The sequence below is a fragment of the Streptomyces sioyaensis genome (assembly GCF_004122735.1).
Taxonomy (GTDB): Bacteria; Actinomycetota; Actinomycetes; order Streptomycetales; family Streptomycetaceae; genus Streptomyces; species Streptomyces sioyaensis.
Genome location: NZ_SDIF01000040.1, coordinates 1 through 55,751, shown reverse-complemented (window position 1 = coordinate 55,751; position 55,751 = coordinate 1). Strand labels below are relative to the sequence as shown.

Here is a 55,751-nt window from a genome sequence, read left to right as displayed (position 1 = left end):
TCCCCGCCGCGGCCCCTGATCGCCGCCCGACCCGCTCGCCTCCGCCCGGGCCCCAAGACGACCGCACCGTCATGAGCGCACCCCATCCCCACGAGCCCACTCCACCGTCCTGAGACCGCCCCACCGGCATCAGGACGCCCACCGTCATGAGCCACGCAGCCACCCTCCTCATGCGGTGACCCCCGTCCTCATGCGATGCGATCCGGACTTGATCTGGTGGGGCTTCGCCGGATGCCGGGAGGGGGTGGGCGCGTGGTGGGTCACCCGTTCAGCCGTAGCGGGGCGGATCAATTCTCTCCGGTGTCACGCCGGCCTCAGTCGGCCCGGGTTCCGAGGCGGCATCCTTGAGCAGCGACGATCAGTGCGCCGGCGAGAACGATCAGTACGACAGAGAGATCATCGGGCGGCGGTCAGTGAATTCGCTGCATTCCTTCGTCCGAGCGAATTCCGAGCGGCCTCGGCCTTTTGATCTTCGCCGCTACCGGCGAATTCCCTTTGACGCGTACTGTTTTGATCAACCGCGGCTCCCTACAATCCGTCCACATCTTGCTCAGGACGCCTGAGCGTGCTTCCGCGCGCCCATGTGCCAAACGTCAAGGAGGACGAATGGCGGGGCCTTACACCCCTCAGTTGCTTGACACCCCCACTTTTCTGGCCGGGCCGTCTCTTACGGCGGGCAACCGCGGCATCGTGCTGGTGATCGCCGTGGTCGCCCTGGCGGCGCTGGCTGTCGCGGCGGTGCTGGTCCGCCAAGTGCTCGCGGCCGGTGAGGGAACCGACAGTATGAAGAAGATCGCGGCGGCCGTGCAGGAAGGCGCAAATGCCTACCTGGCACGGCAGTTGCGGACCCTCGGCGTATTCGCCGTCGTGGTGTTCTTCCTGCTCATGCTGCTTCCCGCGGACAATTGGACGCAGCGCGCCGGACGCAGCGCCTTCTTCTTGATCGGCGCCGGATTCTCGGCGGCCACCGGCTATATCGGCATGTGGCTCGCCGTGCGCAGCAATGTGCGCGTGGCCGCGGCAGCCCGGGAAGCCACTCCGGCCGAGGGGGACACCGAGAAAAAGGATCTTACGGCCGTCTCCCACAAGGCGATGAAGATCGCATTCCGTACGGGTGGCGTCGTCGGCATGTTCACCGTGGGGCTGGGCCTGCTCGGCGCGTCCTGCGTGGTGCTCGTGTACGCGGTCGACGCGCCCAAGGTGCTGGAGGGCTTCGGTCTCGGCGCCGCGCTGATCGCGATGTTCATGAGGGTCGGCGGCGGCATCTTCACCAAGGCCGCGGACGTCGGCGCGGACCTCGTCGGCAAGGTCGAGAAGGGCATCCCCGAGGACGACCCGCGCAACGCCGCGACCATCGCGGACAACGTGGGCGACAACGTCGGTGACTGCGCCGGTATGGCCGCCGACCTCTTCGAGTCGTACGCGGTGACCCTGGTCGCCGCCCTCATCCTGGGCATGGCGGCCTTCGGCGACGCCGGGCTCGCCTTCCCGCTGCTGGTCCCGGCGATCGGGGTGCTCACCGCGATGGTCGGCATCTTCGTCGTCGCACCCCGGCGCCGCGACCGCAGCGGCATGACGGCGATCAACCGCGGGTTCTTCATCTCCGCGGGCATCTCGCTGGTTCTGGTGGCCGTCGCGGTGTTCACCTACCTGCCGTCCCGTTACAGCGACCTGACCGGTGTCACCGACACCGGCATCCTCAGCCGGAGCGGCGACCCGCGGATGCTGGCGCTGGTGGCGGTCGCCATCGGCATCGTGCTCGCCGCGCTGATCCAGCAGCTGACCGGCTACTTCACCGAGACCACCCGGCGTCCCGTGCGGGACATCGGCAAGACCTCGCTGACCGGCCCGGCCACCGTCGTGCTCTCCGGCATCTCGATCGGCCTGGAGTCGGCGGTCTACTCGGCGGTGCTGATCGGTCTGGCCGTCTACGGGGCGTACCTGCTGGGCGGCGCCTCCATCATGCTGGCGCTGTTCGCGGTGGCGCTGGCCGGCACCGGCCTGCTGACCACCGTCGGCGTGATCGTGGCGATGGACACCTTCGGTCCGGTCTCCGACAACGCCCAGGGCATCGCGGAGATGTCCGGCGATGTCACCGGTGACGGCGCGCAGGTGCTCACCGACCTGGACGCGGTCGGCAACACCACCAAGGCCATCACCAAGGGCATCGCCATCGCGACGGCCGTACTGGCCGCGGCCGCGCTCTTCGGCTCCTACCGGGACGCGATCGCCACCGCCGTCCAGGGCGTCGGCAACGCCGCCACCGGCATGGACCTGAGCCTGGACATCTCGCAGCCCAACAACCTGGTCGGGCTGGTCCTCGGCGCCTCGGTCGTCTTCCTGTTCTCGGGGCTGGCGATCAACGCGGTGTCGCGGTCGGCGGGAGCGGTCGTCTTCGAGGTGCGCCGGCAGTTCCGCGAGCACCCCGGAATCATGGACTACACCGAGAAGCCCCAGTACGGACGGGTCGTCGACATCTGCACCAAGGATGCGTTGCGTGAGCTCGCCACTCCCGGGCTGCTGGCGGTGCTCACCCCCATCGCGGTCGGCTTCTCGCTCGGCGTCGGCGCGCTCGGCTCGTTCCTGGCCGGCGCGATCGGCACCGGCACGCTGATGGCGGTCTTCCTCGCCAACTCCGGTGGCGCGTGGGACAACGCCAAGAAGCTCGTCGAGGACGGCCACCACGGAGGCAAGGGCAGCGAGGCGCATGCCGCGACGGTCATCGGAGACACCGTGGGTGACCCGTTCAAGGACACCGCGGGCCCGGCGATCAACCCGCTGCTGAAGGTCATGAACCTGGTGGCGCTGCTGATCGCGCCGGCTGTGGTGAAGTTCTCATACGGGCAGGACAAGAGCGTCGGCGTACGGCTCGTGGTCGCCTTGCTGGCGATCGCCGTCATCGTCGGCGCGGTTTACGTCTCCAAGCGGCGCGGAATCGCCGTGGGTGACGAAGACAACTCCGAAGATCCCGAAGGCATCGCCAAATCGGTCAAGACGGTGGTGGCTTCCTAGCCGGCGAGGATCGCCGGAAGGGCGCGCGGACCGCTCAACTGGGCGGGTGGACGGCGTTTTTTTGCGGACGCCGGCCACCCGCCTTCCGTGTGCTCGGGTGGCCCTGCGGAGCTTGGTGCAAATGGCTGCAATGAGGACAGGCCGGGATGGCCGACCCGTTGCCCAGGCCCTTTGGACGTGTATGTTCCGGGGCCGAGAGCCATGGAAGGGACCAATCCGGTGAACAAGAAGCTTGTGGCTGCACTGTCCGGCGGTGCGGCACTGGTGCTCACGCTGACCGGCTGTAGCGACGACAGCCAGAAGAAGCTCAACAACTGGGCGAAGAGTTTCTGCGACCCTGCGCAGGCTCAGTTCAAGCAGATCCAGGACGCCAACGGCGCCATGCAGACGGCCGACAACGGCAGCACGGACTCCAAGAAGGTCCAGCAGACCGACTCCGCGGCCTTCCAGAAGATTTCCCAGGCCTACGCCTCGCTGGCCACGTCCCTGGAGAAGGCCGGGCCCCCGCCCACCGATCAGGGCAAGCAGGCCCAGCAGAACGCCGTCAAGGAGCTCAACTCGCTGTCCAAGGGATATGCGGACCTTCAGAAGCAGGTCAAGGCTCTGAACACCTCGGACAAGCTGAAGTTCGCGGACGGTCTGCGCGATCTCTCCAACGGCATCAACAAGCTCAACAAGCAGAGCGAGGCGGCCTTCAAGAACCTGGAGGCCGGCGACGTCGGCACGGCGATGGCCAACCAGAAGGGCTGTCAGAACCCGGCCGCGTCCGGCTCCCCGGCCCCCACGCAGTCCAAGAAGGCGTAGCGGCCCGGGACGGCGAGGACGGACGAACCGCCGGCGGACCGCGGTGCACGCGGACCCGTCACGGCTCCGACGGCCCGGCGACGCGCCCGGAAAGGGCATGGCGCCGGGCCGTCGCCGATTGTCGGTGGCAGGGCCGACAATGGTGGCGTGAGTACGCACCTCCCCACCGCAGATGTCCAGGACCCCGAGAGCAGCGCCCGCACCGCCCGGCTGCGCGAGGCGCTGCTGGCCGCCGACTTCACCGCCGACGGGCTGCTGGAGCTGCTCGGCGCCCCGGCCTATGCCGCGCTGGCGCGCAGCGAGACCGTCCCCGCGGTGCGGGCGACGCGCGGCGACGGCCCGCTGGAGACCCTGGTGCGGCTGTTCCTGCTGCAGCGTCCGGTGGCGCTGCCGCGGGCCCGGGCCGCGCTGCCGGTCGCGGACTGCCTCGCCGACGGCTGGCTGGTGCAGGACGGCGACGAGCTGCGCGCCAGTGTGGACGTCCGTCCGTACGGCGGCCCCGAGGGGCAGGACTGGTGGATCGTCTCCGATCTGGGGTGTGCGGTCGGCGGCGCCGGCGGCATCCGGGGCGACGGGGAGACGGACCGCGCTCAGCTGGTGCTCGGCGTCGGCGGCGCCTCCACGACCCTCGCGGGCCTCACCGTGCGCCGCCCGGTCGCCACGGCGCTCGACCTCGGTACGGGCTCCGGCATCCAGGCGCTGCACGCCGCCCAGCACGCGACCCGGGTCACCGCCACCGACCTCAACCCCCGGGCGCTGCGGATCGCCGCGCTGACGCTGGCGCTCTCCGGTGCCGGGTCGGCGGATCTGCGGGAGGGCTCGCTGTTCGAGCCCGTCGGGCAGGAGACGTACGACCTGATCGTGTCCAACCCCCCGTTCGTGATCTCGCCGGGCGCCCGTCTGACGTACCGCGACGGGGGCATGGGCGGCGACGACCTGTGCCGGACGCTCGTCCAGCAGTCGGCCGCGCGTCTCAACGACGGCGGTTACTGCCAGCTGCTGGCCAACTGGCAGCACGTGGCGGGCGAGGAGTGGCACGACCGGCTGCGCTCCTGGGTGCCGCGCGGCTGCGACGCCTGGATCGTGCAGCGCGAGGTGCAGGACGTCACCCAGTACGCCGAGCTGTGGCTGCGGGACGCGGGCGACCACCGTGCCGGTGACGAGACGTACACCGCGCGGTACGACGCCTGGCTCGACGAGTTCGAGGCGCACAAGACCAAGGCCGTCGGCTTCGGCTGGATCACCCTGCGCAAGTCCGGGTCGGACTCCCCGTCCATCACGGTCGAGGAATGGCCGCATCCGGTCGAACAGCCCCTGGGGGAGTCGGTCGTAGGACACTTCGCCCGCCAGGACTACCTGCGGGCCACGGACGACGCGGCGCTGCTGGCCGCCCATTTCCGGCTCGCCGACGGGGTGGTGCAGGAGCAGGTCGGGCTGCCCGGGGCAGAAGACCCGGAGCATGTGGTGCTGCGTCAGAACCGCGGTATGCGGCGTGCGACGAAGGTGGACACGGTCGGCGCGGGCTTCGCCGGGGTGTGTGACGGCTCGCTGCCCGCCGGACGGATCCTGGACGCCATCGCCCAACTCGTCGGCGAGGACCCGGTCCTGCTGCGGGACCGCACCCCGTCCTCGATCCGGATGCTGGTCGAGCAGGGGTTCCTGGAGCCGGTGGCGGCGGGCGACTGACGCGAAGCGGGGGAGCGGTGCGGGACACGCGAAAGCCGTTCATCCGGCGTTCGCCCGGAGGCCGCCCTGGCGTGTCACGCTCCCCGCATGGAGAGTGGACCCGAGGCCTTCGCCGGTGCGGTATTCGCGCTGTTCGGCGGTGGACTGCTGGCGTGGACGGGGCTGTGCATGCGGACCGGTATGCCGGTCGCCGACGGTGTCAGCCGCCCGGTCGCCACCGTGACGGCGCTGCTGTCCGGGGTGCTGTTCCTGATCACGGGCTGCTGGCTGCTGGCGGCGCTGTAGCCGCGGCCGTTGCCGGTCTTCGCCGCCGCGCTGAAGCGCCGGCCTCAACTGCCCGGACGGGGCAGTACGTTCACTTCCGGCCAGTTCCGCCGGAGTTGGCCGGTCTGTGGCGGTAAGCGGGAACTTTCCGATGCCGTCAGCCATGTTCCTCAGTGCAGGTCTTCAACAGGCCGGTCGGCCAACGGCCACCAGACCGGCAGGCGCACCGACACCTCAGTGAGGAACTCAGATGAACCGTGCACTTCGCTACGCCACCGTCGGCGTCATCGCCGTCACCCTGCTCGGCGGCGGCACCGCCGCGGCCTTCGCCGCGCCGCAGGACCTCCACTCGCCGTCCTCCGTCGTGGCCACCGCGCCGGCCGCCGCCAGCCTGACGGCCAAGGCCAGCGCGACCACGGTCAACGCCTGGCAGGAGTTCCGGATCTCCGGCGTCGCCAAGGGCCTCAAGGCCGGCACCAAGGTCACCGTCCAGCAGAAGCAGGGCACGAAGTGGGTCTCGCTGCCCGCATCGGTGCCGGTCAACTCCAAGGGCAACTACTCGGTGCGGGTCAAGCTCGGCATCAAGGGCGTCAACCAGCTCCGCATGGGCGCCGGCAGCACCCTCTCGCCGGTGGTCAAGGTCACCGTCCGCTGACCCGGGACCGTCCGCTGACCCGGGACCGACCCGCGGCCGCTCCGGCGGCCGCGCCCTAACCGACGACGTTGCGGGCGATCATCCACACCGCGGCAATGCCCAGCACCACGGCATTGCCGCGGGCCGTCACCCGCGGCCGGTACGTGCGCCCGCGCAGGCCCGCGACCAGCCAGCGCGTGACGGCATACGCCGCGACCGGCCCGCCCAGCGCGAGGAGCACGGCGTTGTCGTGGAAGGCCGCCGGCACCTCGCCGTGCATCAGGTCGTACGCCATCCGCGTCCCGCCGCACAGCGGGCACAGCAGGCCGGTGGCCCATTTGAAGGGGCAGGGGAGCAGCAGCTGTCCCGGCCGGTGCGGATCGGTGTGCCAGAGGTAGACGGCGGCGGGGACACCCAGCGCGAGCGCGATCGACGCGGTGCGGAGGGTGCGCTTCCGGACCGTCGCCCCGGTGGGGCCCGCAGGTGCGGCGGGGCCCCACGGCTCCTCGGGGCTCACACGCTCAGCGACCTGGCGTAGTTGACCTGGTTGAGCACGAACATGACCTGCTCGCGGGACTGCACCGGGATCATCGTGGAGTGGTGCCGGCCGCCGCTGTTGACCGTGACCTGCACGAACCCGGTCGTCACCCGCTCCTTCATCAGCAGGAAGAGCAGACCGAGCAGACAGAAGAGGAAGAAGACGACGGCGAGCACGACCGCGTGCGTCGGCATCCTCTCCTCCGTCCGCGACATATCGGTCGCCGTCCACACCGCGCCCTTGAGCGGCATCGGCCCGGCGGGTGTCATGACCGTGTCGCCGCTGACCGCGATATCGCCGAGCGACAGCAGCATTCCGCCGGGCTGGGCGCCGCCCTGGAATCCGCCGGGCGCCGGCTGCGGCGGGGCGGCCGGCGGGAAGCCGGACGCGGGCGGCTGCTGCGAGGCGGCCTGCGGATAGCCGTATCCGGGCTCCCCGGGGCGGCCGCCCTGCGGGAAGCCGTATCCGCCGCCGGCGGGCGCGCCGCTGTCCGGGGTGGCGTAAGGGTTCTGGCCGGGCCCGCCGGGCGGCTGTTCCGGGGGCGGTCCGGGGTACTGGTTCGTCATGGGTGGTCCCCCCGAGGTACGTGATGACGGCAGTACTCGGCTCGAACGGCGAGCCGTGCCGTGTCCATCCTGCCAGCCCGCTCACATGCTGTATCAAGGCAATGACGGCATCCGTCGCCGCCCTGTGACGGTCGGCCGCCCGCGGACGGTGCGCTCGGCGACGCCGGGCGGGCGGCGAACCGTCGGGGATCCGTCACTGTGTGAGATCACCGATGGTGCCGGGGCCGCGGTCCGCAGGGGTCCTCCGAGGTGGGCGCCGGGAAGCGGCGCCGGCCCGCCATGATCCACCGGGCCCGCTCCCGGCCCGCGGGGAACGCCTGGTGCGGTCCGGGCGGCATGAAGGCATGTAGTCGGGTTACCGTTCGAGTGGCGTTGCGGGGTTTTTCCGTTTGACACGGGGCCGGGAGGTACCGTCACACTCCGCAGCGTCAAGCGTCACCGCAGTGCGCCCCCAACGTCCGACCGGGGGGTATTCCCAGCGTCGACCGGAGAGAAGAGCGAAGTTGTCCCCGACCAGCGAGACCGCAGACGGCGGCGGCCGCCGACTCGTCATCGTCGAGTCGCCTGCCAAGGCGAAGACGATCAAGGGCTACCTCGGCCCTGGCTACGTGGTCGAGGCCAGCGTCGGGCACATCCGGGACCTGCCCAACGGTGCCGCGGAGGTCCCGGCGAAGTACAAGGGCGAGCCCTGGGCCCGTCTCGGTGTGAATGTCGACGCCGAGTTCCAGCCGATCTATGTGGTCAACAGCGATAAGAAGGACCAGGTCAAGAAGCTCAAGGAGCTGCTGGCCGAGTCCGATGAGCTCTATCTCGCCACAGATGAGGACCGCGAGGGCGAGGCCATCGCCTGGCACCTCCAGGAGATCCTCAAGCCCAAGGTCCCCGTCCACCGGATGGTTTTCCACGAGATCACCAAGGACGCGATCCGCGAGGCCGTCGCCAATCCGCGCGATCTGAACCAGAAGCTGGTCGACGCCCAGGAGACCCGCCGGATCCTCGACCGCCTCTACGGCTACGAGGTCTCGCCGGTCCTGTGGAAGAAGGTCATGCCGCGGCTGTCGGCCGGCCGGGTCCAGTCCGTGGCGACCCGGCTCGTCGTCGAGCGGGAGCGCGAGCGCATCGCCTTCCGCTCCGCCGAGTACTGGGACCTGACCGGCACCTTCGCCACCGGCCGGGCCGGCGACGCGAGCGACCCGTCGACCCTGACCGCCCGGCTGAACTCCGTCGACGGCCGCCGTATTGCGCAGGGCCGTGACTTCGGTTCCAACGGGCAGCTCAAGAACGACGCCCTCCATCTGGACGAGGCCAACGCCCGCGCGCTCGCCGCCGCCCTGGAGCACACCGACTTCGCGGTGCGCTCGGTCGAGTCCAAGCCCTACCGCCGCTCGCCGTATGCGCCGTTCCGGACGACCACCCTCCAGCAGGAGGCCAGCCGCAAGCTCGGCTTCGGCGCCAAGGCGACCATGCAGGTGGCGCAGAAGCTGTACGAGAACGGCTTCATCACCTATATGCGTACGGACTCCACCACGCTCTCGGACACCGCGGTCGCCGCGGCCCGGGCGCAGGTGACGCACCTGTACGGCGCGAACTACCTGCCGGACAAGCCGCGCACGTACGCCGGCAAGGTCAAGAACGCCCAGGAGGCGCACGAGGCGATCCGCCCCTCCGGCGACCGCTTCCGCACCCCGGCCGAGACCGGTCTGACCGGCGACCAGTTCAAGCTCTACGAGCTGATCTGGAAGCGGACCGTCGCCTCGCAGATGAAGGACGCGACCGGTAACTCCGTCACCGTCAAGATCGGTGGCCGGGCCGCCGACGGCCGGGACGCCGAGTTCAGCGCGTCCGGCAAGACCATCACCTTCCACGGCTTCCTCAAGGCCTATGTGGAGGGCGCGGACGACCCGAACGCGGAGCTCGACGACCGCGAGCGCCGGCTGCCGCAGGTGGCCGAGGGCGACGCGCTGGCCGCGCGGGAGATCACCGCCGACGGGCACGCGACCAAGCCGCCGGCCCGCTACACCGAGGCCACGCTGGTCAAGGAGCTCGAAGAGCGCGAGATCGGCCGCCCGTCGACGTACGCGTCGATCATCGGCACGATCCTCGACCGCGGCTACGTCTTCAAGAAGGGCACCGCGCTCGTCCCGTCGTTCCTGTCCTTCGCGGTGGTCAACCTCCTGGAGAAGCACTTCGGCCGGCTGGTCGACTACGGCTTCACCGCCAAGATGGAGGACGACCTCGACCGCATCGCGCGCGGTGAGGCGCAGTCCGTGCCGTGGCTGCGGCGCTTCTACTTCGGCGAGGGCCACGGCGAGGGCGGCGCCGCGGACGCCGGCAACGGCGACGGCGACCACCTCGGCGGGCTCAAGGAACTGGTCGAGGACCTGGGCGCGATCGACGCCCGGGAGATCTCGTCCTTCCCGGTCGCCGGCGACATCACGCTGCGGGTCGGCCGCTACGGCCCGTACGTCGAGCGCGGGGAGAAGGACGCCGAAGGCCATCAGCGCGCCGATGTCCCCGACGACCTGGCGCCCGACGAGCTGACGGTGGAGTACGCGGAGGAGCTGCTCGCCAAGCCGAGCGGCGACTTCGAGCTGGGCATGGACCCGGCCAGCGGCCACCAGATCGTCGCCAAGGACGGCCGCTACGGCCCGTACGTCACCGAGATCCTGCCCGAGGGCACCCCGAAGACCGGCAAGAACGCGGTCAAGCCGCGCACCGCCTCGCTCTTCAAGTCGATGTCGCTGGACACCGTGACCCTGGCGGACGCGCTCAAGCTGATGTCGCTGCCGCGCGTAGTCGGCAAGGACCCCGAGGGCGTCGAGATCACCGCGCAGAACGGCCGCTACGGCCCGTATCTGAAGAAGGGCACCGACTCGCGCTCCCTGGAGAGCGAGGAGCAGCTGTTCTCCATCACCCTCGACGAGGCGCTGGCGATCTACGCCCAGCCCAAGCAGCGCGGGCGGGCCGCCGCCAAGCCGCCGCTGAAGGAGCTGGGCACGGACCCGGTCAGCGGCAAGCCGGTGGTGGTCAAGGACGGCCGCTTCGGTGCGTACGTCACCGACGGCGAGACCAACGCGACCCTGCGGCGGGACGACGACGTCGAGACGATCACCGCCGAGCGCGGCTACGAGCTGCTGGCGGAGAAGCGCGCCAAGGGGCCGGCGAAGAAGACCGCCAAGAAGGCGGCCAAGAAGGCGCCGGCCAAGAAGACGGCCGCGAAGAAGACGGCAGCCAAGAAGACCGCGGCGAAGAAGACCACCACGGCGAAGAAGACGACCGCCAAGAAGGCCACCGCGAAGACCGCGGCGGCGAAGAAGACGGCGGCGTCGGCCGAGGACTAGCCGAGGACCGGCGGGGCTCCGGCGGACCGGCCGGACGCAAAACCGCAGGACAAGGGCGGGCCCGACGGATACGTTCCGTCGGGCCCGCCCATTTGTTCGGGCAGGCGCTCGACGGCGTGGCGTGTCCCGATAGGCTGGCGAGATGACGCGTGCCGAGCAGCCAACGGTCGTGACCCCCACTTCTGGCGCCCTAGCGGCGGATTCCCGCGAGCGCGCCGTGCGAGCCCTGCTCCGCTTCCCCCCACTGAAGCGATTGTGGAGCGCCCAGTTCGTCGGGGGTATCGGCGATGCCCTGTCCATGCTTGTCCTGGTACTTCTCGCCCTGCAGGCGGCGCTGTACGTACCACTGGGGGGTGAGCCCGTCTTCGGCGGTGGCTATCGCGGTGCCGCCCTTGCGGTCACCGCGGTCTTCGCCGCCCGGATGCTGTCGACGCTGCTCTTCGGGGCCGTCCTGCTGGGCCCGCTCTCCGCGCTCACCGCGCCGTCGGGGCCGCTGGACCGGCGCTGGACGATGATCGGCGCGGATCTGCTGCGGCTCGCGCTGCTGGTCATCGCCCCCTTGTGGATCGACTGGGCGCCGGACAACGCACTGGCCTGGCTGCTGGTCACGGTCTTCGTCACCGGCGTCGCCGAACGCTTCTGGACCGTCGCGCGGGAGAGCGCGGCCCCCGGGCTGCTGCCCGCGCCGCCCCCGGAGGGCTCCGCCGTCCGGCCGCTCCCGGACAACATGGACGCCCTGCGCCGCCTCTCGCTGCGCACCGCCTTCGTCTCGCTGCCGATCGCGGCCGCCGTACTGGTGGTCGTCACGCTCGTCAGCAAGCTGCTGGGCACCGGCATCGACTGGTTCCACCTGCACCAGGCCGCGCTCGGCTCGTATGTCGCCGCCGGCCTGTTCGCCGCCTCCGTATCGATCCTCTACTTCATCGAACTCCCCGGGGTGCAGACGCCGCGGCCGCGCTCCCCTCTGGAGGGGCTGCGCCGCCCGAAGGCCACGGGAGCGAAGACCGGACAGCCGGCCCAGGGAGACAAGCCCGAGCAGGGCGCCGCCCGGGCGGCCGCCGACAAGGGCCGCACCGGCGCCGTCCCGCTGCTGGTGACGACCTGCGCCGCGGTGGCCGCCGCGGTCGCCGCCGCCGTCTCGCTCGCCGTGCTGCACGGCTACGACCTGGCCGGCGGTCCGGCCGCCTTCGCGCTGGTGGTGCTCGCGCTGACCGGCGGCACGGCCGTCGGCATCCGCGGCGCCCACCGCGTGCTGCCCGTCCTCTCCCGGCGCCGGCTGCTCGCCCTTGCGGTGGCCGCCACGGGCCTTTCGCTGCTGGCCATGGGGCTGGTCCCGGACGCGACGTCGGTGCTGGTCCTCGCACTGCTGGCCGGTATCTGCGCCGGGACGGCCGCCAATACGGCGCACGTCCTGCTGGACCAGGAGTCCGAGGAGTCCCGCACCGCCCGCACGACCGAGCATCTGCACGCCGTCGTGCGGCTCTCGGTCGCGGTGGCCGCCATCGTCGCGCCGCTGCTCGCGGCCGTCATCGGCCCGCACCACCTCGGAAACGGCACCTTCACCTTCGCCTACGGCGGCGCCGCCTACACCCTGATGCTGACCGGCGCGCTGCTGCTGCCGGTCGCCGCCCTAGTCCTCGGCAAGGTGGACGACCGGCAGGGCGTGCCGCTGCGGCGCGATCTTCTGGAGGCGCTGCGCGGCGGTGATCCGGCCCAGGCGCCCGCCCCCACCGGCTTCTTCATCGCCCTCGAAGGCGGCGACGGCGCCGGCAAGTCCACCCAGGTCGAGGCGCTCGCGGAGTGGATCCGCGGCAAGGGCCACGAGGTCGTGGTGACCCGCGAGCCGGGCGCCACCGCGATCGGCAAGCGCCTGCGCTCGATCATCCTGGACGTCTCGACGTCCGGGCTCTCGGACCGTGCGGAGGCGCTGATGTTCGCCGCCGACCGGGCCGAGCACGTCAACAGCGTCATCCGGCCCGCCCTGGAGCGCGGCGCGGTCGTCATCACCGACCGGTACATCGACTCCTCGGTCGCCTACCAGGGCGCCGGCCGCAACCTCGCGCCCACGGAGATCGCCCGGATCTCGCGCTGGGCCACCGACGGCCTCGTCCCCCATCTGACGGTGCTGCTCGACATCTCCCCGGAGACCGCGCGGGAGCGCTTCACCGAGGCACCGGACCGGCTGGAGTCCGAGCCCGCCGCATTCCACCAGCGGGTGCGCGCCGGCTTCCTGACACTGGCCGCCGCCGACCCCGCGCGCTACCTGGTCGTCGACGCCGGGAAGGAACCGGAAGCCGTCACCACCGTCGTACGGCACCGCCTCGACCAGGTGCTCCCGCTGTCCGAGGCCGAGATCCAGGCGCAGGCCGAGGCCCGTAAGGCCGCCGAGGAGGAGGCCCGCCGCAAGGCCGAGGAGGAGGCCGCGCGCAAGGCGGAGGAAGAGCGTCTGGAGCGCGAGCGCCAGGAACAGCTCGCCAAGCTGCGCGCCGAGGAAGAGGAGCGCAAGCGCCGCGAGGCCGAGGAGGCCAGGGCGCGCGAGGAGGCCCGCCAGGCGGAAGAGGCCCGCAAGCGCGCCGAGGAGGCGCGGCAGGCCGCGGAGGCGGAGCGGCAGCGCCGCGAGGCGGAGGAGCGCGCCCGCCAGGCCGAGCAGGAGCGGCTGCGCAAGCAGCACGAGGAAGAGGCGCGGCTGCGCAAGGAGGCGGAGGAGCGCCGCCTGGAGAAGCAGCGCAAGGCCGAGGCGGCCCTGGTCCGCGCCGAGGAGGCACGGCGGGCGGCCGCTGAGGAGGCGGCCGCGGCGGAGGCCAGGGCGGCGGCCGAGGCCAGGGCCGCGGACGAGGCGCCCACCGCGGAGACGCCGGTCGCGGATCTGCGCAAGCGGCTGGCGGAGAGCGCGCCCGAGGACTCCAGCGGGTCCGGTTCCGGTGCCTCCGGTTCCGGTGCGGACGCCGAGCGCACGGAGGCCCTGTCGTGGCCCGAGGCGCGGGGCGGCCGGCCGGCCGGTGCGGCGGACGAGACGGCCGTGCTGCCCTCGGTGCGGGACGCCCGGGACTCCGGGTACGACCGCGGAGCCGGCACGGACGCGGAGGAGACCGCCGTCCTGCCGCCCGTACGGGACTCGGGAGGACGGGACTCCGGTGGACGGGGCGAGCACGGCCGGGACGGCGATCCCGCCGACCGCGTGCCGTCGTGGATGTTCCGCAAGGAGACACCGGAGGCGTCGGGGACGCGGGGGACGGCGAACGGCACGGCAGCGGGACGGCCGTCCGGCTCCCCGGCCGAGTCGCGCGTCGAGCGCACCCGCGAACTCCCGCAGATCGACCCGGAAACGGGCCGCCCCGTGGAGACCCCGCAGCGCAACCGCCCCCGCCCCGAATGGGCGGAGGAGACCCCGCTGGACGATCTGCCGACGCTCGCCGACGAGCTGCTGGGCGAGCACGACGAGGACGAAGCGGACGGCGGAGCGGGCGACAACGGCCGTCGCGGCGGCCGGGGACGGAGCCGCTAGCCGGCCCGGAAGGCGTCTGCCAACGGCCGTGGCCGCAGCCCGAAAGCTGCGGCCACGGCCGTTTCCCGGTCCTGGACGGGTGCCCGCCGGGCGGCCGGCACCGGCTTCCGCGTTCGCTTGTCGGTGGGGTGCACCACAATGGTTCAGGCGCGGAGCAATGCGTGGTGTGAGTGGCCGGGCGCAGGCACACTCCACACCCGCACTCCACACGCCACGAGCAGCACGGAACGGACAGGAACGGCGGACAGCGATGACGGTGTGGGACGACGTGGTCGGCCAGGACCGGGTGACGGCACAGCTGGCCGCGGCAGCGCGCGATGCGGACGCCCTCGTCACCAGGGAGCATGCCGCGGCCGGGTCCGGGCCCGGCCGCGAGGCGCAGCCGGAGCCGCCCGCCGAGGGGGGCGGCGCCTCCCAGATGACCCACGCCTGGCTGTTCACGGGCCCGCCCGGCTCCGGCCGGGCCACCGCGGCCCGGGCCTTCGCCGCCGCCCTGCAGTGCGTCAGCCCGGACCGCGCGGCAGAGACCGGCACCCCCGGCTGCGGCTTCTGCGACGGCTGCCACACGACCCTGGTCGGTACGCACGCCGACGTCGAGATCGTCCGCACGGACCTGCTGTCCATCGGCGTCAAGGAAACCCGCGATCTGGTCCGGCGCTCCTCCCTCTCCCCGGCCGGCGGCCGCTGGCAGGTGATCGTCCTGGAGGACGCCGACCGCCTGACCGAAGGCGCCGGCAACGTCCTCCTCAAGGCGGTGGAGGAGCCCGCCCCCCGTACGGTCTGGCTGCTCTGCGCCCCCTCCGTCGAGGACGTCCTGCCCACCATCCGCTCCCGCTGCCGCCAGCTGTCCCTGACCACGCCGCCGGTCGACGCCGTCGCCGAGGTCCTCGTCCGGCGGGACGGCATCGAGCCGGAGGCCGCCGCCCGGGCCGCCCGCGCCACCCAGGGACACATCGGCCGGGCCCGCCGCCTCGCCACCGACGAGCGCGCCCGCGCCCGCCGGACCGCCGTGCTCAAACTCCCCCTCCGCGTCGACGACATCGGAGGCTGTCTCAAGGCCGCCCAGGAGCTGATCGACGCCGCGGGCGAGGACGCCAAGCAGGTCGCCGAGGACGTCGACACCAAGGAGACCGAGGAGCTGCGCGCCGCACTCGGCGCCGCCTCGGGGACCGGCGGCCGGCTGCCGCGCGGCACGGCCGGCGCCATGAAGGAGCTCCAGGACAGGCAGAAGCGCCGCTCGACCCGCACCCAGCGCGACAGCCTCGACCTCGCCCTGGTCGACCTCACCGGCTTCTACCGCGACGTCCTCGCCCTCCAGCTGGGCGCCTCGGTGGCCCTCGCCAACGACGAGGTGTGCGACAGCGTCCAGCGCATCGCCACCACCTCGACCCCCGAACGCACCCTCCGCCGGATAGAAGCCGTCATCGCCTGCCGCGAGGCCCTGGACCGCAACGTGGCCCCCCTCCTCGCGGTCGAGGCCATGACGGCGGCCCTCCGCGCCGGCTGATCACCACCCCCGAACCAGGGGGCCACCACCCCGCACCCAGCCCGCCCACTCCAAGAAGCCCCACACGTAACGTCCTCGCCCGGATACTCTCCGTTCAGCAGCCGTCACCCCTCACCCACCGCCGAACACCGCCGCTCCACTACGGCCCCACTCCACGTCCCCACGCCCCCGCACCCGCCGGCCGGCAGCCCCCGCACTCCACCCGCACTCCACCTTCCAGGGACCGCACCGCACCGCACTCCAGATTCCAGGGACCGAGACCAAGGGACACCGCCCATGGCCACCAGCCGTCTGCTCCGCACCTCCGCCGCCGTCCTCGCGGCCACCGCTCTGCTGATCTCCGGCTGCTCCTCGGGGAGTTCGTCACCCGGCGGTGAGGCGGCCGCGGGCCGCACCACGGAGTCCGGTGCCCAGCGCCCCGCCGGCGACGCCACCCTTGCGCCCCTCCCGTCCTCCACCCCCGGCAACCTCCGCCCGTATTACGACCAGAAGCTGAGCTGGCATTCCTGCGGAGCGTCCGGATTCGAGTGCGCCACGATGAAGGCCCCGCTGGACTACGCCAAGCCCGACGCCGGCAACGATCTCAAGCTCGCGGTGGCCCGAAAGAAGGCCACCGGCCCCGGCAGCCGGATCGGCTCCCTGATGGTCAATCCCGGCGGCCCCGGTGGCTCGGCGATCGACTACCTCCAGCAGTACGCACCCCAGCCCGCCGCCGTCCGCGCCCGCTACGACATGGTGGCCATGGACCCGCGCGGCGTGGCCCGCAGCGCACCGGTCGAGTGCCTGACCAACCAGCAGATGGACCGCTTCACCCAGACCGACCAGACCCCGGACTCACCCGCCGAGACCACCACGCTCGCCAACGCCTACCGCGCGTTCGCCAAGAGCTGCGCATCCCGCTCCGGCAAGCTGCTCCCGCATGTCTCCACCATCGAGGCCGCCCGTGACATGGACGTCCTGCGCGCCGTCCTGGGCGACGCGAAGCTCACCTACGTGGGCGCCTCCTACGGCACCTTCCTCGGCGCGACCTACGCCGGCCTCTACCCCTCCCGCGTCGGCCGTATGGTCCTCGACGGTGCCATGAACCCGGAGCTGGACTCCCGCACCACCAACCTCGACCAGACCACCGGCTTCAACACCGCCTTCACGGCCTTCGCCGCGGACTGCATCAAGCACAAGGACTGCCCGCTCGGCACGAAGAGCACCGCGGATGCCGGCCGGCAGATGTCCGCCCTCTTCAAGAAGCTGGACGCCCACCCGGCAGCCACGGGACAGGTCCGAAAGCTCACCGAATCCCTCGCCACCACGGGCGTCATCGCCGCCATGTACGACCAACGGGCCTGGCCCGTCCTGCGCGAATACCTCGCCCAGGCCGAGGCCGGCGACGGCCGCGGGCTGCTCACCCTCTCCGACAGCTACTACGAGCGCGACCCGAACGGCACCTACAGCAACCAGATGTACGCCAACCCCGCCGTCAACTGCCTCGACCTCGCGTCCGCCTTCCGCAACCCCGACCAGGTCCGCGCCGCCCTGCCCAGCTTCCGCAAGGCCTCCCCGGTCTTCGGCGAAAGCTTCGCCTGGGCCGCCCTGAACTGCGCGTACTGGCCGGTCAAGCCCACCGGCACGGCCCACCGCATCGAGGCCAAGGGCGCCGCCCCGATCCTCGTCGTCGGCACCACCCGCGACCCGGCCACCCCCTACGCCTGGGCCAAGGCCCTCGCCGGCCAGCTCTCCAGCGCCACCCTCCTCACCTACGAGGGCGACGGCCACACCGCCTACGGCCGCGGCAGCGACTGCATCGACACCGCGATCAACACCTACCTCCTCAACGGCACCGTCCCCCCGAAGGGCAAACGCTGCAAGTGACCCGCACCACACCGCCCACACCGCTTCCAGCCAACCGCTGACCAGCCCCTAAACCGGTTACAGAGCACCCCTCAGCGATGTGTAGACTGGGCCGCGCACCACGCCGCCTTAGCTCAGTTGGCCAGAGCAACGCACTCGTAATGCGTAGGTCTCGGGTTCGAATCCCGAAGGCGGCTCAGTCAAACCCCAGGTCAGGCCTCTGACCTGGGGTTTCTTGTCTTCATTAGTCCTGGATCCGGGCTAATCGGACACCTTGGGCCTACGCATTGCAATGCGTAGGCCCAAGGTTGAGCTTTCTTGGCCCTATGGGCAAAGCGCGCCTCTGAGCTGGCTTTTTCCTGCCTGGGGTAGTCGGTCGGGGCCGTGCAGTGGGCCGGGGTGGACGACCGGTGGACAGGCGTGCTTGATGTTCCGTCAGGGGCTACCGCTGCCGTCCTGGTGAAGGTGAAGTGAGGCCTTCCCCGATGTTGGAAGATCGGCGGCATCGAGACTGTTCAGTCGTCACAAACCTTACGGGCGGGTCCGCCCCGGAGGCGGTTGCGTCTTGGAGCGGACGCAGGAGCTGAACCAGCGGGGTGTTGAAGGAGCGGCTGCGTGATCGAACCGGCTTCCTCGGGCGGGAGACCGACCTCGCCGCGCTTGACGAGGCTGCTAGGGCCCTTGAACGGCAGATCGCGCCACTCGAAGCCGTCACGACGGCCGACGGTGACGCGGTCGAGACGGCTCCGATCCCTCTGGTGCGCCCCCGAGGTCGTTGAGGCGGCCTCAAGAGTGGGAGAGCAGAAGTCGGCAGCGAAGGGGTGCTCCCGGTTGCCGGGAGGCATGTTCCTGCTCATGCACAACCAAGCGGGCCCGTTCGCGTAACCGACGGATTCCAAGCCCACGCCGGCCAGTACGGAGACGGGCGACATCTCACGCTGCGCTCCACCAGGCAGCGAGCCGACTGATGACGGGATCATCGGCCCCGTCTCCTCCATGCCGCCGAACGACTGACGTCCGTCGCGATCTCTTGCCGCTGCGAGGGGCCAATTCGGCCGCCGTCCGTGCCCTGCGCCACGAGGCTCGCGTTGAACCTGTGGCTCCAGAGAATGAACGCCAGAACGACCCCGCAGTGGTGATCTTGACCATGCGGATCCGTACTATTGTTCGCTGCGGATGGGGTCAAGGTCGTGTATCAGCTGCACGGGCCGGTTTCCCCGTAATATTCTCGGGATGCCTGCGGCATCCTACCGGCTGACCTCGGCCATTTCGGCAGGCGAAACAGCGGTCCCTTGATCTTGCCAGTAGAAGCGTGTTCTCCTGGTGCTCGTTCTACTCGTCGGTGTGTGGAGGTTCGTACTGTGACCAAGCAGTACTACGGCGTACCTCTGGAACGAAGCGACCAGCTGAAGCTCCCGGCCAACCGCAACAGCTGCAAGCCCGAAAAGTTCGCTGACTGGCTGGAAGGCTACGGCAAGGAGCGGCGCCTCGCCGTCGACCTGTTCTCGGGGGCGGGTGGGCTCAGCCTCGGTCTCCAGCGAGCCGGATGGACCGTGGCGGCGTCCGTGGACTCCGACGAGCGCGCCTTGGAGACGCACGCCAAGAACTTCCCCGGGATGAGTCTCCGTATGGACCTTGGCAAGCCCGAGGTTCGAGACGAGCTCGAAGCCCTGCTCAAGCCTGCGGAGGGCAAGATCGATCTCGTCGCGGGTGGCCCACCCTGCCAGCCGTTCAGCCGGGCCGGACGCAGCAAGATCCGCAGCCTCGTGAAGCACCACGGCCGTGATCCGGAGGATCACCGCAAGGAGCTCTGGAAGGCGTACCTCGACGTCGTGAAGCGGCTGCGTCCGCGCGCCGTGCTGATGGAGAACGTGCCCGACATGGGGCTCGGCGACGACTTCATCGTGATCCGCACGATCGAGCAGGAGCTCGAGGAGCTCGGATACGCCACGCAGGTGCGCCTCGTCGACGCGTGGCGCTACGGCGTTCCCCAGCATCGCAAGCGGCTGATCCTGCTGGCGCGGAACGACGTGGAGCGGTTCGGCTGGCGTCCCGAGAGCGAACGGCGCACCACACTGCGCGACGCCATCGGCGACCTCCCCGTGCTGCCGGTCAAGGCCAGGGAGAAGGTTGGTGACCGGGAGTGGGAGTACAGCGAGCCCGAGGAACTGTCGTCCTTCGCGCGGGAAATGAGGAAGCGCGCGCCGAAGGAGCACGTCTGGGATCACATGACCCGCAGGGTCCGGGAAGACGACTGGCTGACCTTCGACAAGATGACCTCGAAGTCCCTGTACTCGGACGTCGACCCGGAGCTCCGGCGCTACGACGCCGAACAGTTCACGGACAAGTACAAGAAGCTGGACTGGGGCGACCTCAGCAGGTCGATCACCGCGCACATCGCCAAGGACGGCTACTGGTACATCCACCCGGAGCAGAACCGAACCCTGACCGTTCGCGAGGCGGCGCGGATCCAGACCTTTCCGGACCGGTTCCGCTTCGCCGGGACCCGCAGTGACGCCTTCCGGCAGATCGGCAACGCGGTTCCCCCGCTGCTCGGGCAGGCGGCTGCCGAGGCTCTGCTGCCCGTGGACGGGGACGAGTCGGCCGAGGGCGGTCTTCAGCCTTACTGGCGGACGGTGCGTGAGGACCTGACCAAGTGGGCGGCGGAGCGTCGAGGGGGAGCCGACTGGTTCCAACTGCCCGGGGAACGCATGTCACCGCTGCAGGCCACGGTGGTCGCGCTGCTGTCCGGAACGCGTCTGCAGTCGGCTCAGCTCGCCAAGATGGTCGCTGCGGTCAAGGGACGTACGACCCTGACGCAGACCGAGTACCGGGCCCTGCTCGACGCCGCACCCACCGAGTCCGCGCGATCGCGGGTCGACCGGCTCGCCGTCGTTCTGGACGAGCCGGAACTGTGGAACGACGCCGACGCCATTCCTAAGCAGTTGAAGATGAAGCCCGCCGAGGCGACCCTGTATCAGCTGCTGACGGGGAAGGACCTGCTGTGGATCGGACAGGCCGCACTACGCGTGGCCGCCAGGCTGAACGGCAGTGACTCCGACCGAACGAACAGGCTCAGCGACGGCCGGGTCAACCTGGTGAAGCTCGTGGGCGCAGGCGAGGAAGCGCCTCTGCGCATGGCGGCCCTGCGCCTCATCGGGAACACCGTCTGCCGGTCCAGAGAGCCGCTTTGCGTCGAGTGCCCCCTAGCCCGGTACTGCGTCGACAAGGACAACGTCGCCAGCGACCTGTTCACTGACGCGATGAGCGGGGAGCGCGGCAGGGACTCGGTTCCCGCCCAGGCTCGCGGAACCGGTCGTCGCACCGCAGCGCGGCGCTGAGCGCGGCGCGTTCGGCGTCCGCGCGGATCTCACACTCCCAGACGCGCACCACCGTCCAGCCGGCGTCCGCGGCTGCGGCGGTGTTCCTGCGGTCTCGTTGTCTGTTCGTCTCGATCTTCTCCGCCCAGCGGCTGGCGTTCGGCCCTCCGAACGTAGTGGGGCCGTGTACGGGACACCCGTGCCAGAAGCATCCGTCGACGAACACGGCAACCCTGTACCTGGGCAGGACGAAGTCGGCCGTGCAGCGAGGGGTGACCTTGCGTTGGAGGCGGAACCGCAACCCAAGGCCGTGTACGGCACGCCGCAGCGACACCTCCGGTGCGGTGTCCCGTGTGTGACGGCCGCTCAGGTACCGACTTCTGTCAGTGCTGACCCAACCGGTGCTCGTCGACTTCTCATCCGATGCCATGCTCGTGATCCCAGACCGTGTGCTGCTCCTGGACGGGGAGGGTGCCACAATCCTCCCCACGATTCAGGAACCCGCTGAGATCGGGATCGACGAACAGGGCAGGGTGCAGCTCTCGCTCGGGCTGCTCGCGGAGGCGGGGATCACGCCGGGAGCGGAACTCGTGGCGTTCAGCGACGGAGACGGTCGCATCGTTCTCCGCCGCCACGAGGACGCCGTGAGGGACCTGTTGGAGCGCGGTCACCTCTGAGCTCCTCCGAACCGTCGCATGGCGGTGGCCGTGCGACGCTACGGACTCGGGGTGAACCCGAGCGACAGGGCTTCGTTGCGCACGTGCAGCGCCTGGACCGCCTGCGGCTCGGGGATCTCTTGGCCCAACTCCAGACGTCTGCCGACGAACTCGGCGAGCTGTCGTTGCGAGGGCTCGAGGTTGCGAGTCTCCTTCGCCCATTGCTCGACGGCGTACCACTCGTCCGCGGGGACCGCCGCCACCTCGTCGGAGGCGCCCTCGCGCACGCCGGTTCCTCCCGCGAGGGCCTCCTCGTCCAACGGGTCCTCGCGCAGCTCCTCCTCCAGCGAACGGGGCACCACCCAGCGGATCTTGGACACGGCGTCCCAACATGCGACCTTCTTGGCCCACTCGCCCACGTGAGTGCCCTCACGTGGCGAGGTGACGACCCTCATCACCCGTGGGCAGAGGTCGTCGATGGCGGTTTCAAGCGCCGGCGAGATCGTCTGCTCCCGCCAGATACGGTCGAGGTCGATCCGGCAGTTGGTGGCGAGGGACAGACGGGCGAGCGTGTAGGTCGTGATCATGCTCTTGTAGCTGCCGGCCTCGTGGGACGCCGCCACGCGGTCCACGGCCCTAAATAGGACGCCCATCGCGATGGCGCGTTGGCAGTACTGCACGTTGACGTGTGGAGGCACCTCGTTGATCCGCACCATGAATGCGGAGAAGTTCTTCTGTGCTCCCCTGCTCACCTGGAACGGGAGCTGGTTCCAGGAGTTGACGTACTTGGCGAGGTCAGCCTTGGTGAACTTCAGTCGCGGCGGGTTGAGCGTCTTGAAGGCGCGTTGTCTCGCAGGAGTCCGGGCCTGTGCCACCGCGTCGGTGTACTGGCCGCGTGCACGTTCGTAGAACCAGTGAGTCTCCTGGCCGCTTCCGTCCGTGGCCGGAGCCCAAAGTGACCGGGTGATCTGTTGGACGGCCACGTGGTAAACGTGGTTCGAGCTGAAGTCGACGAGCGTCACCCGGTTCTGTGTGTTGGAGTACTCGGAGATCAGGGGGACGATCTCCGGAAGTCGCTCGGGCGACACCTCGGTGAGCTTCATCTGCACTGAGACGTTCGACAGGTCCGCCTTGTCCCGGCACTCCGCATAGTGCAGGGACGCGGTGGTCTGGCCTCCGTTGACCACCTGCATCCCGTGGACACGGGATATGCCGGTGGGGCGACCGTCCGGCCCGTGGACGAACTCCACCTTCGCCGCCGTCGCCGTGATCCCGTTGTTGTAGGCCAGGAACTTTCCCGGGGCGTTGAGCAGGGTGTCCCTGATACCGCGGTTCACGGCACCGCGCGCCTGCAGGAACGAGCGGACGTTCAGTTCGAGCAACCGGGGCCCGTACTCGCCGTACAGCGACGCCAGCCGCTGGCCGGGGACGACGGCCATGGTCACCGAGTGATCCGGATCGCTGCTCGGGGCGGAGACACAGGGCAGCGGTGGGTCGAACGAGACCACGATCGGTTCGCTGACGCTGCCGGACGTCGCGTGCCGGTGGAGCCGCGCCAGGTCCCACACCTCGTGGGTCACGGGGAGGTCGTCGAAGTCGGTGGGCGGGACCGCGGCGCCGGTGCTGACACGGTTACTGAGGAGGAAGAGCCTGATGCGCCTCACCTCGGTGAGGGCCTTCTCGACGGCCGTGCACATGTCGTAGACGTCGAAAGACGGGTCGATGTCCCGCCGTAGTCCGTCGCGACAGCGCCTGATGAAGGTGAGGAGCCGTCGGAAGGCGGTCTCGGTGTCGCTCTTCGAGAGCTTGGACTCCAGGGGGTCCAGGTGGAAGTCCGTGACGAACAGGTCCAGGCACTCGCCCGACTCACCCACACCGTATCCGTGCACGAGATGGCCGTGTGCCATGTGGTACGCGGTGAAGGTGTTGGCCGCGATACCGGCTTCTTCCAGGTCGTCGAGGACCTTGCGGGTGAACGCCTCCGGGGTCGTGGTCCGCTCGGCGTCAGCGGTCGCCTGGACGTCCGCGACGAGGTCGCGGGAGTACGCGGACAGGTCGAGGTCAGGCATGGGGCCCCTTGATGAGTTCGGTCACCTCGTCGGCGGTGGCACGGAAGCGGTCGAGGCCGGAGGTGCTCACGTGGTACGAGCAGTCCCCGACGCCGTCGGGGAGGTCAGACTCGACAATTCTCGGGAAATCCTCCCGAACATGCCAGAAACGCAGGTCACGGAGGGTGTAGCGGGGCTCGTCGTACAGCTCGTGCTGGCCGGGCAGGTACCCGACCTGGATGAGGCGTCCGTCGAGGCGGGCTCGTACGGCGGGGCTGATGAGCCGCTCCCGTATCTCATTCACCAGCCTGTTCAGGCTCGCCCCGGTGCCGCCTCGTCGCTCGTCGAGCAGGGTGAGTGCCAGGAGGAGGGCGGGGGTGCCGGTGTCGTCCAGCTGCCGCTCGCTGGTGACGCGGATTCCCCGCGGGCGTTTGGTCGTGCTGGCCTTCGTCTCGATCGCGACCCCGGGCATCTGGAAGTCCTGGTTCGCTCCACTCGGTCCGGTCCACGCCTCCACGGCCTCGGTGGGGTCGAGGACGGAAAGAAGGTGATCACGTAGCACCAAGAGCTCACCGACCAGGCCGCGACGTGCCTCGGGCCCCAGGCCGTCCCTGCTGACTGCACGCAGGAGGTCCTGCCACCTCTCGAACCGGTCGACGGCCGCGGTCAGGGCGGCCGCGGCCTCCGGGGCGCTCCGGACGGTGTCCGCCACGTCACTGACGAGCGGGTTGAACACCTCCCTGAGCTCGTTCGCGGTGAGGATCACCTGAAGTTCGTACTCAAGGCGGGACACGGCGCTGAGGTGCATCTCGAAGCCGGCCGCCTTCGGCAGCTTTCCCACCGAGCGCACGATGTGGTCCGCCGAGTGTGCGTCGGTTCGGAGCACGAGCATCCGTTGGTGCCCGGGATGGGTGACCGACAGGAAGACGTCCAACGGCGCCTCCGGGTGCAGCCGGAGCCTGGACCGTCCCGGAGCGCCCTGCGGAACCTCCAGTTCCTGCCATTCCTCCTCGGTGACGGTCACTCCGAGTCCTCCTCGTCGTCGACGTCGTCGTCCAGCCCCTCCTGCTTCCAGATGCTGTTCACGACGTACTCGGTCTCCGCCTGGTGCTCGGAGCGGGGGAAGTTCACCTGGAAACCCACGAGCGGGGGGTGCTGCGCGGAGATCTCCCGCTCCGCGAGGTCGACCAGGTAGATCAGCAGCAGTGCCTGGTCCGGACGGCGCTGGTGGCGCAGGTGCTCACCGGAGGGAGCCCGGGGGACCTTCACCTTCTTCTTCTTCTCCGCGGCCTTCTGCGTGTTTTCCAGGGCTGTGCTCACCTGGTCGGGGTCGAGGCCGGTCCGTTCATCCTTGGGGCTGACGAGACGGCGGATAATGTAGCGCCCGTCGGTCTTGTACCCGGGGTCGTTGATCGGAGCCCTGGACACGGGGCCGATCTTCCGGTTGGCGACTTCCTGTGTCTCCTCCGTCGCCGCCTTTCCGACCAGACGCACCGTCCATTCGGACAGCTCGTTCACGTTGGCGCACTTGTCGATGTACTTCGCGATGAACCGCGGCCGCACCCGTGCAGCCATCGAGTCGGTGACGTACTTCGAAAGGAACTCCGAGACGGCCTCGCGGGGCACTCCGGTCCAAATCACGCTCCCGCCCGGGGCCTCGGGCTCCGGTGCCGAAGTGCTGTCCATGCGCCGGACGAGGTCCTCCAAGAGCCTCAGGTTGTTCTCACGCACCCTCTTGGAGAGATTGAAGAGCGTCGTCTCGGGCCCTTCCCCGGAATAGCTCAACCTGACCGGAGTGCCCTGGCGCATCTTGTTCGGAGCGGTGATGGTGAGGCCGAGGGAGGAGGCGCGGACCTTGAACCCGAACTGGCTCGGTGTGAGGTCGAGCGCCGCCATCTCCTCGACTTCACGCCGCAGTTCGTCGGTCGCGGCAGTCACCTCGACGTACTTGGCCTGAAGCGCCGGGGTCGTGTACAGCCGGCACAGGTCCTCGTAGCCGGGCCTGTAGCCGAACCAACGGCCCATCTGGAGCAGCGTGTCGTAGGTGTTGGACGTCCGGAGGTAGTAGCTGACGGTCAACCCCTCAAGGGTGAGCCCCCGGGAGAGCTTCTGACCACCGATGGCGATCACCCAGAAACCGTTCCTGCGGTGCTCGTAGTACTCGAGCGCGTCCCGGGACGCGCCGTTGACAGTCCTGACCACGATCTTGCGCAGAGCCGACTGGACGTGTTCGGAGACCTCCTCCCAGCTCAGCGGCTCGACCTCGCCCGTGGGGAACTGGTCGGTGGTGGGGACGAAGTCCCGCTCCCAGAGGGTCCGGAACTCGGCTGTCGTCTGCTGGGAAGCCTGCCCGTGGCGGTCACGCAGGGAGTCCTTGAGGAAGCCCAGGTAGTCGAACACCTGGTCATGGACGATCCGCTGGACCGCAGTGAACCGTGTGACGTGTACCAGCATGGAGTTGTGCATCCGCGCCTGTCCCCTGGCCTTCCTGGCCGCACACGCGAGCACGAACGAGGCGATCGCCTCGCGCAGCGACAGCGGAAGGTCATCGGAGGGGACGAACGAGGACTTGTGCTTGCTCGGGATCCAACGCTCGGCGTCGTTCACGGACCGCAGGAGCGGCAACGGGGCGACGTCCTCCTCGTCCTCGTCGTCGACTTGGAGGCCGAAGACGCGTTCCGGGCCGAGGTAGTTGGACGGGGAGGGGAGGGCGCGGATGAAGCTGTCGGGAAAGAGGTCCGCGCCGAAGGTCGGGTGCTCGACGTCGGGGTCGATGTAGATGTTGGCGAACGGTGTCGCCGTGTACCCGACGTACGCGGACTTGTCGAAGGTCCGCATGAGCTCCCGGATCGCGCCGTTGGTCCGGGTCGGGTCGGCCTCGGGGTCGCGCTTCGTGTTGACGGAGGCGTTGTCGGCCTCGTCGTCGATGACGAACAGGGGGATGTCACGGATGACGGTGCGGCCGGTCTCGTCCTCGGTGCCCTTCACTTCCTTGACCCAGTTGCGCAGGTACTCAAGGATCTTCCAGTGCTTCTTGACCACGAGGACGACCGGGAAGTGGCCCAGGCGCACGGAGTTGAAGGCGTTGGCCGCGGAGCGACCGAAGTCGCCCTTCTCCGAGCTGTTGGTGGGTGAGGCGATGTCCAGCCGCTTGGCCCCCGGCATGCGTCCGGCGCCCATACGGCTGCCCGCCTCGTTGGACCGCTGCTGGTGCTGGGAGTCGAAGCCGAGCAGACCCTCGTCGACACGGAGCTGGGTCTGGCTGCGCAGGTCGTTGTGAATGCCGGCGAGGATCACCACGAGCTGGTACCCCGCGTCCACGGCCTTCGAGGCGAGCCCGATGTACTGCCCGGTCTTCCCAGACTGCACCTGCCCGATCACGAGCCCCGTCCGGCGCCAGGAACCCTCACGTTGGGGGTCCTCGAGCTGGCTGAGTACCTCGTCGGTGCTCTGGTCCAAGCGGCGCACGACCGCGGGCGGCAGGTTGCGCACGTCCTCCAGATAGCGGCGGTAGCGCTCCCAGAACTCCCACTCACGGTCGTTCTTGGCCTCCGGCAGCCAGGGTTCATGTTTCGTCGTGTCCCCGTCGTCCAAGCCGGAGGACCCCTCCTGGAAGACCGCCGTGACCTGTTCGATCTCCTTGGCGAGCCTGTCCCTGTCCAGCACCTCTCCCTGGCCGGCCAGCATCCCGAAGATGACGGTGACCGCGTTGTCCACCTCCTTGGGAGACGGCTGACGGTCCTGAGAGAACATCGCCAGGACCAGGCGCTTCGCCTTGGCGAGGGACTCGTCGACTTCCTCGGGGACGGGGTTCACAACGGACCTCCGGGTGGACTGAAAAGGTATCGAGCAGGGTAGAGGCGACCACTGACAACGGGGTCACGTGTTCCAGAACCCCTGCATCTGGTCGAAGGGAGGCATCGTCCTCAACCGCTCCCGGGCTGCGGCGGGAGACCGGCCGTCGAGGATCATCACCTCGTAAATCCGCTGTGCGACCTCGGCCGCCTTGGCGTCGGCCGGTCCGGGACCGCCGAAGGGTTCCGGATCGTCGACGGTGTCCGTCTCGTGCAGGACCCGTAACGCGGTGACGGGCACCGTCTCCTCCAGCAGGTGGATCAGGGCTCGCACGTCCCGTGCCTCGCCGCCGCGCCGCAACAGCGCCGCCACGAGAGGGTGTTCACGGTTGATCCGACAAGTGACCTGGTCGTCCCGGCGTCCGACCTTCCAGGCATAGGCGAACGGGTCGCCGTGGGTGCGTGCGGCGATCTGCCCGCGATGCCGGAGCACGTCGGCGGCCTGCCCGCGTGCGCGCAGGGCGATGCGGCGGAGGTGGGGGCGCAGACCGACGGGCGGAACGACGCTGGACTTGCGGACGTCGACTCCCCATTCAACGTCCGTCTCCGCGGGGATCTCCACGGCGATCCGCGCCAGGTTGTACTTCTCCTCGCGGCGTAGGCCCTTCTGCCCGAGCCAGTCACCGGCCAGGATCAGCCGGTCCCGGCGATAGACGTAGAACCCCTGCTGGTCCAGCCACCCACGTGGGCCCGCGGCCTTCTCGTACTCCTCGTCGGTCAGACGCTGGACGCTCGGCAACACGAACCCCTCGACCCTTACGCGCCCGGAGCCCAGCACGAGGGTTTCGGGAGGCAGAGGCAGCACGGAGGGATGACCCGACAGGAACGGGTCCCACGGCTCGACGACGTCACCGGACACACGGATGACGCACCGTCGGCTGCCGACCAGGAAGCGTGCGAACACCATTCCCAGGTGTGCCCCGACGCGGTCCACCTCAGCGTAGAACTGCTTCTGGGTCTGCTCGTCGTCCTCCGTCACGCCGTCCACGCGGTACCCGTTCAGGCGCCGCCACAACACGATCGTCCCGTGGCCCGCGGTGCCCCTGATCCTGGTCAGCAGCTCGGTCGTCTCGTCGTCCGCACCATGGAGGAGACGCCACTCGCCGAACTTCTCGACGATGTCGAGATCCCACGTACGCACGTGCCACTCCCCCGACCTGGCGGTGGCGACGGTGAGCTGTCTGGCCTGGGAGAACGACGCGGACTTCAAGCCGACGCCGAACCGTCCCAGGTCGGTGGGGCTCCGTGGCGTGGAGGGCCCCCGCGCGGCCACTGTCATCGCCGTGGCCAGTTCACCGGCGTCCATGCCGTTGCCGTCGTCGACGACCGCGACCCACGAATCCGGTCCGGCCCACGTGAACTCGACGTCGACGTTCCGTGCGTTCGCGGAGACACTGTTGTCCACGAGGTCGGCGATGGCCGCAGGGAGGGAGTAACCCAGGGAACTGAGCGAGGCGATCATGCCCGCCGGTTCCGGGGCCGCGATGTCGTACGTCATGGGTTGTCCCGGCCCTGCTTTCCCCGTGTGCGAGTCGCTGCCGGGAACGAGGCTGCAGCGGAACCCGGCTGTGCGGAGTGGACGCCGTCAAGGTGGTCACCGTGTACACCGTCGAGTCCGCGCGCTCGTCGATCGTACTGGAGCCGTGACCGGGCGATCCGGGGTTCCGCGGATCGCGTTCCCGGTGAGCGGGCATGAAAACAAGGTCGAGTTGGCAGCAGAGTTCCTCCAGCGACCGCCTGTGGCGACCGAATGGGGGCAGGTGCTGCATCGGGACGATGTGGCGGCCGGCAAGATGGAAGCCCTGTTCTCCCGGGCCGAGGTCCGTGACTTCATCGACGTCGACGCCCTCATCCAGGCTGGGTGCTCGCGGGAACGGCTGATCGAACTTGCAGCTCAGCGGGATGCAGGCTTCGACAGGGCTGTTCTGGCTCAGATGCTGGCTGGTGTCGGTCGATTCAGCGATCGGCAGTTCCTGGTGCACGGGGTGGATCAGGCCCGGGGCGACGGCGTCCGCGCACAGTTCGAGGACTGGCGGCAAGAGCTTCAGAGCCCGGACATGAACGGCGCGCGTGTGGCAGCGGCCCGATCTTCTTCCCCTGCTGCGAACAGGGCCCGCACGGATTCAACTGCACCTTCCAGTCCAGTACCCCCGGCGGCTGGCATGCCCCGCCGGGAACATCCGAGCAATGGTCCCTGATGTCGCTGAGTCTGCTTTGCGCCAGGCGATCACAACCGGTTGCGATCACTCGTACGGGTGAATCTCTTGTTATTGGAGGTTCTTTCCGCGTGCGTATGGATGACGCTAGTGATCAGCCAGGGGCGTGAGACGCTGCGGGTTTCAACCCGGGACATGGGGAGGGTGCGGTGACTGAGCGACTCGAGGCGATCGGCGGCGCGGCCCTCACCCGTGAAGACCTGATGGCCTTGCCACCCACGGTGGACCTACAGACGGCGAACAGAGTCCTCTCGATAGGGAGGTCTACTGGCTACGGTCTTGCGAAGCGGGGTGAGTACCCGTGCAAGGTGCTGAAACTGGGCAACGCCTACCGTGTGGTGACCGCTGATCTCCAACGTCTGGTGACGCTCGACGACACGGCAAAGGAACCAGTGCCCGTGATGCCGCCGCAGGATCATAGGAACGCTGTCGCCCCGCATGAAGAAGTGACGCGACGTTGCTGCTGTCACTGCCGGTGTTGTTCCCCGTAAGGGTCGGGAGGGCTCGTCGACTTGTAGGATCACAACAGATGGCATGTCGAGCGGCCCGAGCATGTACTGCCTGTAACCGAAATTTTCTCGGCGGCCGTCTGGCGGCCCGACCGCAGCTTTGCCGGTGGACAGCCGGTGGACAGACGCCTTTGGACGGGGCAGCCTGAGGTACTACGGGGTAACCCGGTGCACGTGCTCTGATCAGGCGAAACACCACGAGAAGGCATTGTGCGGCACCACGTGGCATGAATGCTTTCGACCTCGTAATGCGTAGGTCTCGGGTTCGAATCCCGAAGGCGGCTCCATTGAAGACCAGGTCAGGGCCATTCTGACCTGGTCTTTTGCATGCCTGGCTCATGGCGCGTCAGATTGATGTCCGGCGCCTCGGTGGGGGGAGCGCATGAGGAGCGCCGTCGGGGCTCGGCCGGCTCCTGGAGTCGTTGTCGGCGTTCATTCAGGCGTTGCAGCAGCCCGCTGACTTCCCGGCGGGCTGGATTGCTGAGCTGACCCGGCTCGCTCCTGCCCGTAGGTGCCTCGTCGGCGGGCGCTCGCCGGGACGTCCCCTCGTCGTCCCCCGACTCACCCAGGCATTTCCCGGTAGGCCTTCCCGAGGGCCAGCAGGCTTTGTGCCAGGCCCGTACAGTCCACCGTCGCATAGCTGATCACCAGGGCGGGTGGACGGGAGGTGTCCGTCATGGTGTAGAAGCGTCCGCCGCGGGCCAGGACGGAGTATTGGCGGGCGGCGCGGATCAGGGGCTGTTCCGCTATGTGGGCGGGGAGCTGGAGGTACGCCTGGAGGCCGCTGTCACGTCCGGTGAGGCGGGTGCCGGGCAGGCAGGTCTCCAACTGGTGGCGGATGGTCTGGCGGCGGCGGTGGAACTCCTTGCGTAACTGGCGCTGGTGGCGGTCGAGGGCGCCGGAGTCGATGAAACGCGCCAGAGCCAGCTGTTCCAGGCCGGAGCAGCCGATGTCCCAGCCCGCGCGGACGTGCTCGATCGAGGCCATCAGCTCCGAGGGGGCCGTGAGCCAGCCCAGACGCAGGGCGGGGGCCAGCGTCTTGCTGGCGCTGCCCGCGTACACCACCCGGTCCGGGGCAAGGCTCTGCAGGGCGGGGAGCCGGTCGGAGCGGTGCAGGAAGGCGCTGTTGAAGTCGTCCTCAAGGATGTAGCCGTCGACCTCGCGGGCCCAGGCGATGAGGCGTTCGCGGCGGGCCTGGCTCAGCCGGGCGCCGGTCGGGAACTGGTTGGCCGGGGTCAGCAGGACGGCGCGTACGCCGCTCTCCTCAAGGAGGTCCACGCGCAGGCCGTCGTCGTCCACGGGAATGCCGATCGGGCGCAGGCCCGAACTGGTGATGAACTCGCGCTCGCCCGGGTGCCCCGGGTCTTCCACCGCAAGTGTGGTATGTCCCCGGTCGAGCAGCACTTTGCAGATCAGCGCCAGGCCCTGGGCGAAACCAGAGGTGATCATGAGGTCCTCGGGGCGGCTGCGCACGCCACGTACCCGGCCGAGATAGCTGGTCAACACCCGCCGGGTCAGCGGGACCCCGGCCGGCGGGGAGTAGCCGAGCTCCTGGTGGCTCGCGTCGGCGACGACGGCGGTGACGCAGCGGATCCACTCGTGGCGGGGGAAGTCCACGACGTTGGAGGTGCCGGTGCGCAGGTCCCACATGGCCTCGGGGGTGGGTTCCCGATCGGGCGGCACAAGCGTGGAGGTGAGGTCCGGGGCATGGGCGTGCGCGGAGACCGCGGTGCCCGAACCGTGTCTGGACTCCAGGTACCCCTCGGCCGAGAGCTGTTCATAAGCCTCCACCACGACACTGCGGGAGACCCGGATATCGAGGGCGAGTTGGCGGCTGGACGGAATTCGGGCACCCGGCCGCAAAGTTCCGTCCTCAACTAATTCGCGCAGTGAGTTACGTATCTGAACGGCCAGTGGAAGTCGCGATGTGCGGTCCACGGTGAGGGCGAGCTGCAGGGGCAAAGTGGTCTCCCGCTCGGTGATCGAAGTGGTATGGCGCCGGCATTCTCACATTTGATGAAGTTGCCTCGCACACACATTCGTCGCCAGGGGGAGCCCGGCGACCTGGGGTGGCGCGGGGGAGTCCGGCCGATGGCGGCCGGTCATGCGTGACGTGCGGGGCCGTTTCTTCGGCACGCCGTTGACGTGCTTGTTCATTCCTCGAAGCCCCTACGGTCCGGTTGGATCAGAAAGGCTTTCGACGTGTCCTTGCTGTCAGAATTACCGCTGTACAAAGATGAGTTGGTTCGGCCCGGAGGGGGCGCGACCGTCCCGGTCCGGGTGGTCTCCGAAGACCTTCCGTCCGTCGATGCGCTGAGCCTCTACGAAGCCCTTGCCCGCAACCGAGGCCAGGACGACGTCTACCTCTTCGAAAGCCTGGACGGCCCCGACCAGGACCGGCATTACGCCGCCGTCGGCTGCGGGCGCCTCGCCGAGTTGCGCGTCCACGCCGACCGGGTGGAACTCGTGGCCCCCGGGGAATTGGGCGACCGTCTTGCGGCCGCGCTCTCGGCGGCCGTCGGGGAGCCGGGGACGGTGATCGGCGCGGCCGGTGACACCAGGCGGTGGGGCGTGCGCGAGCCCGGTTCCGTCTGGCGGATCCTGCGCTCCGTCCAGGGCCTGTTCGATGTCGACACCGACGTGCCCACGGGCACCTTCGCCTTCGGCTTCCTCGTCACGCTGTCGTACGAAGCGGCCTGGGCGATGGAGGAACTCCCGGCCCAGAAGGCCGAGTCGGAACTGCCGCGCTGCACGCTCACCCTCTTCAAGGACACGGTCTGGTACGACCTGAAGAACGGCGGAGTCCGTTATCTGGCCGCTCACGGACCGCAGCTGCCGGTGGCATCGGGCCAGGCCCCGTTGCGCTCCGTGGTCGATGCGGTGCGCGCCCAGGGCGGGCCGAACGCCGCGGTGCCGGAGGCGCCGGCGCCGCTGTCCGTGCGCGACACCGTGGACGAGGCGACATTCGTCGAGCGCGCCGAGCGGTGCCTGCACCACATCGGGATCGGCGACAGCTATCAGATCCAGATAGGTCATCGGATCGATGTCGAGACCGAGTTGACGCCCCTTCAGGTGTACCGGCGACTGCGCCACCGCAATCCGTCGCCCTACATGTACCTCGTGCCGTGGGCGGGCCGGTCCGTGATCGGTGCGAGCCCCGAGCTGTTCGTGCGCATCCAGGACGACACCATCTCCATGCGTCCCATCGCCGGCACGGTGCCCCGGGCGACCGCACCGGACGAGGACGCCCGCCGGGTGGTGGAGCTGCGGGAGAGCGCCAAGGAACAAGCCGAACACGTCATGCTGGTCGATCTGTGCCGCAACGACATCGGGCGGGTCTGCCGACCCGGCACCCTCTCCGTCGACACGATGATGGAGGTCGAACCCTTTGCGTACGTCCATCACCTGGTGTCGACCGTATCGGGCCAGGTCATGAGCGGTACCGATGTGTGGGCGGCGATCTGCGCGACGTTCCCCGCGGGCACCATGACCGGTGCGCCGAAGCTGCGCGCCATGGAGATCATCAACGATATCGAGGACCACCCGCGCGGCATCTACGCCGGGGCTCTCGGCCTGGTCGACGTCCGCGGCTTCGCGGTGCTCGCCCTGTGCATCCGTACCGCCGTCCACGACGGGGTCCGGTACAGCACGCAGGCGTCGGCGGGTCTGGTTGCCGACTCCGTACCCCCATCCGAGTGGCGGGAGACGCTGGCCAAAATGAGCGCCGCCTACTGGGCGCTGACCGGTGAGGAGCTGCTGAAGTGAAGGTCCTCCTCGTCGACGCGTACGACAGTTTCAGTCACATCATCGACCAGTACCTGCTGAGCCTCGGCGCCGAGACCGAGGTGGTGCGTTCTGGCACCCGCTCGGTGGAGCGGCTGGTGGCGTCCGGTCCCGACGCGGTGGTCCTGGGACCCGGTCCGGGGCACCCGGCGGATTCGGGGCACGTCGAGCTGGTGCACGCCTTCGCCGGGCGGGTGCCACTGCTCGGCGTCTGCCTCGGGCACCAGGCCATCGGTCTCGCGTACGGGGCGCGGATCGCCGTCGCCGAGCGGCTGATGCACGGCAAGACGAGCCAGGTCGAGCACGACGGACACGGCGTGTTCGCGGGCGCCGCACGACCGCTGACGGTCACCCGCTACCACTCGCTGATCGTCACCGAACCGCCGGCCGAGCTGGCGGTGACGGCGACGTCGCGGGACGACGGTTACGTCATGGGCGTGCGACACCGGACGTACGCCGTCGAAGGGGTGCAGTTCCATCCGGAGAGCGTGATGACGGAGGACGGGATGCGGCTCTTCGGGAACTTCCTCGCCGGGGCCGGGGCCGGGGCCGGCGCCGTCGCCGGCGAAGGAGCGTTGCGCGCGGTGGAGGGCGCCGCCCGCTGAGCGGATGCACCGGCGGCCGGAAGTGGCCTCCCGAAATTGACGGAAATTGGCCACAGCCGGGCTCCTGCCCGCTCCTTACTGTCGGACCCGTCATCAGCGGTCCGCCCGGACACAGGCACGGAATCGAAGGAACACACGTCCATGGAGAGCATCCTCAGCACCCGCGGCGGCGACCGCCCCCTCACCGTCACCATCGACGCGCGGCTGACGGAGCGCGTGGCCGGCTACGTGCTCGGTCTGGTGGCGGTACCGGCCGTCGACGTCGTCCGGGATGCCCCGGAGGTGGCCGCGCGGCTCACCGCCGCCGAGGACGCACTGCATGCGGCCGGTCTCAGCAAGGCGGACGTCTCCGCGTTGCCGTCGATCGCCGCCTGGCGCGACGCCTACCGTACGGTCGACGTCAACCCGAACCGTTTCCCCTGCGCCGCCGAGTCGGTCCTGCGCCGGGTGGCCAAGGGCGACCGGCTGCCGCGGATCAACTCCCTGGTGGACCTCTGCAACGCGGTGTCGCTCGACAGCCGGCTTCCGGTGGCGTCCTGCGACGTGGGCGACATCGAGGGCGAGCTGGAGGTGCGGCTCGCGCACGGGGCCGAGGTCTTCGTGCCGCTCGGCGCGCCCGACGCGCCGGAGCATCCCGACCCGGGTGAGGTCGTCTACGCCGACGGCCGAGGGCGCGCCCATTCGCGGCGCTGGAACTGGCGGCAGGGCGACGTGGTCAAGACCGACGTCGGACGCCACCGGCTCCTGCTCACCGTGGAGTCCGCGCACGAGGGCGGCAGGGACGAGGTCGAGCGGGCGCTCGGCCGGCTTGTGGGGGCGCTCGCCGAGGCGGGCGCCGAGCCGGGGCGCCCGCTCGTGCTCGACCGGTCCACACCGTCCGGGGAGCTGTTCGGCACCCCGTCGGCCGCGACGGTCCGCTGAGCACGTGCCGCACCCACTCCCTTTCACGACTCCGATGAGGAGCACCGCATGAACCCTTCGATCCTGGTGGTCTACCGGCCCGCTGCGGGGCGCTACGCCGCCCAGTTCCGCAGTGTCACCGCGGCGGCCGCCGATCTCGGCGTGCGCACCGTGGTGCTGCTGCCCACCGGCTGGGAGGCACCCGAGGCGGACGGGCTGCCTCAGTACCACGCCGATCTGGACGACACGGCAGCAGTGCGCGCCGCGGTCGACGGCATCGTCGCCGAGCACCGCATCGAGCGGATCTTCCCGCTGTTCGAGGGCGACGTGCTGCCCGCGAGCCGGGCCCGCAGGGACCACGGGATTCCCGGCCTCACCCCGGACCAGGCCCTCAACTTCCGCGACAAGAACGTGATGCACCGCCGGGCCGAGGAACTCGGCGTGCGGGTGGCCCGCTCGTGCCGCCCCGACACCCTGGGCGCGGTCACCGAGTTCGCCGAGAAGGTCGGCTATCCCGTGGTCGTCAAGCCGTCCGCGGGCTGGGCGTGCGGCAACACCTACCGTGTGAACGACCGGGCCGAACTGGACCGCGTATGGCAGGAGATGGGCGACGACCGGCACGAGTACCGGGTCGAGGAGTTCATCCGCGGTACCGAGTTCCACGTCGACTCGCTGTTCCAGCGCGGCGAGGTCGTCTTCGCACAGCTCTCCCAGTACACGTACTCCGTACTGGAGTACCGCGACGAACCCGGTGGCACCATCTCCCGCAAGCACGATCTTTCCCCGCAGGAGAAGCGCATCCTGGAGCTGAACGCGGTGGTGCTGCGCGGCTTCGGCCTGAGCACCGGCGTCGTACACGCCGAGTTCTTCCTCCTGGACGACGGCGGGATCGTCTTCGGCGAGGCGGGCGCCCGGGCCGGCGGCGGCTCGATCGTGCCCGCCATCGAGGCCGGGCGCGGCATCAACCTCGCGGGTGAGTGGTGCCGCCTCGAACTCGACCCCGGACACCGGCCCGCGGCGCGGCCCGGCCCGGAGATCGGCACCGAGTACCTGACGTCCGGCGAGTACGGGCGGATCACCGCCATCACCGGGCCGGAAGAGCTCACCGCCCTGGAGGCCGTATTGGATGCCGACGTGTGGAAGAGCGTCGGCGACGTCCTCGCCCCGCCGTCCGCCTCCAACGACGTGCTCGGCTGGTACGTGTGCGAGGGCACCGATTTCGAGGACGTGCGGGCCCGCTTCAAGACCGTGCGGGACGCCTTCCGCGTAGAGACCGAGCAGGCGTAGTCGTGGTGTGGCTGACGCGGTTCAAAGAACTCCCGTTGGCGCTGCGGGTGTTGTTCCTCGCCTCCTTCGTCAACCGCGCGGGCATGTTCGTCTTTCCGCTGCTCGCCGTCTACTTGGTGCGCGGCAAGGACCTCGGTCCCGGCGAAGCGGGCCTGCTCCTCTCCATCGGCAGCACCGGCCTGCTGGTCGGCAGTCTGCTGAGCGGGCCGCTGTGCGATCTGCGGGGCAGGCGTGCGGCGCTGCTGACGGCGCTCGTTCTGAACGCCGCCGGATATCTCGGCCTCGCCGTGCTCGACGGGGCGCCGTGGACGTACGCGGTGCTGCTCTTCGTCGCCCTGGTCGGGATGGGCATGTTCAGCCCCGCGTCCAACACGCTGGTCGCGGATCTGACCACGCCCGAACAGCGCCCGTTCGCGTACACGATCAGCTATGTCGGCAACAACCTGGGGATGGGCGTGGGGCCGCTCCTGGGCGGGGTCGCGGCCGCGTACTCGTACCACGTCATGTTCGCGGGGAACATCCTCGCCGGCCTGCTGTGCGCGGCGATGATCACGCTCTGGGTGCCGCGCGACCGCAGAAGCCCGAACGCCGAGAGCCGCAAGGGCAAGGGCCGTTCCGGTCCGCTGGGGCACCGGCACGTGCTGCTGGTGGTCCTGGTCTCCTTCTTCTACGTCGTGCCACTCATCGGCCTGGAGTACGCGCTGCCGCTCGCCGTCACGACGGTGCTGCACGACTCGGCGGGCCTGGTCGGCGCCGTCTACACCATCAACAGCGTCGTCGTGGTGAGCCTCGGCCTGCTCATGGAGAAGCACATCCGGGGGTACGGCACCAAGGCGCTGCTGCTGGTCGCGGGACTGCTGTGGACGCTCGGGCTCGCCGTGATCGTCTTCGGTTTCTCGCTGCCCGCCATCCTGCTGTCCACCGTGGTGTGGACGCTCGGCGAGATCATCGTCTCCGTCGTCGTGCCCACCTACATCGCCGATCACGTCGACGAGCGGCGGGTCGGTGGCTTCATGGCGCTCAACGGCTTCGTGCTGGGCCTCGCCCGGCTCGTCGTGCCGTTCGGCCTCGGCGTCCTGTGGTCGGCGCACGGTCACCGGCCCGTCTTCGTGACGCTCCTGCTCGCGCCGCTCGCCGGCATGGCTGCCTTCGTCCTGCTGCGGATCAGGCCGTCGGCCTCCGCGGTTCCCCCGTCCACCTCCGCGCCGGAGCCGAGGGCGGCTCCGGCGAGCAACTAGCCCGCCCTTCTCCGGATTCCTCCGAGTCCCCTCCGCACCGGTTCCACCTCATTCACAGGAAAGTGTTCATGCCCCAGACGAAGTTCCTGCTGTCCGAAAACCAGATCCCCACCACGTGGTACAACGTGGTCGCGGACCTGCCCAAGCCGCTGGACCCGATGCTGCACCCCGGCACCCGGGAGCCCGTCACCCGGGACGACCTGGCGCCCCTGTTCCCGGAGGCGCTGATAGCCCAGGAGTTCTCCACCGACGCCGAGGTGGACATTCCGGGCGCCGTCATCGACGTGTACCAGCAGTGGCGGCCCAGCCCGCTGGTGCGCGCCCGGCGCCTGGAGAAGGCCCTGGACACGCCGGCCCGGATCTACTTCAAGAACGAGGGCGTGAGCCCGGCGGGCAGCCACAAGCCCAACACCGCCATCCCGCAGGCGTATTACAACAAGCAGGCCGGCGTCGAGCGCCTCACCACGGAGACCGGCGCGGGCCAGTGGGGCACGTCCCTCTCGCTCGCCTGCCAGTACTTCGGCCTCATCTGCGAGGTCTACATGGTCAAGGTGAGCTACCGGCAAAAGCCGTATCGCCGCGGCCTGATGGAGACCTTCGGCGCCAGCGTCACCGCCAGCCCCAGTGAGCTCACCGAGGCCGGCCGGGCCGCGCTCGCCGCCGACCCCGACTCCCCGGGCAGCCTGGGCCTCGCCATCTCCGAAGCGGTCGAGGCGGCCGTGAACAGCGGCGGCACCGCCAAGTACGCGCTCGGTTCGGTGCTCAACCACGTCCTGATGCACCAGACGATCATCGGCAAGGAGGCCCAGCTCCAGATGGAGCTGGCCGAGGACTACCCGGACATCCTGATCGGCGCGGCCGGCGGCGGATCCAACTTCGGCGGTCTGGTCCTGCCGTTCCTGGGCGAGCAGCTGCGCGGCGGGCGTCCCGTGCGGGCCATCGCCGTCGAACCGTCATCCTGCCCGACCATGACCCAGGGCACATTCGACTACGACTTCGGTGACACGGCCGGCATGACGCCGCTCACCAAGATGCACACCCTCGGCCACGACTTCGTGCCGCCCAGCATCCACGCCGGAGGGCTCCGCTACCACGGCATGTCGCCGATCATCAGCCAGCTCAAGGAGTACGACTACCTGGAGGCGCGGGCCCTCCCGCAGACCGCCTGCTTCGAGGCCGGGGTGACCTTCGCCCGCAACGAGGGCATCGTGCCCGCCCCGGAGTCCACGCACGCCGTGCGCGCGGCCATCGACGAGGCGCTGGCCTGCAAGGAGTCCGGCGAGTCGAAGAGCATCCTGTTCTCGCTCTCCGGGCACGGCCACTTCGACATGCAGGCGTACATCGATTACTTCGCCGGAAAGCTCAAGGACTGACGGTGCGGGGGAGGGGCGGGCCCGACGGCCCGCCCCTGAACACCAGGAAACCAGGGGGAGTTCATGCAAGGCATACGTGATGACAGACCGGTCATCATCGGCATATCGGGGTCCGAGCGGGCCGGGGGCAATACGGATCTCGCACTCGACTACGCGGGGGCACTCGTACGGGAACGGGGCGCCGTGTTCCGTACGGTGTACCTGCGCAACCACCGCATCTCGCCGTGCAGCCCGTGCGGCGACTGCAACAACCGGCTCAGCCCGTGCGCGCTGCCGGACGACATGCCCGCCATCGTCGAGGAGATGAAGCGGGCCGACGGGATCATCTACGCCGTACCGGTGCACGGATTCGGTCTCGCGCACCTCATGCAGATCTTCATCGAGCGGGCGGGCGTCGGCTACCTGCGCTTCGATCGTCCGCTCGCCAACAAGGTCGGCGGCATCATCGTCACCGGCCGCCGCTACAGCGACGCCTCCGTGCACAACCAGCTCGTCGACAATCTGCTGCTCAACCGGATGATCCTGGTGGGCAGCGGGTTCCCCGCGCTGCTGCGCAACACCTCGTCGGAGCCGGGCCTGCATGACACCGAGGGCCTGGAGGCCCTGGAACGGATGGCCCACCGGATGATCGACATGACGCTGCTGCTGCGCAAGCACCGGTCGGCGACCGGGGAGCCGGTCCTTCCGTTGGCCGACCGCAACGAGCGCGTGGTGCGCCAGCGGTCGGCGTCCCTGACGCATTCCTGAAGTGCTCCTGGAGTTCCTCCGGGGCTTCCCGAGACACACCCTTCCGATCGACAACTTTGTAGGAGAGGCCTGCCCATGACCACTACCACCCCCGCCCTGGTCGGTATCGACTTCGACGCCATCCCGTGGGAGAAGTGGCACAAGCCCGGGGCCGACGGCCGGGTGAAGATCGCGTACACCGGTGGGCTGCGCGTGCGCCTGATGGAACTGCCCGCCGGGTTCAACGAGTTGGAGTGGTGCGAGCGCGGCCACCAGGGCTATGTGCTCCAGGGTGAGTTCACCATTCACTTCGACAACCGCTCGGTGCCGTGCCGTCCCGGCATGGGATTCATCATCCCCGGCGATGAACGCCACCGCTCGCAGGGCTCCGACAGCGAGCCGACCGTCGTGTACGTGATCGACGAGGTGCCCGCGCCATGACGGGGCCGGAACGCATCGACGAGCTGCGTGTCGCCATCGACGCGCTGGACCGGCAGATCATCGCCCTGCTCGCACGGCGTACGGCCATCGTGCGAGAGCTGACCGAGTTCAAGAACGACGAGGAGGCGGTGCGCTCACCCGGCCGGGTGGAGCAGGTCATCGAGAAGGTGCGCGGGCTCGCGGACGAGCAGGGTATGCCCGCGGGCATCGCGGAGGCCGTCTACCGCACGCTCATCGCGGAGCTGACGGACCTTCAGATGGAGCGCCTGGCGGCACGCCGGGCCACCGCCGACCGGGCCGGGACTCCGCCGGTGGCGTCCCACGAGGGCTCGCCGTGACACGTCGCCGGCCCGCCGACCTCCGTACCGCGCTCGCCGCTCTCGACCCGATGCCGGGGGAGTTGGTGCGCGAGTGGGAGGAGGTCCCGGCCAGGTTCGGGGTCTCCGCCCGGTACGCGAAGTGGGCGGGTACGCCCGCGCCGCCCCCGACCGGGCCGGGGCCCGCGGTCCTCTTCGAGCGGGTCACGCCCAGTGGCGCGGACGGGGCGGCCGCGCGGGCCGTGCTGATCGGCCTCTACGGCACGCGTCGCCGGGCGGCGGCCCTGCTGGGGACGACCCCGGCCGAGCTGCCGCCCCGGCTCCTGGACGCGGTGGCCGCCCCAGTGGCGCCGGTGCGGGTCCAAGGAGACCGGGCGCCGGTGCGCACGCTGCTCGCGCCGGACCTGACGGCACTGCCGGTGCCGGTGCTCACCGACGAGGACGCGGGTCCGTACCTGACGCTCGGCGCGGTCCTGGCGACGGACCCCGACACCGGGGTGCGCAACCTCTCCATCCACCGGATGTGTGTCCAGGGCCCGGACCTGCTCTCCCTCTGGATGGTGCCGGGCCGTGACCTGGAGGGCGCCCATCAGGCGGCGCGCCGCCGGGGCGTACCCCTGCCGGTCGCGATCCACCTGGGACTCGGCCCGGCCGTGCTGCTCTCCTCCTGCTGCCCGGCCTCCCTCGTGCCGCCGGGGGTCGACGAACTCGCCGTGGCGGGTGCGCTGGGCGGCGCACCCGTGGAGCTGACCTCCTGCCGCACGGTCGAGGCGGAGTGCATCGCGAACGCCGAGTACGTCATCGAGGGCGAGCTGCTGCCCGACCTGGTTCCGGAGAACCCCCAAGGCCCGTGCGCCACACCGGAGTTCCTCGGCTACCAGGGCCGGGCGCACCCGGCGCTGCCGACCATCCGGGTCACCGGGATCACCGCGCGCGAGGGCGCCATCCTGCAGACCGTCTCCGGGCCCGGCCACGAACAGTCGGTGCTGCTCGGCTTCGGGATGGAGGCCGCGGTGCTCGGCCGGCTACGGCAGCTGGGCGCGTCGGTCAAGGCGGTGCACTGCCACACGGCGGGCGGCGGCCAGCTCATGGTGGTGCTCCAGTGGCGCGCCAAGCGGTCGGACGCCGACGACGAGGCGGTGCGCAAGGCGGCGGAGTCGGTCCTGGAGGAGTTCCGGATGGCCAAGCTGGTCGTCTCGGTGGACGAGGACGTCGACCCGGAGTCGGACGCGGACCTGTGGTGGGCGATGGCCACCCGGCTCCAGGCCGACCGGGACGTGGCGGTCCTGCCGGACCGGGAGGGGTTCCCGCTGGATCCGACGCAGTCCCCCGCCTACTCGCCGTCCCTGTCCGCCGACGGCCGCACGGCGAAGGCGCACTTCGACTGCACCGTCCCGCACGCCCTGCGGGCCCGCTTCCACCGTCCGCACTTCACGGAGCCGCGGACTTAGGGCCTGTCCGATGGGTCAGGGTCGGGCCCGCGTGCTCTGGCCGCCTCGTCGCCTCCCGCACCGCGGCGGCCAGCAGGGCGACGCCCTTGGCGATCCGGGGGGCGGGCAGCGCGGCGTACCCCATCAGGAACGTCGGCTCGGCCGGCGGATCCTGTACGAAGTAGCCGGACGCGGGGTAGATCCGCACCCCGCGTTCGGCCGCGAGCCGGGCGATCTCGTCCTCCGGGACGTCGCGTGCCCCGGTCAGGGTGACCAGCACGTGCAGGCCCGCCGCCTCGCCGGAAATGCGGACCTCGGCGCCGAAGCACTCGTACAGCGCCTCCAGGAGGCGGCTTCTGCGCTGCCGGTACAGGCGCGTCATGCGGCTGATGTGACGGGCGTAGGCACCGGTGGAGATGAAGTCGGCGAGCGCGTCCTGCGCAACCGTGGGCGTCAGTCGGTCGGTGATCCACTTGATGCCGAGGAAGGGCTGCACGAGGTGCGGCGGCAGGACCGTGTAGCCGATGCGCAGGGCGGGGAAGAGCGTCTTGCTGAAGCTGCCGACGTAGGCGACGGTGCCCCGGTGCCGCTGGCTGGCGAGCGCGGGCAGCCGCTCGGTGGTGAAGGTGAACTCGTTGTGGTAATCGTCCTCCAGGACCGTCGCCCCGTGTTCGTATGCCCATTGGAGGAGCCGGCGCCGCCGCCCCTCGGACATGATGAACCCGGTGGGGAACTGGTGCGACGGCGTCACGTACACCAGCTTCACCCGCGCCGGATCGTGCCCGTGCGCGCGCACGAGGGCGTCGATGTCCCCGACCCGCAGCCCCTCCTCATCCACCGGCACGGGCACCACGGTCGCCTCCGAGCAGCCGAAGACCTGGCGCAGCACCGTGTGGCTGGGGTCCTCGATCACGACCACGTCGCCCGGCCCGACCAGCATCCGGACGAGGATGTCGAGGGCCTGCGTGGCGCCGCTGGTGACCATGATGTGGTCGGAGGAGGCGTCGAGGGCCCGGCTCTGGCGTACCAGTGTGGCGATCTCCGTACGCAGGGTCGGCGAGCCCTCGGCCGGTCCGTAGCCGAGCGCTGAGACATCGGCACGGCTGTACGCGTCGTGCAGGGACTGCCGCCAGCGGGCGACGGGGAAGTCCGCGAGCGCCGGGGTGCCGTGCCGGAAGTCAAGAGCGGAACTCGGGTGGTGGGTGGGCGGCGGCTCCCAGGGTTGCCACAGCGCGCTGTCACCGTCGGTGGCCCGGGGCGGCTGCGGAGCGAACGCGGCGGACGGGCCTGGGCGGGGCGCGCGGTCCGGGGCGGCGGTGCTGCCCGCGAGTGAGGCGATCTTCGTGCCGGAGCCGCGCTTGGTGGTGAGGATGCCGTGGGCGCCCAGCAGTTCGTAGGCGCGGGTGACGACGGTGCGTGACACGTCGAGCTGCTGGGCGAGATTGCGGGAGGCGGGAACGGCGTCTCCCGGCCGCAGCTGACCCGACCGGACCAGGGCGGTGATCTGGTCGCAGACCTGCTGCTGCAACGGCGCGCCACCGTCCCGGTCCAGGACGATGAGTAACTCCGACGACCCCACGTGCGCCCCCTTCCTTCGTAACCCTGCCGAGTCTGCCACGGTGCCCGCATGCCGCCGGCGCGTGACGGGCGACAGCGGGCGACGTCGCGACCCCCGACCGGCATCCGGCCGGTAGGGGGCGCAGCCTTGCCCTGGGACCACCAGCGGGACAGCGCTGCATCGTGGCCGAAACGCGCGCCCGCCAGGTCGGTTGTCAGTGCTGTATGCCATCGTCGCCTGAGAGCCGGAGCTACTTTCAGCGGCTCGCAACGGATGACGAGTACACGGCCGAGGGGGAGGCACGGTATGGCTGGCGACGGCTTTGACGTGGATACCGACCAGCTCAAGTCCGCAGCTCCAACATTCCACCGAGAGTCTGTCGCTCTGGAGCGGGCGACGGCCAAGCTCCGCCATACGCTCGATGGGCTGGGGGAGCCGTGGGGCGGTGACGAGCAGGGCAAGAAGTTCGAGCACGTCTACGCCCCGCACCAGGCACAGATCGCGAAGGCAGCCGCGGCCCTGGTGAAGGGCCTGTCCAGCATCACGAAGGCCATGAACGACATGGCGGCCAACCACGAGGAGGCGGACCGGTCGGCCAAGTCCGGCTTTGAGGGCGGTAAGTGATGGGCGCTGCCGACAAGGCCAAGGAGATCGTCCAGGACCTCACCGGTATGTGGTGGCCGGAGGGTGACGAGGACGAACTCCGGGAAGCCGCGCGGGCCTGGCGTACGTACGCGGACGACGTCGAGGACTGCACGGCCGCCTGCCACAAGAAGGCCCAGGACGTCATCGACAACAACAAGGGCAAGTCGATCGAGGCGTTCGGGGAGTTCTGGCGCAAGTACCACGGCGGCGGCAAGGGCTACCTCGATGACGTGGCCAGCGCTGCCCGCGACATGGCCAAGGCCCTGGACAAGTACGCCGACCAGGTCGCCGAGGCGAAGAAGAAGATCGAGCACGAGCTGGAGATCGCAGGCGCTGTCCTGGTCGCCGGCACGGCTCTGGCTCTCTTCACCGGCGGCATCAGCGAAGTCGCAGCAGCCGGCGCCACCGAGGCGATCGTCGCCGCGGCGAGCTCGGCGGGCATCGCCGTTTCCGCCACCGTCGCCGAGATCGCCGGAACGGTCCTGGCCACCGCCGCCATCGGCGGCATCGAAGGCATCACCGTCGACGTGGTCGTCGCCCAGGGCGGCCGCAACCTCCTCGGCGACCAGCACGGGGTCAACCTTGCCGAGGCCAAAAACGCTGGGGTCACCGGCGTCTTGCTGGGTGGTGCCTTCGGTGGTGCGGCCCGCACCGCCAAGGCCGTTGGAGACGCCGGCGGCTTCAAGACGGTCCTTGCGGATACAAAGCTCGACGGTCTCCGTCTTCGCCCAGCGATCGACCAGATGGGCAAGCGGCGTACTTGGCAGCTCTATCACTCCGAAAAATCGGACGCGATGGCGCCGCCGGCCAAAACGGGCGACGACGCACTGCCATCCGGCCATCCGATCTACCACGGCAAGCAGACGACAACCATTGGCTACGATCCACGCACTCTGTCGAATTTGGAACGGGTAAGGCGTGTTGATGGTGTCCACGACGTTGTCGTGCACGGCACGCCCGACAACGTCTTCATCGCAGGACACGTCAATCCAGCAGGCGTAGCGAAGACCACCTACGAGATAAGCCCTCACCAGGTAGTGGAAAGTATTCGCAACAATCCGAACTACACGGGTGGGCCTATTCGCTTGGTATCCTGCCACTCGGGAGCCGGGGCGGAGCCGCTGGCGCAGTCCGTGGCAAATGAAATGGGAGCCCCTGTCTACGCGCCAACCAATCGCATGGGAGTGGATCGCAAGCTGGGAACCCAGGACCCTGTCATCGACAAGGGCGGATACTGGCGAATATTCCTCCCCATCACCGACTGACGCCCACAACTGCGAGGAACGATGATTCGCCGAGTAGGTTTCTTTGCCGAAGGCAACGAGGATGGTGACCCTGCTGTCTACAGCGCGTCTCTGACCCAAGCCATGGATGGCCCGTCCGCGCCTGATGAAGATCGAATTCTCTCCTACCTCAAAGGCGGGGAAGAGATCTTCAGCACCATGGGCGCTGAGCGTGATGTCATCTCGGGGGACGAGTGGGTCAGTGGTGCAGGGTCACTGGTGACAGATGGTGAATGGGTCTGGCCAGTTGACCTCGTTCACTACCTTTCGCGTTACCACATTGCCCTTCCCGTCGATTTCCTCGATCACGTACGGAAAGCTGAGTACCAGACTCCCGTCGTGCCAGATGAGCGTGCGCGAGAAATCATGGTCGAACTTTTCCCTAAGCGCCCTTCCCCTTGGAGTTAGCGGCTCCAGGGCGTTCCTGCGCCGACGGCAGTGGATACCGCCGAAGGCCCGGGTATGACCTCGGGCAGCGCATCCATGGTCGGCGAGCTGCCCCAGCCAGACGCCCGACTGCTGGAGTCGTCCAGCGGGACCTCCGGCCCCCTACCCCACCCCCGCCCGCAAGACCAACGTCGCTCGGGCGCCCCCGTCCGGGGGGTTTTCGTAGGTCACTTGGGCGTTCAGTACGCGGGCCTGGCCGGTGACGATGGTGAGGCCGAGGCCGATGCCTGGGGTGTGGTCGTGCGGGGTGGTGCGGAAGCGTTGGGGGCCGTGGGTCAGTAGGTCGGTGGGGAAGCCGGGGCCGTGGTCGCGTACGTGGAGGGCGGTGCCGTCGACGTCCAGGCTGACCGGTGGGGCGCCGTGTCGGTGGGCGTTGGTGATCAGGTTGGCCAGGATGCGTTCGACGCGGCGGGGGTCGGTCGTCACGACGGATTCGCGGTGTATGCGGATTTCGAGGTCCTCGTCGGCCAGGGCGGCGGCCCGGTGCGCCAGGGTGCTCGGGAGGATCTCCTCGCACTGTGCCTGCTCGACGCCCGGCACATCGAGCCGGGCCACCTCCAGGACGTTTTCCACCAGGGTGCGCAGGGTCTCCACGCCGCCGCTGACCAGTTCGGTCGGGCGGCCGGGCGGGAGCAGTCCGACGGCGGTCACCAGTCCGGCCACGGGGGTGCGGAGCTCATGGGCGATGTCGGCGGTGACCTGCCGTTCGGCCTCCAGGCGGGCGCTCAGGGCGTCGGCCATGGTGTTGACGGCGGCGCCGAGCCGCGCGATTTCGTCCTTGCCTCTGGGCTGAACGCGGTCCGTGAGATCGCCGTCCGCGATCCGCTGGGCGGTGCGGGCGGACGCGGTGATGCGGCGTCCCGCACCGGCCGCCGCGAGGACGCCCAGCGCACAGCCGAGGGCGGTGACGGTGGCGCCGGAGCCGACCAGCACCCGGTCGAGAGAGGCCAGGGCACGGGCCTGGGGCGCATAGGAACGGCGGATCGCGAGGATGTCGCGGCCGCTGCGGGTGGCGGCCCAGAGCACCGGGGGTCCGGAGCCGTGGGCGGGCTGGAGAAAGGTGGCCCGTACGGGGCGGTCGGTGATGGTCCCGCGCAGCGCGGCGGGCAGATCGGGCGGGTTGACCAGGGCGCCGCTGTCCGTGCCCGACGCGTAGTCAGCTGCCGCGTCGACGAGCCGGGCATCGGCCGCGCGGGCCGCGTTCGCCCGCTGCTCCTCGGCCGTGCGGTGATGCACCAACAGCCCGATGAGCGTGGCGACGATCGCGGCGGTGGCGGCGATGACCAGGGCGGTCTTGGTGCGCAGTCCCATGGCGTCAGGGCACGAGCTTGTAGCCGAAGCCCCGGACGGTCACGATCCGCTCGCGGCCGATCTTGGCGCGCAGCCGCTTCACATGGACGTCCACGACCCGGGCGTCCCCGCCGCAGGCGTAGTCCCACACCCGCTCCAGCAGGACGGTCCGGGAGAGCACCACCCCGGGCTCCGCGGCGAATTCCAGCACCAACCGGCGTTCGGTGGGGGTGAGTTCCAGCAGCCGGCCCTCCCGGTGGACGTCCATGGAGGCGGTGTCCACCGTGAGGTCCCCGAACCGCAGTCGTGTGGCGTGCGGGGGTGGCTCGCTCGGGGCGGTGTCCGCGGTACGGCGCAGCGCCGCGCGTATGCGGGCGACGAGGACGGGGATGTCGTACGGCTTGGTGAGGTAGTCGTCGGCGCCCGCCTCCAGGCCGAGGATCACATCGACGGGGTCGGTGCGCGCGGAGATCATCAGCATCGGCAGCCGGCTCACCGCGCGGATGCGGCGTACCACGCTCACCCCGCCGAGCCGGGGCAGCATGACGTCCACGACGACGACATCCGGCGCGCGGTCGTGGAACAGGGCCAGTCCGGCGTGGCCGTCGGAGGCGGTGCGCACCCCGTATCCGTAGCGTTCCAGGGAGAGTTGGGTGGCTTCCCGCAGCAGCGGGTCGTCCTCCACGAGCAGCACGTCAGTCATCGCCGGCAGTTCCTAGGACTCGGGGAGAGGCAGCCGCACCGCGCTCAGCTCGCTCTGCCCGTCGTGCCCGCCGGGCGGGAGATGGGAGGAGCGGACGGCGGCGCGGGTGTAGTAGGAGACGTTCTCCCGGCGCTGGAGACGGCTGAGTTCGATGGTGGCCGGATAGCCGGTGCCGGTGCACCGGGGAAGGCACCAATTGCCGGACAGCCGCCCGGTGGCCACGGCCTTCGGCCCGCCCCAGGAGCGCCAGCTCAGCCGGGAGACCGACGAGAACTCGGTGAGGGCGAAGCCCGTGGGACGGGTCAGCGGGTGGCCCATGGTGTCGGAGACATAGGCCGGGCCGGAGGCCGGGGTGGAGCGGGGAGCGGGGCCCTCGACCCGGGGCTGCGGGGGCGTGCCGCATCCGGTGACGCCCACGGCCGTGAGCAGCAGCGCGCAGACGGCGGCCACGGCCGTGGGCTTGTGCATCGGGAACCCTTCGCGTCAGCTGGTGGCGAGCGGGCGCTTGCCGTGGAGGTCCTCGGCATCGTACTTACCGGCGCCGTCGGCCAGCTTCAGGGTGAAGGAGGAGTAAACCCGCTTGCCGTGCACGGTCTTGGGGTCCGAGAGGGTGACCGTCGCGTTCAACGGCTTGTCGAGGCAGGTGTCCAGGCACCAGTTGCCGGTGACCTTGCCGGTGGCCACGGCCTGCTTGCCGTCCCACTGCTTCCAGTGGAGGCCCTGGGCCGAGGTGAATTCGGAGAGCACCAGGTGCGCGGGGCTGCGCTCGGCGCGGCCCTTGTCCGCGTTCTCCTCGCCGTAGTGGTTGATGACGTAGGGGGCGCTGCTGGTGCGGGCGGCCTTCGCGGGGTGCTGGGCGGTGGCGGCGTTCGCCGACTGGGCGGTGGCGACCGTGCCGAGGACGGCGACGGCGGCAAGTCCGGCGCCGAGGGCCGTCTTCATGCGCTGGGACCTGTTCGTGCTGAAGTTCATGGCTTCTGCTCCGGTTCGTGGGGGTCGTTCGGCCGGTTCAGAAGCTATGAGGGGTGCTTCTCGGTGGGTGGTCAGCCGTGTAACAGCCGTCCATCGGCGGTTGTTACACGGTCTACATACGGGGCGGTCTACATACAGGGCGGGGCGACCCACAACGCCCCGGCGGACCATCTCCTGGTCGTCGGCGAGCGGTAGGCGCATCGTCGCAGGAGGAATTCTGCGTACCGGGGCGCGAGGGTGCCGCGGAATTACCTGCCGGGCGCGCGCAAGCGGCGGTGGGTTTCGGACCCACGATGCTGCGGCGACGGCGACGGGCGGCGGGCGACGGACCGCACGGATGGCGGGCCGCGTGGGACCTGGTCACCCGTCCGTCCGGCTCCCCTCCCCACCCGCTCTGACCTGGGGAAACGGTCTCGGAGGGGCCGGTGGCGCCCGGCGGCCGAGGGGGGCGCTCGCGTGGCGGGTGCGGCGGGATCCGGGCATGTTGAGGTGACAGCCGTCTTCCTGGACCCGAGGGCGGGCCCGAGGGGGCGTACCTGGCGCAGGCGGGGCCGTCTGCGGTGAGCGGACCGGGAGGCCCCCGCATGCTTCGGAGATCGCTGCGGATACCCGCTGCCTCGGTCGCCTATCTGGTGACGGCCGCGGTGTCGTCGTCCGTGCTCTCCGCCGGACCGGGGGAGTACGCGGACGTCGCCGTGATCAGCGGTGCACGGGCCGGCCCCGGCACCGCGGCGACCCGGGTGATCGCCCACCGCGGCGCCTCCCGTGACGCACCGGAGAACACCCTCGCCGCCGTGGACGCTGCACACCGCCGCGGACTCATATGGGTGGAGAACGATGTGCAGCGCAGCAAGGACGGCCGGCTGGTGGTGCTGCACGACGCCACGCTGGAGCGGACGACCGACGCCGCGACGGTGTTTCCCGGGCGGGCGCCGTGGCGGGTGGGAGACTTCACGGCAGCCGAGATCGCGCGGCTGGACGCCGGGAGCTGGTTCGGCGGACGGTTCGCGGGGGAGCGGGTGCCGACGCTCGCCGCCTATCTGCGCCGTCTGGACCACAACGGGCAGCGGCTGCTGCTGGAGATCAAGGCGCCGGAGAAATACCCCGGTATCGAAGCGCAGGTCCTCCGCGAACTACGGGCACTGGGGTGGCTGGATCGCGCCCATGTCCGCAGCCGGCTGGTGATCCAGAGCTTCTCCGTGCGCTGCGTCAAGGCCGTGCACGAGCGGGCACCGCAGGTGCGTACCGGAATTCTGGGCGCGCCCGACGTGCGCCGGCTGGCGGGCTACGCGCGGATCGCCGATCAGATCAACCCCCCGGTTTCCGCGGTCAGTTCGGGCTGGCTGGCGGCCGTACACCGGCTGCGCGGGCCGCACGGGCGTCCCTTGGAGGTCTATGCGTGGGACGTGGCGAAGAACACCACCGCGCGGTCCGTGCGTGCGCGGGGCGTCGACGGTGTTATTGAATAATGGGCAACGGTCGGTGATTCGAGGGGCATTGTCCAGCTTGCTCGCGGTGCCGGGCCATGCCACGGCGCCGCACCGCCGTCCGCGCTCCGTGAAGGAGCTGTGGAGGGCGGATGCGCCGCGTGTGGCCGCGGCAGTCGGGGATTTACGTGATTCCCGCCGCGGGGCTAAGGTGCCTGAGATGTTCGACGCCGCCACACTCCCCGTAAAAGAACTAAGACGCAGGATTTGGCTTTTGGGTTCCGATGTGCGGCCCGGTGCGGGCCATCTTCCAGTTCCTCCCCTGGGAACCTTTCGGGAGGCTCCTTGACGAACGACTTTCCGGCGTACGGCGAACGGCGGGTTCCGCTTCCCCCGCCACGGCAGCTGGCGCATGACACGCTGACGCACACGGGGGCCGCGGCGCCGGCGGAAGCCGCAGGTGCGAAGGCCACGATGACACCCGTGGCGACGACGTCCGCCACGGCGACGGCCGTCCGGTCACCCGCCGATTCCCCGGCTGCGGGCGGTACTTCGCAGGCCCGGCCCGCGGGTCGGGGCGGCAGCCGGGCGAAGAACGAGGCCACGGCCGATACCAAGGCCGATGCCAAGGCGAAGCCGCGCGATGCCTTTTTCGACAATGCGAAGTATCTGGCCATTGTGCTGGTGGCGATGGGGCACTCCTGGGAGCCGCTGCGTGACGGCAGCCGGTCCGCGGCGGCGCTCTACATCACCGTCTACGCCTTTCATATGCCGGCGTTCATCATCATCTCCGGCTATTTCTCGCGCAGTTTCGATATGCGCAAGGACCGGCTGCAGCGGCTGATTACCGGGGTCGCCGTTCCCTACATCCTCTTCGAAGTCGCCTACACGCTCTTCAAGAGGTGGGCGGACGACGATCCGGGATATCCGATCAGTCTCACGGACCCCTGGTATTTGACCTGGTTCCTGGCCGCGCTGTTCATCTGGCGGCTGACCACCCCGCTGTGGAAGATCGTGCGCTGGCCGGTCCCGCTGGCTCTGGCCATCGCCGTGCTCGCGTCCATTTCCCCGGACATCGGCGACGATCTGGACCTCCAGCGGGTGCTGCAGTTCCTGCCGTTCTTCGTGATCGGGCTGTCGCTGCGGCCGGAGCACTTCAAGCTGGTACGCCGCAAGAAGGCGCGGATCCTGGCCGTCCCGGTCTTCGCGGCCGCGCTGGTCTTCGCGTACTGGGCGGCGCCGCGGATGAACGCCGCGTGGTTCTACCACCGCGATGCCGCGCAGGAACTCGCCGCCCCGTGGTGGAGCGGCGCGGTGATGACGCTGGCGATGTTCGGCTGTTCGCTGGTGCTCGTGGCCTGCTTCTTCGCCTGGATCCCGGGCCGCACGATGTGGTGCACGGCGCTGGGCGCAGGGACGCTGTACGGCTATCTGCTGCACGGCTTCCTGGCCAAGGGCTCGCGCTTCTGGAACTGGTACGACAGCCCGTGGATGCACACGCCCTGGGGCGCCGTAGTGCTGACGATCGTCGCGGGCACGGTCATCACCCTGCTGTGTACGCCACCCGTGCAGCGGATCTTCCGGTGGGCCATGGAGCCCAAGATGACCTGGGCGTTCAAGAAGGACCCGGTGGGGATGGCCCGCAGCCGGAACTGAGCGGACGCGGTCGGGCACCGAACGCGGGGACACCTCGGGGTCCGTGACGGGAAGCGCACGTCGTGGAAGCGCACGTCTGTGACGGAACGTGCGTCCGAGACCTGAGAACAGCGTCAGGGGCGCTCGCTCCACCGGAGGACGGTGGAGCGGGCGCCTCTGGTGTGTGCGGGGCGGACGGGTGGACGGAGTGGACGGGGTGGCGTCGCCGCCACCGCCGCTAACTGACGACGGCGATGCCCTCGATCTCCACCAGTGCCGCCTCGTCCCACAGGCGGGTGGCGCCGATCACGGCCATCGCCGGATAGTCGCCGCCGGCCAGGCGCTTCCACACCTGGCCGAGCTCGCGGGCATGCCGGCGGTAGTCGGCGACATCGACGGCGAAGACGGTGAGCTTGGCGAGGTCGGCCGGGCCGGCGCCGGCGGCCGACGCGACCTCCAGGAGGTTGGTCAGCGCCCGCTCGAACTGCTCGACGATGCCGTCCCCGACGATCCGGCCGGATCCGTCGAGCGCTGTCTGCCCGGCGAGAAAGACCATGGTGCCCGAGGCGGCGCGCACGGCATGGCTGAAGCCGGTCGGCGGCGCGAGGTGCGGTGGGTTGATGCGCTCCAGGGCGCCGCGCCGCGCGTCCGTATCCCCGCCGTGCGTGCCGTTTCCGCCGTACTCGCCGTGCTCGCCGCTCTCGGTCGTCATCCCTGCTCCCGCGCTCGTCCCGGCCTCGTCACGCATTCCGCGGGCTCCCCTGCGCCGTCAATGCGCCCCGCCTCCCAGGGATTCAAGCGTCTCCGGCTCATGGCCGTCCAGCGTTCCCTGCGCACCGTAGGGCCGGAATCGCAGGAACGCCGCCTCATGGTGGAACGGTTTCGCCCGGTGCTCCCTGACGGCTTCCTTGTGCTCGGGGAGGGCGGCCCCGTAGGCGTACCGGCGCATCGCCGACGTGCTCCGCCAGAGGGAGAAGGTGCCGACGAAGCGGGGCGGTCGGGCCACGGCGACCGAAGCGAGCAGCGAGGGATCGGCCGCGGCCCGGCCTGCGGTCCGGGAATTGGCCCGCAGGAACGGCAGCGCGCGACGCAGCCGCAGCTGCCCCAGGGTGAGCACGGCGACCGGCCCGTCCTCCTCGTCCGGCGCGGCACCGGGGTCGATCTCCACCGGCAGCGCGGGCCAGGCTCCGGAGATCCGGAGCGGCCGCAGCCGCACCCGCCAGCCGCCGGCCAGCCGTCGCGCCAGCGGGGCCTCGGCGAGGAAGCGGTCGAGCGCGGAGTCGTCCTCCCACGCGGCGAGCAGTGTGGCCCGGCCGGGACGCAGCCGGGGCGGGCCGGCGGCGATGAGGCCGGTGAGTGCGGTCTGGGCCCAGCGCAGGCCGGGTGTCCCGTCCGGCTGTGGGCACGCGCGGAGGACACCGCGCACGGAGCGGACACCGATATCTGCGACATGGACGGAAACGATCACGGCAGGTCCCCCGTTCCTCGATGTTACTGATGCGTGTACCAATCGGTACACGATCTAGTATGCTTCATTGCAGAGGCAACAGCGACCCGAAAACGCCGGCCGGAACAAGCCAGATTGCAGTGGTGGGAGCGCATGAACGAGATCGACCGGAGCCGCGCCGCGCGAGCCGCGGCCAGGACACGCATCGAGGACACCGCGGCCCGGCTGTTCGCGGAGCGCGGCTTCGCGGGCACGACCATCGGGGAGATCGCGGCCGAAGCGGGCCTGAGCAAGCCGATGCTCTACCGCCACTTCGACTCCAAACAGGAGCTGCACCTCGCCCTGCTGGAGCGGCACCGCGATGAGCTGGCCGCCGCCCCGATCGGTGAACTCCTGCACGGCGAGGGCGATCTGGACGGGAGGCTGACGGCGATGTACGACGCCTGGTTCGCGCATGTGCAGGGCCATCCGTACACCTGGCGCATGATGTTCCGGGACACCACCGGGGACCCCGAAGTGCAGGCCTTCCACCAGGAGTTGCAGCGCAGACAGCGGGAGACGGACATGGCGCTGCTGCGCGAGTTCGTCCCCGGCATCCCCGAGGCCGAACTGGAGCCGCTCGGCGAGGCGATCCGCAGCTCGCTCCAAGGCCTCGCCCTGTGGTGGCTGGAGCGCCCCGACCGCTCCCGCGAGCCCCTGGTCGCCGCGATGGTGCGGCTCACCCGTGGCCTGATCTCAACGGTCGGTCACCCGGGCGACGGGGGCCCGGACGACCGGACGCCGTGACGGAACGCCCTGGCCGGACGCCCTGACGGAACGCCCTGACGGAACGCCCTGACCGGACGCCCTAAGACGCCGTCGCCGGATACAACGCCGCCCGCAGGTGCCCCGTCCAGTGCGCCGCCATTTCCCGCGCGAGCCGCGTCCGCGGTGCGTGCAGCTCGAAGCCGTGCCAGGCTCCGGGCACATTGCGGACGGTGACCTCCACCCCTGCGTCCATCAGCCGCCGCGCATACGCCAGCCCACCGTCCCGCAGCGGATCGAGATCGCAGACCACGACATAGGCCGGCGGCAGCCCCGTGAGGTCCTCGGCGCGAGCCGCCGCGGCGTAGTCACCGGCCGCGCTCCCCTCCGGCAGATAGTGCTGCCACGACCTACGGATCGTGCGGAGGCTGTTGACCCACGGGCTCGGCGCGTGCTCGGCAGGCACCGGGTCCGGCTCGTCGGCGATGCGGTCATCGAGGTCCGGTACGCACATCGACTGGTAGGCGAGGGCCGGTCCGCCGCGGTCGCGGGACATCTGGGCCACCGCCGCGCTCAGCCCGCCGCCCGCGGATTTCCCGGTGACGGCGATCCGTTCGGGGTCGATGCCGAGCTCGGCCGCCCGCTGTGCGGTCCACTCCAGCGCGCGGTAGCAGTCCTCCACCCCTGCCGGACAGCGGTGCTCGGGCGCGAGGCGGTATTCGACGGCGATGGTCACGGCGGGCAGCTCACGGCAGAGGTCGATGGCAGTCTTGTCCTGCCCCGGCAGGGCGCGGCCGATGGCGTACCCGCCGCCGTGGAAGTGCAGTACGGCGGGCAGCGCGCCGCCCCGGGAGGAGCCCCCGGAGCCTTCGGCGCCCTCAGCGCCCTCGACGGCCTCGGGACGGTAGACCTCGACCGTCAGGGCGCTGCCGTCCTCCCGCGGGATGTCGTACCGCCGGCTGCGCACCCCGGTGCGGTCGGCCGGGGTCGCCGCCAGCAGCTCCCCGAACCGCTCACGGGTCGCCGCGATGTCCACGAAGGGATCGGAGTACGGCGGCAAGGCTTCCAGATACGGGGCGAGTTCAGGGTGGACGGTTATTCCCGACGGGAAGGGCACAGGGAGCCTCCGGTGGTCGCGCACGGGCCATGCATTCTGCTCACACCCCACCCTCCCCGCCATGACCGACACCCTCCC

The 55,751-nt window shown here is 70.0% G+C and carries 45 protein-coding genes and 1 tRNA gene; 30 read left to right on the top strand and 16 right to left on the bottom strand.

What is annotated here, in order from left to right; all coding sequences use genetic code 11:
- Positions 1–606 precede the first annotated feature (606 nt).
- The 5 genes from EST54_RS16320 (at position 607) to EST54_RS16300 (ending at position 6,421) form a co-directional block, all read left to right on the top strand.
- Positions 607–3,012: a sodium-translocating pyrophosphatase gene (locus EST54_RS16320; RefSeq protein ID WP_129248357.1), complete on the top strand. Its 2,406-nt coding sequence runs from the start codon at positions 607–609 to the stop codon at positions 3,010–3,012.
- 219 nt (positions 3,013–3,231) lie between these two features.
- Positions 3,232–3,816, top strand: coding sequence for a small secreted protein (locus EST54_RS16315; protein WP_129248356.1), 585 nt, complete (start codon positions 3,232–3,234; stop codon positions 3,814–3,816).
- A gap of 147 nt (positions 3,817–3,963) precedes the next feature.
- Positions 3,964–5,502, top strand: a complete 1,539-nt coding sequence (locus EST54_RS16310) for a DUF7059 domain-containing protein (protein ID WP_129248355.1) — start codon at positions 3,964–3,966, stop codon at positions 5,500–5,502.
- An 87-nt stretch (positions 5,503–5,589) separates the two neighbouring features.
- Complete coding sequence (locus tag EST54_RS16305) at positions 5,590–5,787, top strand: hypothetical protein (RefSeq protein ID WP_129248354.1); 198 nt, start codon at positions 5,590–5,592, stop codon at positions 5,785–5,787.
- Positions 5,788–6,016: 229 nt separating this feature from the next.
- Complete coding sequence (locus EST54_RS16300; RefSeq protein WP_129248353.1) at positions 6,017–6,421, top strand: hypothetical protein; 405 nt, start codon at positions 6,017–6,019, stop codon at positions 6,419–6,421.
- A gap of 55 nt (positions 6,422–6,476) precedes the next feature.
- Here the strand turns inward: EST54_RS16300 and EST54_RS16295 are convergent, their stop codons facing one another.
- Positions 6,477–6,917: a DUF2752 domain-containing protein gene (locus EST54_RS16295; protein ID WP_129248352.1), complete on the bottom strand. Its 441-nt coding sequence runs from the start codon at positions 6,915–6,917 to the stop codon at positions 6,477–6,479.
- On the bottom strand, positions 6,914–7,504 hold the full coding sequence (locus EST54_RS16290; RefSeq protein WP_129248351.1) for a hypothetical protein: 591 nt from the start codon (positions 7,502–7,504) through the stop codon (positions 6,914–6,916). Before EST54_RS16290 ends, EST54_RS16295 begins: the two co-directional genes overlap by 4 nt.
- Before the next feature lie 503 nt (positions 7,505–8,007).
- Here EST54_RS16290 and topA point away from each other — a divergent pair.
- From topA to EST54_RS16260, 6 genes are all read left to right on the top strand, one after another.
- Positions 8,008–10,845 (top strand): type I DNA topoisomerase, encoded by a 2,838-nt coding sequence (gene topA / locus EST54_RS16285; RefSeq protein WP_129248350.1) that lies wholly within the window; start codon positions 8,008–8,010, stop codon positions 10,843–10,845.
- Positions 10,846–10,987: 142 nt separating this feature from the next.
- Positions 10,988–14,350, top strand: a complete 3,363-nt coding sequence (gene tmk / locus EST54_RS16280) for a dTMP kinase (protein ID WP_129248349.1) — start codon at positions 10,988–10,990, stop codon at positions 14,348–14,350.
- A gap of 250 nt (positions 14,351–14,600) precedes the next feature.
- The gene (locus EST54_RS16275) at positions 14,601–15,857 is read left to right on the top strand and encodes a DNA polymerase III subunit delta' (RefSeq protein ID WP_129248348.1); all 1,257 of its coding nucleotides are present in this window, start codon (positions 14,601–14,603) and stop codon (positions 15,855–15,857) included.
- A 276-nt stretch (positions 15,858–16,133) separates the two neighbouring features.
- Positions 16,134–17,723: an alpha/beta hydrolase gene (locus EST54_RS16270; RefSeq protein WP_129248347.1), complete on the top strand. Its 1,590-nt coding sequence runs from the start codon at positions 16,134–16,136 to the stop codon at positions 17,721–17,723.
- A gap of 102 nt (positions 17,724–17,825) precedes the next feature.
- Positions 17,826–17,899 (top strand) — tRNA-Thr (locus EST54_RS16265).
- A gap of 1,164 nt (positions 17,900–19,063) precedes the next feature.
- Complete coding sequence (locus EST54_RS16260) at positions 19,064–21,043, top strand: DNA cytosine methyltransferase (RefSeq protein ID WP_129248346.1); 1,980 nt, start codon at positions 19,064–19,066, stop codon at positions 21,041–21,043.
- Here the strand turns inward: EST54_RS16260 and EST54_RS16255 are convergent.
- The gene (locus EST54_RS16255) at positions 20,955–21,452 is read right to left on the bottom strand and encodes a very short patch repair endonuclease (RefSeq protein WP_129248345.1); all 498 of its coding nucleotides are present in this window, start codon (positions 21,450–21,452) and stop codon (positions 20,955–20,957) included. The genes EST54_RS16260 and EST54_RS16255 overlap by 89 nt on opposite strands.
- Here EST54_RS16255 and EST54_RS35450 point away from each other — a divergent pair.
- Complete coding sequence (locus EST54_RS35450; RefSeq protein ID WP_239013570.1) at positions 21,409–21,699, top strand: hypothetical protein; 291 nt, start codon at positions 21,409–21,411, stop codon at positions 21,697–21,699. The two genes, EST54_RS16255 and EST54_RS35450, sit on opposite strands and share 44 nt — an antisense overlap.
- Positions 21,700–21,737: 38 nt before the next feature.
- Here the strand turns inward: EST54_RS35450 and EST54_RS16245 are convergent, their stop codons facing one another.
- From EST54_RS16245 to EST54_RS16230, 4 genes are all read right to left on the bottom strand, one after another.
- On the bottom strand, positions 21,738–23,747 hold the full coding sequence (locus EST54_RS16245; protein ID WP_129248344.1) for an AIPR family protein: 2,010 nt from the start codon (positions 23,745–23,747) through the stop codon (positions 21,738–21,740).
- Positions 23,740–24,750: a PD-(D/E)XK motif protein gene (locus EST54_RS16240; RefSeq protein WP_129248343.1), complete on the bottom strand. Its 1,011-nt coding sequence runs from the start codon at positions 24,748–24,750 to the stop codon at positions 23,740–23,742. Before EST54_RS16240 ends, EST54_RS16245 begins: the two co-directional genes overlap by 8 nt.
- Positions 24,747–27,542: a Z1 domain-containing protein gene (locus EST54_RS16235; protein ID WP_244942536.1), complete on the bottom strand. Its 2,796-nt coding sequence runs from the start codon at positions 27,540–27,542 to the stop codon at positions 24,747–24,749. The genes EST54_RS16240 and EST54_RS16235 overlap by 4 nt, the downstream gene beginning before the upstream one ends.
- A gap of 63 nt (positions 27,543–27,605) precedes the next feature.
- Positions 27,606–29,078 carry an ATP-binding protein gene (locus EST54_RS16230; RefSeq protein WP_129248342.1) on the bottom strand — a complete coding sequence of 491 codons (1,473 nt, stop codon included), beginning with the start codon at positions 29,076–29,078 and terminating at the stop codon, positions 27,606–27,608.
- A gap of 145 nt (positions 29,079–29,223) precedes the next feature.
- Between EST54_RS16230 and EST54_RS16225 the strand changes: the two genes are divergently transcribed.
- A complete protein-coding gene (locus EST54_RS16225; protein ID WP_244942535.1) occupies positions 29,224–29,778 on the top strand; it encodes a nucleotidyl transferase AbiEii/AbiGii toxin family protein in 555 nt (184 codons plus the stop codon).
- 221 nt (positions 29,779–29,999) lie between these two features.
- On the top strand, positions 30,000–30,287 hold the full coding sequence (locus EST54_RS36035) for an integrase (RefSeq protein WP_307825515.1): 288 nt from the start codon (positions 30,000–30,002) through the stop codon (positions 30,285–30,287).
- A 579-nt stretch (positions 30,288–30,866) separates the two neighbouring features.
- Here the strand turns inward: EST54_RS36035 and pdxR (EST54_RS16215) are convergent.
- A complete protein-coding gene (gene pdxR, locus EST54_RS16215; protein WP_275543270.1) occupies positions 30,867–32,243 on the bottom strand; it encodes a MocR-like pyridoxine biosynthesis transcription factor PdxR in 1,377 nt (458 codons plus the stop codon).
- Positions 32,244–32,546: 303 nt separating this feature from the next.
- On the opposite strand from pdxR (EST54_RS16215), the gene EST54_RS16210 reads away from it, so the two are divergent.
- The 10 genes from EST54_RS16210 to EST54_RS16165 all read left to right on the top strand — a co-directional run bounded on the left by EST54_RS16210 (position 32,547) and on the right by EST54_RS16165 (position 42,426).
- Positions 32,547–34,070, top strand: coding sequence for an anthranilate synthase component I family protein (locus EST54_RS16210; protein WP_239013152.1), 1,524 nt, complete (start codon positions 32,547–32,549; stop codon positions 34,068–34,070).
- Positions 34,067–34,693: an anthranilate synthase component II gene (locus EST54_RS16205; protein WP_129248340.1), complete on the top strand. Its 627-nt coding sequence runs from the start codon at positions 34,067–34,069 to the stop codon at positions 34,691–34,693. Before EST54_RS16210 ends, EST54_RS16205 begins: the two co-directional genes overlap by 4 nt.
- 141 nt (positions 34,694–34,834) lie before the next feature.
- On the top strand, positions 34,835–35,614 hold the full coding sequence (locus EST54_RS16200) for a B3/B4 domain-containing protein (protein WP_129248339.1): 780 nt from the start codon (positions 34,835–34,837) through the stop codon (positions 35,612–35,614).
- A 48-nt stretch (positions 35,615–35,662) separates the two neighbouring features.
- Positions 35,663–36,880, top strand: coding sequence for an ATP-grasp domain-containing protein (locus tag EST54_RS16195; RefSeq protein WP_129248338.1), 1,218 nt, complete (start codon positions 35,663–35,665; stop codon positions 36,878–36,880).
- 2 nt (positions 36,881–36,882) lie between these two features.
- Positions 36,883–38,118, top strand: coding sequence for an MFS transporter (locus EST54_RS16190; RefSeq protein ID WP_203525425.1), 1,236 nt, complete (start codon positions 36,883–36,885; stop codon positions 38,116–38,118).
- A 68-nt stretch (positions 38,119–38,186) separates the two neighbouring features.
- Positions 38,187–39,491, top strand: coding sequence for a TrpB-like pyridoxal phosphate-dependent enzyme (locus EST54_RS16185; RefSeq protein ID WP_129248337.1), 1,305 nt, complete (start codon positions 38,187–38,189; stop codon positions 39,489–39,491).
- 63 nt (positions 39,492–39,554) lie between these two features.
- Entirely contained in the window at positions 39,555–40,238 is a 684-nt protein-coding gene (locus EST54_RS16180; RefSeq protein WP_129248336.1) for a flavodoxin family protein, read from the top strand.
- A gap of 75 nt (positions 40,239–40,313) precedes the next feature.
- The gene (locus EST54_RS16175; protein ID WP_129248335.1) at positions 40,314–40,658 is read left to right on the top strand and encodes a cupin domain-containing protein; all 345 of its coding nucleotides are present in this window, start codon (positions 40,314–40,316) and stop codon (positions 40,656–40,658) included.
- The gene (locus tag EST54_RS16170) at positions 40,655–40,996 is read left to right on the top strand and encodes a chorismate mutase (RefSeq protein ID WP_129248334.1); all 342 of its coding nucleotides are present in this window, start codon (positions 40,655–40,657) and stop codon (positions 40,994–40,996) included. Before EST54_RS16175 ends, EST54_RS16170 begins: the two co-directional genes overlap by 4 nt.
- On the top strand, positions 40,993–42,426 hold the full coding sequence (locus tag EST54_RS16165; protein ID WP_203525424.1) for a UbiD family decarboxylase: 1,434 nt from the start codon (positions 40,993–40,995) through the stop codon (positions 42,424–42,426). The genes EST54_RS16170 and EST54_RS16165 overlap by 4 nt, the downstream gene beginning before the upstream one ends.
- Here the strand turns inward: EST54_RS16165 and pdxR (EST54_RS16160) are convergent.
- Complete coding sequence (gene pdxR / locus EST54_RS16160; protein ID WP_129248333.1) at positions 42,407–43,984, bottom strand: MocR-like pyridoxine biosynthesis transcription factor PdxR; 1,578 nt, start codon at positions 43,982–43,984, stop codon at positions 42,407–42,409. The two genes, EST54_RS16165 and pdxR (EST54_RS16160), sit on opposite strands and share 20 nt — an antisense overlap.
- 285 nt (positions 43,985–44,269) lie before the next feature.
- On the opposite strand from pdxR (EST54_RS16160), the gene EST54_RS16155 reads away from it, so the two are divergent.
- The 3 genes from EST54_RS16155 to EST54_RS16145 are packed head-to-tail and all read left to right on the top strand — an operon-like array spanning position 44,270 to position 46,299.
- Positions 44,270–44,587, top strand: coding sequence for a WXG100 family type VII secretion target (locus EST54_RS16155; RefSeq protein ID WP_129248332.1), 318 nt, complete (start codon positions 44,270–44,272; stop codon positions 44,585–44,587).
- Complete coding sequence (locus EST54_RS35445) at positions 44,587–45,873, top strand: WXG100 family type VII secretion target (RefSeq protein WP_239013150.1); 1,287 nt, start codon at positions 44,587–44,589, stop codon at positions 45,871–45,873. Before EST54_RS16155 ends, EST54_RS35445 begins: the two co-directional genes overlap by 1 nt.
- Before the next feature lie 21 nt (positions 45,874–45,894).
- Positions 45,895–46,299, top strand: coding sequence for a hypothetical protein (locus EST54_RS16145; RefSeq protein WP_129248331.1), 405 nt, complete (start codon positions 45,895–45,897; stop codon positions 46,297–46,299).
- 141 nt (positions 46,300–46,440) lie between these two features.
- On the opposite strand, the gene EST54_RS16140 is transcribed toward EST54_RS16145, so the two are convergent.
- Genes EST54_RS16140 through EST54_RS16120 form a run of 4 tightly spaced genes read right to left on the bottom strand, consistent with a single transcriptional unit; the run spans position 46,441 to position 49,303 of the window.
- Complete coding sequence (locus EST54_RS16140) at positions 46,441–47,649, bottom strand: ATP-binding protein (protein ID WP_129248330.1); 1,209 nt, start codon at positions 47,647–47,649, stop codon at positions 46,441–46,443.
- A 4-nt stretch (positions 47,650–47,653) separates the two neighbouring features.
- Positions 47,654–48,331, bottom strand: coding sequence for a response regulator transcription factor (locus EST54_RS16135; RefSeq protein WP_129248329.1), 678 nt, complete (start codon positions 48,329–48,331; stop codon positions 47,654–47,656).
- Positions 48,332–48,343: 12 nt separating this feature from the next.
- Positions 48,344–48,799 (bottom strand): hypothetical protein, encoded by a 456-nt coding sequence (locus EST54_RS16130; RefSeq protein ID WP_154074020.1) that lies wholly within the window; start codon positions 48,797–48,799, stop codon positions 48,344–48,346.
- A 15-nt stretch (positions 48,800–48,814) separates the two neighbouring features.
- The gene (locus EST54_RS16120) at positions 48,815–49,303 is read right to left on the bottom strand and encodes a hypothetical protein (RefSeq protein ID WP_129248326.1); all 489 of its coding nucleotides are present in this window, start codon (positions 49,301–49,303) and stop codon (positions 48,815–48,817) included.
- A 584-nt stretch (positions 49,304–49,887) separates the two neighbouring features.
- Here EST54_RS16120 and EST54_RS16115 point away from each other — a divergent pair.
- The gene (locus tag EST54_RS16115) at positions 49,888–50,772 is read left to right on the top strand and encodes a glycerophosphodiester phosphodiesterase (protein WP_129248325.1); all 885 of its coding nucleotides are present in this window, start codon (positions 49,888–49,890) and stop codon (positions 50,770–50,772) included.
- Positions 50,773–51,204: 432 nt separating this feature from the next.
- Positions 51,205–52,386, top strand: coding sequence for an acyltransferase family protein (locus EST54_RS16110; RefSeq protein ID WP_129248324.1), 1,182 nt, complete (start codon positions 51,205–51,207; stop codon positions 52,384–52,386).
- A gap of 217 nt (positions 52,387–52,603) precedes the next feature.
- Here the strand turns inward: EST54_RS16110 and EST54_RS16105 are convergent, their stop codons facing one another.
- Together EST54_RS16105 and EST54_RS16100 are read right to left on the bottom strand one after the other, a co-directional pair.
- Positions 52,604–53,077: a RidA family protein gene (locus EST54_RS16105; protein ID WP_129248323.1), complete on the bottom strand. Its 474-nt coding sequence runs from the start codon at positions 53,075–53,077 to the stop codon at positions 52,604–52,606.
- 57 nt (positions 53,078–53,134) lie between these two features.
- On the bottom strand, positions 53,135–53,833 hold the full coding sequence (locus EST54_RS16100; RefSeq protein ID WP_129248322.1) for a spheroidene monooxygenase: 699 nt from the start codon (positions 53,831–53,833) through the stop codon (positions 53,135–53,137).
- 132 nt (positions 53,834–53,965) lie between these two features.
- On the opposite strand from EST54_RS16100, the gene EST54_RS16095 reads away from it, so the two are divergent.
- Complete coding sequence (locus EST54_RS16095; RefSeq protein WP_129248321.1) at positions 53,966–54,598, top strand: TetR/AcrR family transcriptional regulator; 633 nt, start codon at positions 53,966–53,968, stop codon at positions 54,596–54,598.
- 61 nt (positions 54,599–54,659) lie between these two features.
- Here EST54_RS16095 and EST54_RS16090 read toward each other — a convergent pair whose 3' ends face one another.
- Positions 54,660–55,673: an alpha/beta hydrolase gene (locus tag EST54_RS16090; RefSeq protein ID WP_129248320.1), complete on the bottom strand. Its 1,014-nt coding sequence runs from the start codon at positions 55,671–55,673 to the stop codon at positions 54,660–54,662.
- Between the last annotated feature and the right edge of the window lie 78 nt (positions 55,674–55,751).

Coding starts and splice junctions, on each gene's coding strand:
- EST54_RS16320 (WP_129248357.1), top strand. CDS start 607: ATGGCGGGGCCTTACACCCCTCAGTTGCTTGACACCCCCACTTTTCTG.
- EST54_RS16290 (WP_129248351.1), bottom strand. CDS start 7,504: ATGACGAACCAGTACCCCGGACCGCCCCCGGAACAGCCGCCCGGCGGG.
- EST54_RS16185 (WP_129248337.1), top strand. CDS start 38,187: ATGCCCCAGACGAAGTTCCTGCTGTCCGAAAACCAGATCCCCACCACG.
- EST54_RS16230 (WP_129248342.1), bottom strand. CDS start 29,078: ATGACGTACGACATCGCGGCCCCGGAACCGGCGGGCATGATCGCCTCG.
- EST54_RS16130 (WP_154074020.1), bottom strand. CDS start 48,799: ATGCACAAGCCCACGGCCGTGGCCGCCGTCTGCGCGCTGCTGCTCACG.
- EST54_RS16115 (WP_129248325.1), top strand. CDS start 49,888: ATGCTTCGGAGATCGCTGCGGATACCCGCTGCCTCGGTCGCCTATCTG.
- EST54_RS16270 (WP_129248347.1), top strand. CDS start 16,134: ATGGCCACCAGCCGTCTGCTCCGCACCTCCGCCGCCGTCCTCGCGGCC.
- EST54_RS16155 (WP_129248332.1), top strand. CDS start 44,270: ATGGCTGGCGACGGCTTTGACGTGGATACCGACCAGCTCAAGTCCGCA.
- EST54_RS16275 (WP_129248348.1), top strand. CDS start 14,601: ATGACGGTGTGGGACGACGTGGTCGGCCAGGACCGGGTGACGGCACAG.
- EST54_RS35445 (WP_239013150.1), top strand. CDS start 44,587: ATGGGCGCTGCCGACAAGGCCAAGGAGATCGTCCAGGACCTCACCGGT.
- EST54_RS16245 (WP_129248344.1), bottom strand. CDS start 23,747: ATGCCTGACCTCGACCTGTCCGCGTACTCCCGCGACCTCGTCGCGGAC.
- EST54_RS16140 (WP_129248330.1), bottom strand. CDS start 47,649: ATGGGACTGCGCACCAAGACCGCCCTGGTCATCGCCGCCACCGCCGCG.
- tmk (WP_129248349.1), top strand. CDS start 10,988: ATGACGCGTGCCGAGCAGCCAACGGTCGTGACCCCCACTTCTGGCGCC.
- EST54_RS16180 (WP_129248336.1), top strand. CDS start 39,555: ATGCAAGGCATACGTGATGACAGACCGGTCATCATCGGCATATCGGGG.
- EST54_RS16120 (WP_129248326.1), bottom strand. CDS start 49,303: ATGAACTTCAGCACGAACAGGTCCCAGCGCATGAAGACGGCCCTCGGC.
- EST54_RS16255 (WP_129248345.1), bottom strand. CDS start 21,452: ATGGCATCGGATGAGAAGTCGACGAGCACCGGTTGGGTCAGCACTGAC.
- EST54_RS16195 (WP_129248338.1), top strand. CDS start 35,663: ATGAACCCTTCGATCCTGGTGGTCTACCGGCCCGCTGCGGGGCGCTAC.
- EST54_RS16145 (WP_129248331.1), top strand. CDS start 45,895: ATGATTCGCCGAGTAGGTTTCTTTGCCGAAGGCAACGAGGATGGTGAC.
- EST54_RS36035 (WP_307825515.1), top strand. CDS start 30,000: ATGGCCTTGCCACCCACGGTGGACCTACAGACGGCGAACAGAGTCCTC.
- EST54_RS16300 (WP_129248353.1), top strand. CDS start 6,017: ATGAACCGTGCACTTCGCTACGCCACCGTCGGCGTCATCGCCGTCACC.
- EST54_RS16200 (WP_129248339.1), top strand. CDS start 34,835: ATGGAGAGCATCCTCAGCACCCGCGGCGGCGACCGCCCCCTCACCGTC.
- EST54_RS16135 (WP_129248329.1), bottom strand. CDS start 48,331: ATGACTGACGTGCTGCTCGTGGAGGACGACCCGCTGCTGCGGGAAGCC.
- EST54_RS16095 (WP_129248321.1), top strand. CDS start 53,966: ATGAACGAGATCGACCGGAGCCGCGCCGCGCGAGCCGCGGCCAGGACA.
- EST54_RS16110 (WP_129248324.1), top strand. CDS start 51,205: ATGACACCCGTGGCGACGACGTCCGCCACGGCGACGGCCGTCCGGTCA.
- EST54_RS16105 (WP_129248323.1), bottom strand. CDS start 53,077: ATGACGACCGAGAGCGGCGAGCACGGCGAGTACGGCGGAAACGGCACG.
- EST54_RS16175 (WP_129248335.1), top strand. CDS start 40,314: ATGACCACTACCACCCCCGCCCTGGTCGGTATCGACTTCGACGCCATC.
- EST54_RS16170 (WP_129248334.1), top strand. CDS start 40,655: ATGACGGGGCCGGAACGCATCGACGAGCTGCGTGTCGCCATCGACGCG.
- EST54_RS16305 (WP_129248354.1), top strand. CDS start 5,590: ATGGAGAGTGGACCCGAGGCCTTCGCCGGTGCGGTATTCGCGCTGTTC.